Source organism: Paenibacillus pasadenensis, from assembly GCF_002864175.1.
Taxonomy (GTDB): domain Bacteria; phylum Bacillota; class Bacilli; order Paenibacillales; family Paenibacillaceae; genus Paenibacillus_O; species Paenibacillus_O pasadenensis.
In genome coordinates this window covers 3,175,431-3,231,672 of the sequence record NZ_NFEZ01000004.1, presented here as the reverse complement: position 1 = coordinate 3,231,672, position 56,242 = coordinate 3,175,431, and the positions used below count along the sequence as shown (strand labels likewise).

At 64.0% G+C, this 56,242-nt stretch carries 52 protein-coding genes and 1 pseudogene; 40 read left to right on the top strand and 13 right to left on the bottom strand.

Going from position 1 to position 56,242, the window contains the following annotated elements:
• The first annotated feature begins 3 nt into the window (after nt 1–3).
• The 8 genes from B8V81_RS23595 (at nt 4) to B8V81_RS23560 (ending at nt 3,602) form a co-directional block, all read left to right on the top strand.
• Nucleotides 4–459 (top strand): WGxxGxxG family protein, encoded by a 456-nt coding sequence (locus tag B8V81_RS23595; protein WP_101809313.1) that lies wholly within the window; start codon nt 4–6, stop codon nt 457–459.
• Between the two features lie 120 nt (nt 460–579).
• Nucleotides 580–861 (top strand): phage holin family protein, encoded by a 282-nt coding sequence (locus B8V81_RS23590; RefSeq protein ID WP_101809312.1) that lies wholly within the window; start codon nt 580–582, stop codon nt 859–861.
• Between the two features lie 4 nt (nt 862–865).
• Complete coding sequence (locus B8V81_RS23585) at nt 866–1,057, top strand: hypothetical protein (RefSeq protein WP_101809311.1); 192 nt, start codon at nt 866–868, stop codon at nt 1,055–1,057.
• A 63-nt stretch (nt 1,058–1,120) separates the two neighbouring features.
• A complete protein-coding gene (locus B8V81_RS23580) occupies nt 1,121–1,366 on the top strand; it encodes a hypothetical protein (protein WP_127464477.1) in 246 nt (81 codons plus the stop codon).
• A gap of 310 nt (nt 1,367–1,676) precedes the next feature.
• Nucleotides 1,677–1,928, top strand: coding sequence for a DUF3892 domain-containing protein (locus B8V81_RS23575; protein ID WP_028596947.1), 252 nt, complete (start codon nt 1,677–1,679; stop codon nt 1,926–1,928).
• Between the two features lie 159 nt (nt 1,929–2,087).
• The gene (locus B8V81_RS23570) at nt 2,088–2,297 is read left to right on the top strand and encodes a hypothetical protein (protein ID WP_028596946.1); all 210 of its coding nucleotides are present in this window, start codon (nt 2,088–2,090) and stop codon (nt 2,295–2,297) included.
• A gap of 348 nt (nt 2,298–2,645) precedes the next feature.
• Entirely contained in the window at nt 2,646–3,212 is a 567-nt protein-coding gene (locus tag B8V81_RS23565; RefSeq protein WP_028596945.1) for a stalk domain-containing protein, read from the top strand.
• A gap of 78 nt (nt 3,213–3,290) precedes the next feature.
• Complete coding sequence (locus tag B8V81_RS23560; protein WP_028596944.1) at nt 3,291–3,602, top strand: DUF1292 domain-containing protein; 312 nt, start codon at nt 3,291–3,293, stop codon at nt 3,600–3,602.
• A gap of 109 nt (nt 3,603–3,711) precedes the next feature.
• Here the strand turns inward: B8V81_RS23560 and B8V81_RS23555 are convergent, their stop codons facing one another.
• Nucleotides 3,712–5,181, bottom strand: a complete 1,470-nt coding sequence (locus tag B8V81_RS23555) for an aminotransferase class I/II-fold pyridoxal phosphate-dependent enzyme (protein WP_028596943.1) — start codon at nt 5,179–5,181, stop codon at nt 3,712–3,714.
• A 61-nt stretch (nt 5,182–5,242) separates the two neighbouring features.
• On the opposite strand from B8V81_RS23555, the gene B8V81_RS23550 reads away from it, so the two are divergent.
• The gene (locus tag B8V81_RS23550; protein ID WP_084136438.1) at nt 5,243–6,559 is read left to right on the top strand and encodes an MFS transporter; all 1,317 of its coding nucleotides are present in this window, start codon (nt 5,243–5,245) and stop codon (nt 6,557–6,559) included.
• 534 nt (nt 6,560–7,093) lie between these two features.
• On the opposite strand, the gene B8V81_RS23545 is transcribed toward B8V81_RS23550, so the two are convergent.
• Entirely contained in the window at nt 7,094–8,278 is a 1,185-nt protein-coding gene (locus B8V81_RS23545; RefSeq protein ID WP_101807766.1) for an IS256 family transposase, read from the bottom strand.
• A 334-nt stretch (nt 8,279–8,612) separates the two neighbouring features.
• Here B8V81_RS23545 and B8V81_RS26330 point away from each other — a divergent pair.
• A pseudogene (locus B8V81_RS26330) lies at nt 8,613–8,702 on the top strand (transposase); the annotation flags it as partial.
• A 165-nt stretch (nt 8,703–8,867) separates the two neighbouring features.
• On the opposite strand, the gene B8V81_RS23540 reads toward B8V81_RS26330, so the two are convergent.
• Nucleotides 8,868–9,554 carry a YktB family protein gene (locus B8V81_RS23540; protein WP_101809310.1) on the bottom strand — a complete coding sequence of 229 codons (687 nt, stop codon included), beginning with the start codon at nt 9,552–9,554 and terminating at the stop codon, nt 8,868–8,870.
• Nucleotides 9,555–9,887: 333 nt separating this feature from the next.
• Here B8V81_RS23540 and B8V81_RS23535 point away from each other — a divergent pair, with 333 nt between their 5' ends.
• The 3 genes from B8V81_RS23535 (at nt 9,888) to gndA (ending at nt 14,158) form a co-directional block, all read left to right on the top strand.
• A complete protein-coding gene (locus B8V81_RS23535; RefSeq protein WP_028596940.1) occupies nt 9,888–10,484 on the top strand; it encodes a hypothetical protein in 597 nt (198 codons plus the stop codon).
• A gap of 521 nt (nt 10,485–11,005) precedes the next feature.
• Nucleotides 11,006–12,586 carry a gluconokinase gene (locus tag B8V81_RS23530; RefSeq protein WP_101809309.1) on the top strand — a complete coding sequence of 527 codons (1,581 nt, stop codon included), beginning with the start codon at nt 11,006–11,008 and terminating at the stop codon, nt 12,584–12,586.
• A 150-nt stretch (nt 12,587–12,736) separates the two neighbouring features.
• Nucleotides 12,737–14,158 carry an NADP-dependent phosphogluconate dehydrogenase gene (gene gndA / locus B8V81_RS23525; protein WP_028596938.1) on the top strand — a complete coding sequence of 474 codons (1,422 nt, stop codon included), beginning with the start codon at nt 12,737–12,739 and terminating at the stop codon, nt 14,156–14,158.
• Here the strand turns inward: gndA and B8V81_RS23520 are convergent.
• Nucleotides 14,155–14,457 (bottom strand): hypothetical protein, encoded by a 303-nt coding sequence (locus B8V81_RS23520; protein WP_028596937.1) that lies wholly within the window; start codon nt 14,455–14,457, stop codon nt 14,155–14,157. The genes gndA and B8V81_RS23520 overlap by 4 nt on opposite strands.
• 135 nt (nt 14,458–14,592) lie before the next feature.
• On the opposite strand from B8V81_RS23520, the gene B8V81_RS23515 reads away from it, so the two are divergent.
• The 5 genes from B8V81_RS23515 to ptsP all read left to right on the top strand — a co-directional run bounded on the left by B8V81_RS23515 (nt 14,593) and on the right by ptsP (nt 20,779).
• Nucleotides 14,593–15,147, top strand: coding sequence for a shikimate kinase (locus B8V81_RS23515; RefSeq protein WP_028596936.1), 555 nt, complete (start codon nt 14,593–14,595; stop codon nt 15,145–15,147).
• A gap of 49 nt (nt 15,148–15,196) precedes the next feature.
• Nucleotides 15,197–16,489: a 3-phosphoshikimate 1-carboxyvinyltransferase gene (aroA, locus tag B8V81_RS23510; protein WP_101809308.1), complete on the top strand. Its 1,293-nt coding sequence runs from the start codon at nt 15,197–15,199 to the stop codon at nt 16,487–16,489.
• 78 nt (nt 16,490–16,567) lie between these two features.
• Nucleotides 16,568–16,996, top strand: coding sequence for a CoA-binding protein (locus tag B8V81_RS23505; protein ID WP_028596934.1), 429 nt, complete (start codon nt 16,568–16,570; stop codon nt 16,994–16,996).
• Nucleotides 16,997–17,123: 127 nt separating this feature from the next.
• Nucleotides 17,124–19,013: a glucose PTS transporter subunit IIA gene (locus B8V81_RS23500; protein ID WP_028596933.1), complete on the top strand. Its 1,890-nt coding sequence runs from the start codon at nt 17,124–17,126 to the stop codon at nt 19,011–19,013.
• Complete coding sequence (gene ptsP, locus B8V81_RS23495; protein WP_052332842.1) at nt 19,010–20,779, top strand: phosphoenolpyruvate--protein phosphotransferase; 1,770 nt, start codon at nt 19,010–19,012, stop codon at nt 20,777–20,779. The genes B8V81_RS23500 and ptsP overlap by 4 nt, the downstream gene beginning before the upstream one ends.
• 67 nt (nt 20,780–20,846) lie before the next feature.
• On the opposite strand, the gene B8V81_RS23490 is transcribed toward ptsP, so the two are convergent.
• The gene (locus tag B8V81_RS23490; RefSeq protein WP_101809307.1) at nt 20,847–21,371 is read right to left on the bottom strand and encodes a type 1 glutamine amidotransferase domain-containing protein; all 525 of its coding nucleotides are present in this window, start codon (nt 21,369–21,371) and stop codon (nt 20,847–20,849) included.
• Between the two features lie 270 nt (nt 21,372–21,641).
• On the opposite strand from B8V81_RS23490, the gene B8V81_RS23485 reads away from it, so the two are divergent.
• The 4 genes from B8V81_RS23485 to B8V81_RS23470 all read left to right on the top strand — a co-directional run bounded on the left by B8V81_RS23485 (nt 21,642) and on the right by B8V81_RS23470 (nt 24,244).
• Complete coding sequence (locus B8V81_RS23485; RefSeq protein WP_101809306.1) at nt 21,642–22,055, top strand: hypothetical protein; 414 nt, start codon at nt 21,642–21,644, stop codon at nt 22,053–22,055.
• A 42-nt stretch (nt 22,056–22,097) separates the two neighbouring features.
• On the top strand, nt 22,098–22,436 hold the full coding sequence (ytxJ, locus tag B8V81_RS23480) for a bacillithiol system redox-active protein YtxJ (RefSeq protein WP_101809305.1): 339 nt from the start codon (nt 22,098–22,100) through the stop codon (nt 22,434–22,436).
• Nucleotides 22,437–22,529: 93 nt separating this feature from the next.
• Nucleotides 22,530–23,540, top strand: coding sequence for a catabolite control protein A (ccpA, locus tag B8V81_RS23475; protein WP_028596929.1), 1,011 nt, complete (start codon nt 22,530–22,532; stop codon nt 23,538–23,540).
• A complete protein-coding gene (locus B8V81_RS23470) occupies nt 23,537–24,244 on the top strand; it encodes a 5'-methylthioadenosine/adenosylhomocysteine nucleosidase (protein ID WP_101809304.1) in 708 nt (235 codons plus the stop codon). The genes ccpA and B8V81_RS23470 overlap by 4 nt, the downstream gene beginning before the upstream one ends.
• Before the next feature lie 70 nt (nt 24,245–24,314).
• On the opposite strand, the gene B8V81_RS23465 is transcribed toward B8V81_RS23470, so the two are convergent.
• Both B8V81_RS23465 and B8V81_RS23460 read right to left on the bottom strand, forming a co-directional pair.
• Complete coding sequence (locus tag B8V81_RS23465; RefSeq protein ID WP_101809303.1) at nt 24,315–25,496, bottom strand: acetoin utilization protein AcuC; 1,182 nt, start codon at nt 25,494–25,496, stop codon at nt 24,315–24,317.
• 19 nt (nt 25,497–25,515) lie between these two features.
• On the bottom strand, nt 25,516–26,148 hold the full coding sequence (locus B8V81_RS23460; protein ID WP_028596926.1) for a GNAT family N-acetyltransferase: 633 nt from the start codon (nt 26,146–26,148) through the stop codon (nt 25,516–25,518).
• 275 nt (nt 26,149–26,423) lie between these two features.
• Here B8V81_RS23460 and acsA point away from each other — a divergent pair, with 275 nt between their 5' ends.
• Nucleotides 26,424–28,145: an acetate--CoA ligase gene (gene acsA, locus B8V81_RS23455; protein WP_028596925.1), complete on the top strand. Its 1,722-nt coding sequence runs from the start codon at nt 26,424–26,426 to the stop codon at nt 28,143–28,145.
• Nucleotides 28,146–28,273: 128 nt separating this feature from the next.
• Here acsA and B8V81_RS23450 read toward each other — a convergent pair whose 3' ends face one another.
• A complete protein-coding gene (locus tag B8V81_RS23450; RefSeq protein ID WP_101809302.1) occupies nt 28,274–31,387 on the bottom strand; it encodes a transglycosylase domain-containing protein in 3,114 nt (1,037 codons plus the stop codon).
• Nucleotides 31,388–31,895: 508 nt separating this feature from the next.
• Here B8V81_RS23450 and tyrS point away from each other — a divergent pair.
• The 3 genes from tyrS to B8V81_RS23435 all read left to right on the top strand — a co-directional run bounded on the left by tyrS (nt 31,896) and on the right by B8V81_RS23435 (nt 35,361).
• Nucleotides 31,896–33,179: a tyrosine--tRNA ligase gene (gene tyrS / locus B8V81_RS23445; RefSeq protein ID WP_101809301.1), complete on the top strand. Its 1,284-nt coding sequence runs from the start codon at nt 31,896–31,898 to the stop codon at nt 33,177–33,179.
• A 95-nt stretch (nt 33,180–33,274) separates the two neighbouring features.
• A complete protein-coding gene (locus tag B8V81_RS23440) occupies nt 33,275–33,814 on the top strand; it encodes an NfeD family protein (RefSeq protein WP_101809300.1) in 540 nt (179 codons plus the stop codon).
• Nucleotides 33,814–35,361 carry a flotillin lipid rafts scaffold protein FloT gene (locus B8V81_RS23435; protein WP_101809299.1) on the top strand — a complete coding sequence of 516 codons (1,548 nt, stop codon included), beginning with the start codon at nt 33,814–33,816 and terminating at the stop codon, nt 35,359–35,361. The genes B8V81_RS23440 and B8V81_RS23435 overlap by 1 nt, the downstream gene beginning before the upstream one ends.
• A 137-nt stretch (nt 35,362–35,498) precedes the next feature.
• Here the strand turns inward: B8V81_RS23435 and rpsD are convergent, their stop codons facing one another.
• Nucleotides 35,499–36,104, bottom strand: coding sequence for a 30S ribosomal protein S4 (gene rpsD / locus B8V81_RS23430; protein ID WP_028596920.1), 606 nt, complete (start codon nt 36,102–36,104; stop codon nt 35,499–35,501).
• Between the two features lie 280 nt (nt 36,105–36,384).
• Between rpsD and B8V81_RS23425 the strand changes: the two genes are divergently transcribed.
• The 4 genes from B8V81_RS23425 to B8V81_RS23410 all read left to right on the top strand — a co-directional run bounded on the left by B8V81_RS23425 (nt 36,385) and on the right by B8V81_RS23410 (nt 39,040).
• Entirely contained in the window at nt 36,385–37,035 is a 651-nt protein-coding gene (locus tag B8V81_RS23425) for a hypothetical protein (RefSeq protein ID WP_101809298.1), read from the top strand.
• Between the two features lie 84 nt (nt 37,036–37,119).
• The gene (locus B8V81_RS23420; RefSeq protein ID WP_101809297.1) at nt 37,120–38,235 is read left to right on the top strand and encodes an aminopeptidase; all 1,116 of its coding nucleotides are present in this window, start codon (nt 37,120–37,122) and stop codon (nt 38,233–38,235) included.
• 117 nt (nt 38,236–38,352) lie between these two features.
• Complete coding sequence (locus tag B8V81_RS23415; protein ID WP_028596917.1) at nt 38,353–38,595, top strand: HPr family phosphocarrier protein; 243 nt, start codon at nt 38,353–38,355, stop codon at nt 38,593–38,595.
• A 148-nt stretch (nt 38,596–38,743) separates the two neighbouring features.
• The gene (locus B8V81_RS23410) at nt 38,744–39,040 is read left to right on the top strand and encodes an Fpa/YlaN family protein (RefSeq protein WP_028596916.1); all 297 of its coding nucleotides are present in this window, start codon (nt 38,744–38,746) and stop codon (nt 39,038–39,040) included.
• Between the two features lie 72 nt (nt 39,041–39,112).
• On the opposite strand, the gene cax is transcribed toward B8V81_RS23410, so the two are convergent.
• Entirely contained in the window at nt 39,113–40,192 is a 1,080-nt protein-coding gene (gene cax / locus B8V81_RS23405; protein WP_043110728.1) for a calcium/proton exchanger, read from the bottom strand.
• Nucleotides 40,193–40,393: 201 nt separating this feature from the next.
• On the opposite strand from cax, the gene B8V81_RS23400 reads away from it, so the two are divergent.
• Nucleotides 40,394–40,762: an Asp23/Gls24 family envelope stress response protein gene (locus B8V81_RS23400; protein ID WP_043110727.1), complete on the top strand. Its 369-nt coding sequence runs from the start codon at nt 40,394–40,396 to the stop codon at nt 40,760–40,762.
• A gap of 164 nt (nt 40,763–40,926) precedes the next feature.
• On the opposite strand, the gene ftsW is transcribed toward B8V81_RS23400, so the two are convergent.
• The gene (gene ftsW / locus B8V81_RS23395; RefSeq protein ID WP_028596913.1) at nt 40,927–42,135 is read right to left on the bottom strand and encodes a putative lipid II flippase FtsW; all 1,209 of its coding nucleotides are present in this window, start codon (nt 42,133–42,135) and stop codon (nt 40,927–40,929) included.
• A gap of 14 nt (nt 42,136–42,149) precedes the next feature.
• Nucleotides 42,150–42,497 (bottom strand): YugN family protein, encoded by a 348-nt coding sequence (locus tag B8V81_RS23390; protein ID WP_028596912.1) that lies wholly within the window; start codon nt 42,495–42,497, stop codon nt 42,150–42,152.
• A 165-nt stretch (nt 42,498–42,662) separates the two neighbouring features.
• Between B8V81_RS23390 and B8V81_RS23385 the strand changes: the two genes are divergently transcribed.
• The 8 genes from B8V81_RS23385 (at nt 42,663) to B8V81_RS23350 (ending at nt 51,222) form a co-directional block, all read left to right on the top strand.
• Entirely contained in the window at nt 42,663–43,859 is a 1,197-nt protein-coding gene (locus tag B8V81_RS23385) for an amidohydrolase (RefSeq protein WP_101809296.1), read from the top strand.
• Between the two features lie 184 nt (nt 43,860–44,043).
• On the top strand, nt 44,044–45,738 hold the full coding sequence (locus B8V81_RS23380) for a DNA repair helicase XPB (protein WP_028596910.1): 1,695 nt from the start codon (nt 44,044–44,046) through the stop codon (nt 45,736–45,738).
• Nucleotides 45,735–47,630 carry a hypothetical protein gene (locus B8V81_RS23375; RefSeq protein ID WP_028596909.1) on the top strand — a complete coding sequence of 632 codons (1,896 nt, stop codon included), beginning with the start codon at nt 45,735–45,737 and terminating at the stop codon, nt 47,628–47,630. The genes B8V81_RS23380 and B8V81_RS23375 overlap by 4 nt, the downstream gene beginning before the upstream one ends.
• 181 nt (nt 47,631–47,811) lie before the next feature.
• On the top strand, nt 47,812–48,273 hold the full coding sequence (locus B8V81_RS23370) for a YlbF/YmcA family competence regulator (RefSeq protein ID WP_028596908.1): 462 nt from the start codon (nt 47,812–47,814) through the stop codon (nt 48,271–48,273).
• A gap of 91 nt (nt 48,274–48,364) precedes the next feature.
• A complete protein-coding gene (locus B8V81_RS23365; RefSeq protein ID WP_028596907.1) occupies nt 48,365–48,631 on the top strand; it encodes a YlbG family protein in 267 nt (88 codons plus the stop codon).
• 238 nt (nt 48,632–48,869) lie between these two features.
• Entirely contained in the window at nt 48,870–49,307 is a 438-nt protein-coding gene (locus tag B8V81_RS23360; RefSeq protein WP_028596906.1) for a hypothetical protein, read from the top strand.
• A 164-nt stretch (nt 49,308–49,471) separates the two neighbouring features.
• The gene (locus B8V81_RS23355) at nt 49,472–50,383 is read left to right on the top strand and encodes a selenium metabolism-associated LysR family transcriptional regulator (protein WP_028596905.1); all 912 of its coding nucleotides are present in this window, start codon (nt 49,472–49,474) and stop codon (nt 50,381–50,383) included.
• A complete protein-coding gene (locus tag B8V81_RS23350) occupies nt 50,374–51,222 on the top strand; it encodes a PHP domain-containing protein (RefSeq protein ID WP_028596904.1) in 849 nt (282 codons plus the stop codon). The genes B8V81_RS23355 and B8V81_RS23350 overlap by 10 nt, the downstream gene beginning before the upstream one ends.
• Nucleotides 51,223–51,381: 159 nt before the next feature.
• Here the strand turns inward: B8V81_RS23350 and B8V81_RS23345 are convergent, their stop codons facing one another.
• A complete protein-coding gene (locus B8V81_RS23345) occupies nt 51,382–53,157 on the bottom strand; it encodes an Rqc2 family fibronectin-binding protein (RefSeq protein WP_028596903.1) in 1,776 nt (591 codons plus the stop codon).
• Between the two features lie 242 nt (nt 53,158–53,399).
• On the opposite strand from B8V81_RS23345, the gene B8V81_RS23340 reads away from it, so the two are divergent.
• Nucleotides 53,400–56,195: a calcium-translocating P-type ATPase, SERCA-type gene (locus B8V81_RS23340; RefSeq protein ID WP_101809295.1), complete on the top strand. Its 2,796-nt coding sequence runs from the start codon at nt 53,400–53,402 to the stop codon at nt 56,193–56,195.
• The last annotated feature ends 47 nt before the right edge of the window (nt 56,196–56,242 follow it).

Here is a 56,242-nt window from a genome sequence, read left to right as displayed (position 1 = left end):
CCTGTGAAAAAAACGATGACATCTCTTGCTTCCGTAGCGGTGCTGGCTTCGATGCTTAGCCTGCCCGCTCATGCCAACATGAAGGACATGACCCGCAACATCGGCCAGAACCTGAACCCGTCTGCCGTAACGACGGATGTAGAGCGCGGCATGACCGGCCTGGAGCGCGGAGCGAACCGCGGCATGCATCATCTGGAACGCGGCGTGAACCGTCTGGACATGCACCGCGGCCGCATGAACACGAACGGCACGGTGACGAGCCCGACCGGCTATCGCGCCGGAACCTACGACGGCATGGCGGCAGGAACGTATCGCGCGCACAATGTCGGCACGACAGGCCACTATACGGCGGCTGCCTCAACGACCAACACGCGCAGCCATGCCGGCTGGGGCTGGCTTGGCCTGCTCGGCCTGTTCGGTCTGGCCGGCATGCGCTCGCGCAATCCGGAACGCCACTAATCGACGATCGACCGCCGCAGCCTCGCGCTGCGGCTTTTTTGCGTTTTCCCTCGACCGCTCGTCATATTCGTCCATCTTCCTTCATATAGTAGCTTGCCGAAGGAAGAGAGGAGGACGAGGATGACGGTCGAAGCGCTATCCGAGCTGATCGATCCCGAGCTGACCATTGTCGTCGCCGCGTGCTGGGTCATCGGCATGATCTTGAAGGGGACGCCTCAAATTCCGAACTGGACCATCGTCTACATCGTGTCGGGAGCGGCGATCGTGCTTGCGATGGCGCTCCAGGGCTTCACGTTGGAGGTGGCGCTGCAAGGGCTGCTGTGCGGAGCCGTATCCGTTTACGGCCATCAGCTGTTCAAGCAGACGAGGGAAGCGGTTCGCAAAAACGGGGAGGAGAGCTGAAGCGATGGGAAACGCGGCGGCATGGACGGCGGAGCTGGCAATTTGGCTGCTCGGCTTGGCGGCTTTGGTCGGTACGGCGGTCTATCCGCTCAGCCGACTGATCCGATGGGATTCGTACAAATATGACCGGACGTATGTGTGGGTCGGGTACGGGGAGGAGCTGGACCGTTCCGAAAGAAACGGCAAGCCGGAATAAGGAATGGGGCGATAGGGCGATACTGATCGCAAGATCAGCTCGTAGAAAGGAAGCCGAAGCCTCGTGAAAAATAAGTTGGGACAAGCGGCCTTGCTGGCGGCGCTGCTCGGATTGGCCGCCGGCTGCCAAGGAGCTTGGACGCTGCGCGGCGCGGCGGAGCCGACGCAGGGCAGAACGGAATCGGTCCGCTCCGCCCTTTATCCGGAGTCGGTCCGATCGGCCCTCTACGGAGAGCGGCCGTCGTCGGACGGCGGACTCGCTCCGCAGCGGCGCCATGACCGGGACCGGACGTGGAAGCAGGCTTATTGAGACGGAAAAATGGGACGAGGAAATCATTCCTCGTCCCATTTTTTGGAGTAGGCTTTTTTGGTTACGGCCAGCAGCAGCCAGATCATCAGCGCTACCATCAAGCCGGAAAGGAACAGCACGCCTCCCATGCCCATGTCAACGTCACCTCTTCCCGAGTCCGCCCGCCGCTTTGCGGGCGTGCAGTCATGCCTTCATCATACCGCATCTGGGCGGCACGGGCTACTCGCGGATAAAAAAGGGGCGGCGAGGGAAAGCTGAACCTGCAAGCGGATCGTTCCGCTTCCCTACATGAAAAGGAGGGGAATCCCCCATGGAGATCGGAAACGGAGAAGCGCAGAAGCGCGAAAGCATCGTTGCCGTGCAGAAAAACGGCGACGGCGATCTGACCTCGTTCAAAACCGACAGCGGCCGCGTGCTCGCGTACGACCAGGCGATCGCCGAGGCGAACCAGGGCCTGCTCGCCGGCGTGAACGTGTTCAAGGGCAAGGATGGCGGCCACTACCTGCGCGGAGACGCGGACGGAGACCCGACCAACAACCTGGATCAGCTGCCGCTCTTCTGACGAGCCTTCGGACGGCTCGAACCGCGCGTTTTCCGCTGGCTGGCGGAGGCGCGCTTTTTTGCTGTCTCTGCCCGTCCGCGGGCGGGCCATCCGCCGGACCGCTGCATAGGATAGCGGGGAAGCGTCCTGCAGCGGGACGCCCGGAAGGAGAATGGCAGCATGAGCAAAGGCGGCTCCAAGACGAAGACCGCGAAGAAAAAGGCGCCCGCATCCGACCGTCGGCAGGTCCAGATGAAGCTGGTCCTGTCCGACACATGCGCGGTATGCAAGACTCCCTGCTCCCGCGGACAGCAGTATCTGGCCCGGATGCGCCAGCCGGGAGCGCTCGGCAAAGGCGTGCCGTGCGTCCTTACCCGCACCTACGGCTGAGCGCCGGCGGCACGGTATTTCCCGGGCAAGCGCAAAATACCGCATCTTCCGACAAGACGCTCCCCGCGCCGAAGAGGATGCGGAATTCCCGGAGCCGAGCAGATGGTTGCGCCGCCTCCCGCAACTTTGGCTCAAGCCGAGCAAATGGTTGCGCCGCCTCCCGCAACTTTGGATCAAGCCGAGCAAATGGTTGCGCCGCCTCCCGCAACTTTGGCTCAAGCCGAGCAAATGGTTGCGCCGCCTCCCGCAACTTTGGATCAAGCCGAGCAAATGGTTGCGCCGCCTCCCGCAACTTTGGCTCAAGCGATGAGTATAACTGTTCAACTGGTTCCGGAAGAGGGGATATTCATGAAAGGGAAGAAGGTTCTGGTGCTGACGCTGGCCATGGCGCTTTGGGGCGGGACGATGATTTTCGCGAACTCGGCCTCGCAAGCGATCCGGGTGGCGCTCAACGGCAGCGAGCTGTCCGAGGGCGGCATCATGAGCGAAGGCAAGAGCTACCTCCCGCTTAGACAGCTGGCGAGCCAGATGCAGGCGCTCGTCCTTTGGGACGAAAACGGCAAGAAGGCATCGATCATCAAGCCCAACGTACATATGTTTCTGTTCAAGCCGGACAAGTCCACCTTCGGCGGCGTCGAAGTCGGCAAGAAGGTCACGTTCAGCGTTTTCGCGCAGATCGACACGCTGACGACGGACATCCATTCGTTTCGGATCACCATCACCGACCCGTCCGGCAAGGAGTCTTTGATCCAGCAGGATACGATGAAGGCGAGCAAGGACAACTTCTGGTTTCTGACGGATGATTTCAAATACAGCTTCGACAGCGCGGGCAAGTATTCGGTCCGTTTTTCGATCCGGCTGGCGGCCGCAGACGATTGGAGCGTCGTGTCCGAGAAGAATCTGCTTGCCAAGTAATCCCGATTTGACCCGTGAGGCGGCTCATGGTACGATACCAGAGTTAATTCGAGAGCACTGATGAAAGCAGGGATAGATATGAGCGAGCACAAGCATGACGACAACTGCGGCTGCGGCCATGACCATGACCACGAAGAGCCGGTATTCGTCGTTTCCGACGAAGAGGGCGTCGAGCGCGAGATGGTGATGGTGTACCAGTTCGAATCCGACAACCAGGCGTATGCCGTTCTTCTGGACCGCAACAATCCCGAAGAGGACGGGCTGATCCTGCGCGTCGAGGAAGAGGACGACGAAGCTTTCCTCGTCGGCATCGAGGATGATGCCGAGTGGGAGCGCGTCACGGCGATCTACGAGGAATTCGCGCGTCAAGAGAACGAAAAGCAGGGCTGAGCCCAGCTTTCCAAGCCTGTCAAGCCCGGCCGTTGCGGCCGGGCTTTTTGACGTTTCGCCCGGCGTTCGCAAAAAAAGCCGCCCCTTGGCCGGGGCGGCTCGAACAGCTTTAGAAAATGGCGGATTCCTCGACGATGACCTTGACGAACTGAATGCTGCGATCCTCGGGGCCTTTGACCGGCAGGCCGACCTCGACATGATCGACGATGTAGTCGATGTTGGACTGCGAGATGACCTCGCCCGGCAGCAGGATCGGGATGCCCGGAGGGTAGACGTAGATGAATTCCGCGATGATGCGGCCGGCCGATTCCTTGAACGGCAGCACCTCGGTCTCGCCGTAGAAAGCCTCGCGCGGCGTCAGCGACAGCTGCGGGATCTCGGGGATCTTGACGACGAGCTCCTGCACCTCGTCCACCTGCGGATAGCGCTCCACCATCGCGCGCAGCGCGCCGAGCAGCTGGCCGACCGTGTCCTCGGAGTCGCCCGGCGTGATCAGGCAGAGGATGTTGTACATATCCGACAGCTCGACCTCGAGATTGAAGTTGTCGCGCAGCCAGTTCTCCGCCTCGTAGCCGGTGATGCCGAGATGGCGGACATGGATCGTCAGCTTGGTCGGATCGTAGTCGAACGTCGCCTCGCCGCCGAGAATCTCCTTGCCGAAGCAGTACAGACCGGGAATCGCGTTGATCGCCTCGCGGGCAAACTCGGCGAGGCCGATCGCCTTCTCCGCCATCGCCTGGCCGTTCACGGCCAGATTGCGGCGCGACGTATCGAGCGAGGCGAGCAGGATGTACGAGGTCGACGTCGTCGTCAGCATGCTGATGATCGTCTGCACGCGCTGAGGATTGACGCGTCCCGCCCTCAGGTTGAGCACCGAGCTCTGCGTCATCGAGCCGCCGAGCTTGTGCACGCTCGTCGCCGCCATGTCGGCTCCGGCCTGCATGGCGCTCATCGGCAGCCGGTCGCTGAAATGGATCAGCACGCCGTGCGCCTCGTCGACCAGCACCGGGATGTCGTAGCTGTGGACGAGATCGACGATTTCCTTGAGGTCGGCGCAGATGCCGAAGTAGGTCGGGTTGATGACGAGCACGGCCTTGGCGTCGGGATGGCGCTCGAGCGCGCGCCGCACGGAGCGCGTCGTGATGCCGTGGTCGATGCCGAGGTTGCCGTCGCGCGCCGGAGAGATGAAGACGGGACGGGCTCCGGCGAAGATGATCGCCGACATGACGGACTTATGGACGTTGCGCGGCACGATGATCTTGTCTCCCGGCGCGCATACCGAGAGGATCATCGTCATGATGGCGCCGCTTGTGCCTTGGACGGAAAAAAAGGTATAATCGGCTCCGAACGCATCGGCAGCCAATTTCTGGCTTTCCTCGATGACGCCGGTCGGCTGATGCAGGTCGTCCAGCGGAGCTATATTGATCAAATCGATCGACAAGGCGTTGTCGCCGATGAAGGAGCGAAATTCAGAGTCGGTTCCAGCGCCTTTTTTGTGCCCGGGAATATGGAATTGCAGCGGGTTGTTCTCCGCATGGCGGCGGAGCGCGCTGAAGAGAGGGGTGCGGTTATGGTCCACCGTATTCATCCACAGCCTTTCAGATTCGGATTCAAGGATAACAAACAAGGTTGAGTATAGCATGTACGGGGGGGATTGCAAGCCTGCGGATTCCCCCGCCCGAACTGGGAAAGGAGCTTGTCGATCCGTGAAGCTGAGCCTGCCGAAAAACAGCAAGAAGATTATCCGCTCTCCGTTTGTCATCAAGCTATTGATCATCATGTTCGGCGTCGAATTCGTCAAGGGGGCGATGCTCGTCTCCGTGCTGCCCGTCTATATGAGGGACGAGCTCGGCCTGACCGCCTACGCGGTCGGATGGGCGCTGGCGAGCCAGTACATCGGCGACAATTTCTTCCGCAGCCCGCTCGGCTGGATCATCGACCGCATCGGCTACCGCACGGTCATGCTGCTCGGCGTGCTGTTCACGGGACTGTCCGTGCTCGTCATCGCGCTGACCGACCAGACGGGCTGGATCATCGTCGCCTGCGTGCTGCTCGGCATCGGCACCTCGCCGCTCTGGCCGTGCGTCATCACCGGGGCGACGGCGGTCGCCGGCGACGAGGCCGGCGGCAGCATGATGAGCGTCATCTACATGAGCTGGCTCGTCGGCGTCGGCATGGGCCCGATCGTCATCAACTTCTTCATCATCAGCCGCTACGAGCCGGCGTTCTGGCTGATGGGCGCGATCATGGCGGCGATCGTCGCCGTGACGATGACGCTGCCGGGCCGGCGGGCCTCTCGGGAAATCGAAGGCCGCCTGGCGGACGAAGCGCCGAGCAAAAGCTCCGAGCCGCTGCCGGAGCGGATCCGGGCGTACTTCCGCAAGGTCGGACAGTCGCTGCATGCGAGCCGCCTGCTCTATCCCGCGATGTTCATCCAAAACTTCGCGCTCGGGCTGCTGACGCCGGTGCTGACCCAGTACGCGCGGACGGTGCTGCATCTGTCGCCGCAGCAGTACAGCTATTTCCTGCTCGCCGGAGGCGCGATCACCGTGCTCGGCCTCATTCCGATCGGGCGCGGCGTCGACCGCTACGGCACCCGCTGGTTCCTGCACGCGGGCTTCCTGCTTGCCGCGGTGTCGCTGCCGGTGCTCGGCTACATGCGCTACCTGCCGCTCGTGCTCGTTGTCGTCGCCGTCGTCGGGCTCGGCTACGCCTGCATCATCCCGGCGTGGAACGCGCTCATCGCCAAGGCGATTCCGAAGGAGGAGCGCGGCGCCGTCTGGGGCTTCTTCCTGACGATCGAGGGACTCGGCATGGTGTTCGGCTCGATCCTCTCCGGCCGCCTGTGGGACAGCTTCGGTCCGCACGCGCCGTTCCTCATCAGCGGCGCCTCGCTCGTCGTGCTGTTCGTCCTGCATCTGCTCATCATCCGCCGGGGACGCATCTCTCTCGCTTAGAGCGCAGCTGCAGGCCCGTGACGCACCAAAAGAGGGGATTCCGACACCTTGGCTTACTAGGGACAACATCTTCTAAATGGGTTGTACACAAAAAAAATCTTCCTCTGGCAAGATGCAGGCATCACCCAACATGGGCCAGAAAGGAAGATTTTTTTTGGGCATCCAGCAGACCACGGATCCGCTTGCCCTGCCCATGGATTTGTCGAGGACTCCCCGAAATCCGCCTCGTTCGTGTCGTGAATGCGGCGGCGGTGGGCCGCATGAACGACAAGATGTTTGCCGAGACAGCTGCATGAATGGGATGTTCTCGCGAACCGCCTTCGGGAAGCGGGCCAACCAAGGCAGAAATGTGCCTTGGATCCGGCACGCCGGCCGGGAAGCGGGCCAACCAAGGCAGAAATGTGCCTTGGATCCGGCTCGCCGGCCGGGAAGCGGGCCAACCAAGGCAGAAATATGCCTTGGATCCGGCACGCCGGGGTAGCGTCAAGAAGTATGTGTAAGCAGCAAGATATTCCCAGTCAAAATGGGTTGACGTCACTCTTGGTGGTGGGGGTAGCGTTTCTCAAACATCTGCTTCAACCTACGTTTTACCGACGGGTCGCCGAAGCCGCGAATGACTTTCTTGCCATAATACTCGTTGTACTCGCTAGCCGTCAGGTAAAGGATTTTCTCGACCGCCTCCATGTTGGTCAGGCTGTTCATGGGCTTAAGTCGTTTGCGGAATTCCTTGTTCATGCGTTCAATCGGGTTGGACGTGTAGATGGCCAGCTTCATTTCGGCGGGATACGAGTAGAACGTAAGCAGCGTGTCGAGCTGGTTTTCCCAGGACTGAATTTCTTTGGGATAGCGCTTCTGCCATTTGTCCTTAAGCCGGTCAAAAGCAGCCAGAGCCAAGTCCCGGTCTAGGGCGTTGTAGACGGTTTTGAGATCGGCAACGAAGTCCGTCTTGTCCTGCATGCGGATCTTGGGAAAGGTCGAGCGCACTTTGTGGACGACACAGTGCTGGACGTCGGCTTTGGGAAAGGCTTCCCGGAAGGCCGTATCCAGCCCAGGCAGCCCATCGAATACGCCAAGCAAAACTTCCTCCACGCCGCGCTGCTGCAAGTCTTTCAGCACGTCGCGCCATACGTTGGCACTCTCTTTTCCCCCGACGTAGAAGCCGAGGATGGATCGGTACCCGTCTTCGTCGATGCCCATCGCAAAACAAACGACTTCGCCGCTGACCGTGCTGCGCTTGAGCTTGACGTACATGCCGTCGAGGTAAATGACGGAGTAGCGCTTGCCGAGCGGCCTGGTCTGCCAGCGTTCCACGTCTTCCAGAACCGTCGAGGTAATGTTGCTGATCGTGGTCGGCGAGTACGCTTGACCGAACATGCCTTCAATGAACCGAGCGATGTCGCGGGTCGGCATGCCGCCTTTGTACATCTGAATGACGGCCTCCTCCAGCCAGCCGTCGCGCCGCTGATAGGGCTCGAACAGCTGCGTTTGGAAGTCGCCGTTTCGGTCTCGGGGCATCTCCAGATCCTCGATCAGGCCGTAGCGGGTGTGCAGATCCCGGTAGTAGTAGCCGTTTCGGCTGTTGCGGATACCCGCTGCCGCAGCCTCGGCCATGTGGTGCTGAATCTCCGTACGGATGAGAAACTCGATCCGCTCCTTTACGAAGGGGATGACAGAATTTTCAAAGAGATGGTTCAGGTGGTTTTCGGTTATACTAGTCATGAAGTAGGGTCCTTTCTTGGTGGCGTCGTAACCCCGAGAATACCCTACTTTTTTTGTGCCTAGCTAGGCTCCAAATGTTGGTACACAACTTATTGTACGTCACCCACGCCGGCCGGGAAGCGGGCCAATCAAGGCAGAAATGTGCCTTGGATCCGGCACGCCGGCCGGGAAGCGGGCCAACCAAGGCAGAAATGTGCCTTGGATCCGGCACGCCGGCCGGGAAGCGGGCCAACCAAGGCAGAAATGTGCCTTGGATCCGGCACGCCGGAAACCAACCTGCACGAAAGCGGAAGGAAACCGAGAAATCAATGTCAGCCCCGGGGGGTTCCCGAGGTTCCGGTGTTTTCTGCTTCGCGGCTTACCAAAAGCAAGCTTGGAGGTCGGGTGGCCTTCCCTTGCCCACAATCTACTGAAGAGGGCAGCTGTGGATGCACAAAGACCCCGAATGGAAATGGAGCCGAGGCAGCTGGCTTCATGCTTCATTCGAGGTCTTTGTTTCTTTTGGAGATTTTGGAGTGTCTCCATTTGCTTTGGGGACAGCCCCTTTGTCGTTCCGGAGCGCGGGCTTCCGCCCGGCGCGCGTCCGAATTTAGCGAGACGCCAGCAGGTAGAGCGGCATGAGCGTCTGGAACACCGATTCGGCCTTGCGCACGAACGCCTCGCCGTCCTGCAGCAGCGGGTCGCTGCGGTCCAGATGGACGCCGCAGAGCAGCTCGGCGGCTTTGACCGTGCGCAAGCGCTCGAACAACGCCCGCAGCTCGTCCCGGCTCATGCCGTCATGCGGCGCGGCTTCCGGCCGGGTATGGTCGCCGGACCAGACGTAGCCTTGTCCGGCCGGAGGCAGGGCGTAGATCTCGTCCAGCCTCTCGAGGGCGCGTCTCGCGAACTCGGCCTTGCCTTCCGCCTCGTAGATGACGGCGAACTGGATGAAGGCATGGGTGCCCCACAGGCCGATCTGAAAATGGGGATGCGCCTTGTAGCCCCGCTTGTTGGCGGCAAAGGCGACCCAGGTGTCGCTCGGCGGATTGACCGTGCGCCGGGCGTGCTTGGCGACGTGAGGGTGGAACTCCGTGCCGGACAGGACGGACAGCTCGGGGGAGAGGCGGCTGCCGAGCTCCTCCAGCTTGGGGCGGATGCCCGAGATGAGGGCCGACATGCGCGGCTCCAGGCCGTCGATGGCGAAAACGTCGAAATCGGCCGGTCCGAAGCCGGGGAAGTCCTTATGGCGCTCGTCCAGTGCCGAGGCGCTGGATCCGCGGGATGGAGGTTGGATCATAGGCTTGTTGTCCTTTCGTAAATGAAAAGTTCGCGGACGAACCGGCTCCCGGTCATCAGGACGGATCGTCGTCCATATAGTATATCACAGCCTGCATCGAGGCTGGACAAGTCTCCCTTTTAGCGGAAAGACCGCGTGCCGGACAGGCGCGGCGGACGCGAGCGGCGTAAGTCGACATTGGGAGCGCTGTCATTCCGAACAGGCTTGCGCCCTTTTCTTCAAAATTAGTCAATAAACCAAGTTGCCATCACATAAGATGGAGTATAAACTACGGGTAAGATCAAATTGTCTGAACATTTAGTCAAAACAACCTAAAGCAGGGGAGGGATTGCCGTGAATAAAAGCTACGAAGTGGAATATTGCAACTTGGAGCTGAGATTTGACCGCCGGCAAATCCAGAATCTCATCCGCGATTTGATCCATGAAGGCTACTCCCTCTACTGGAGCGAGACCGAGGCCCAATTTTTGATCTCGATCCGCACGGGCCGCAAGCTGGTGAAGCTCAGGTTCCAAAAAATGAAGAACCGGTACAAGATCGTGGGCGACTACATCATCAAGGACGAAAAGCTGTCGGAGCTGATCGAGAAGCTGATCGGCGATACGCGCGGCCATGCGGTCGTAAAACGGATGAAGGACCGTCAGATCGTCATTGAAAATATTATGTTCGGCGAAATCATTCGACTCGTGGAGGTGTCAGGGATGGAGCATCGGATTATTTATCAGAAGAAGCCTGTCGTCACCCTGGAGGAAATTACGAAAGCCTTCCAGTCGACCCGAGCGGAGGAGCGGGCAGCGGTGCTCCGCTACGAGCTGGATTACGAGCTGTGCGTCCTCTACGACGCGCTGCAGGCAGGCGACAGCCAGGCCGCGGAAGACAGCCGCGACCGCCTCGTCCAGATGCGTGGGGAAATGCTTCAGCTAGAGCTGTAACCACGCGAACCGGTCAGGCGAGCGGTTACGCGGGCAGGGAGCTGTAACCTCGCGAACCGGTCAGGTGAGCGGTTACGCGAACAGAGAGCTGTAACCACGCGAACCGGTGAGGCGAGCGGTTACGCGAACAGAGAGCTGCAACCTCGCGAACCGGTGAGGCGAGCGGTTACGCGGGCAGGGAGCTGTAAGTCAATTGACGAGCTTTAACCACGCGAGTCACTAGGCGAGCGGTTAAGCCCATCTTATTCGGCAAGGTGACAAAAGGTGACAAGCGGACCGGAATCGGAGCTTGGCGGCGGCATCGCCGCGAGCTGAAGCCGGCCGGAAGACGGAGACGCGGATCCGCTTGGATCAGCGCTCCGTCTTTTTCCGCTTGAAGGCCGTGCTCGAGGCCCGTCCGCCGCCGGACGGGCTTTTTCGCGTCCGTTCCGGCTTTGCGTTTGACGGCTGCCGGGTCTACTATTAGAGGAAGGCCGCTTGAGCCAAGCGGTTCGGAAGCGACTTCGGGGGGAGAACGAACGATGGATGGTAGGGTTAGCGGTCCCGCGGACCGGCTGGAGCTGGTGGCGGCGATCGATCTCGGGACGACGAGCGCGAAGGCGGTGCTGATGAATGCGTCGGGCGGCCGGCTGTCGGTCGAGGCCGCCGCCGACTGCGGCTATCCGCTGCTTGCCGCCGAGCCCGGCTGGGCGGAGCAGGATCCGGATCAGATCCGCGAGGCGGCGGAGCAGGCGCTGCGGCAAGCGCTGCAGGCGCTGGCAGGCCGCCCGCTGCAGGTGCTGGCGCTATCGTTCAGCAGCGCGATGCACTCGCTCATCGCGCTCGATGGACAAGGCAGGGCGCTTACGCCCTGCATCACCTGGGCCGACCAGCGGGCGGCGGAGCAGGCGCGGCGGCTGCGCGAGGACGAGGCGCTGCAGGGGCTGCGCAGCCGGATCGGCGTGCCCGTCCATGCGATGCTGCCGCTGTGCAAGCTCGTCTGGATGCGCGAGCAGCGGCCGCAGCTGCATCGCGAGGCGGCCTGCTTCGTCGGCATCCGCGAGTATGTGATGCGTGGCTGGACGGGGCGTCCTTGCCGCGTCGATCCGTCGATTGCGGGCGGCACCGGCCTGTATGGCCTGCAGGGACGCCGCTGGGATGCCGAAGCGCTGGAGCTGGCGGGCATCGGAGCCGATCGCCTGCCCGAGCTGGCGCCGGCAGCCTGGATCGATCGGCAAGGCTTGAGCGAAGAAGCGGCGGAGCGCCTCGGCCTGCCTGCGGGCACGCCGCTCGTGCTCGGCGGCGCGGACGGCGTGCTCGCCAATCTCGGCGCGGGAGCGGTGCAGGACGGCATCGCCTCGGTGACCGTCGGCACGAGCGGCGCGGTGCGGGCGGCGGTGAGCCGCCCGGCGGCGGACGCCGAGGGGCGGCTGTTCTGCTACGAGCTCGGCGAAGGGCGGTGGATCGCGGGCGGTCCGGTCAACAGCGGCGGCGTCGTGTTCCGCTGGGTGCGGGACAAGCTGTTTCCCGGCATCGCGGAGGAAGCGGAGCGCAAAGGAATGGATCCATATTCCTACCTGGTCGAGCTGGCGATGCAGACGCCGCCGGGGGCGGACGGCCTGCTCTGCCTGCCGCATCTGGCGGGCGAGCGGGCTCCGCATTGGAACGAGGACGCCCGGGGCGTCTTCGTCGGCTTGTCGCTGGAGCATGACCGCCGCCACCTGATCCGCGCCGCCCTGGAGGGCATTCTGTACGGCCTGCGCTCGGTGCTGGAAGCGCTGCGGGAGACGGCCGGCCCGCTGCGCGAGATCCGCGCCAGCGGCGGCCTGCTCCGCTCCGCGCCGCTGCGCCAGATGCTCGCGGACATGACGGGGCTGCCCGTGCTGCTCATGGACACGGCGGAAGCCTCCTCCGTCGGAGCGGGCCGGATCGCGCTCGAGGCGCTCGGCCGCGGCGGGGAGGCGGCGCCCGAGGTGCCGATCACCGATCGGCGGGAGCCCGATCCGGACGCCGGCTTGACCTACGACCGCCTGTACGGGATCTACCGCCCGGTGTTCGGCCGGCTGGCCGGAACGTTCCGCGAGCTGGCGGACATCCAGCGGGCGGGAGCGGACAGCCGCTGAAGCGTTCCGTCCGCCGTTCATCCAATATTCATGTAGCGGGCGTTCCGCACGGCGAATCGTTCGTGGTACAATCATTTGCATAACCGATCAAAAAGGGTACACTAGGGCAAGATGCATATCGGGACTAACTCAGCAAAGGAATGGTCATTCATGTCGAAACAGCAAATCGGCGTTGTCGGTCTCGCCGTCATGGGCAAGAACCTCGCGCTTAACATCGAGAGCAAAGGCTTCACCGTATCGGTATACAACCGTTCCCGCGAGAAGACGGACGAGCTCCTGGCCGAATCGCCGGGCAAGAACCTCCATCCGGCCTACACGATCGAGGAATTCGTCGCTTCCCTGGAAGTGCCGCGCAAAATCCTCATCATGGTCAAGGCGGGCGGTCCAACGGACGCGGTCATCGACGAGCTCGTGCCGCATCTGGAGCAGGGAGACATCATCATCGACGGCGGCAACGCCTACTTCCCGGATACCGAGCGCCGCAGCAAGGCGCTTGAAGCTCAAGGCTTCCGCTTCGTCGGCACGGGCGTATCGGGCGGCGAGGAAGGCGCGCTCAAAGGGCCTTCGATCATGCCGGGCGGTCCGGAATCGGCCTACAAGCTGGTCGAGCCGATCCTGACGGGCATCTCCGCCAAGGTGAACGGCGACCCTTGCTGCACGTACATCGGGCCTGGCGGCGCCGGCCACTACGTCAAGATGGTGCATAACGGCATCGAATACGGCGACATGCAGCTCATCACCGAGGCGTACCATCTGCTGAGCTCGGTGCTGGGGCTGTCGACCGACGAGCTGCACGAGATCTTCACCGAGTGGAACAAAGGCGAGCTCGACAGCTACCTGATCGAGATCACGGCCGACATCTTCTCCAAGAAGGATCCGGAGACGGGCCTGCCGATGGTCGACGTCATCCTCGACTCCGCCGGCCAGAAGGGCACGGGCAAATGGACGAGCCAAAGCGCCCTCGACCTCGGCGTGCCGCTGTCGATCATCACGCAGTCCGTCTTCTCGCGCTTCCTGTCCGCGATGAAGGAAGAGCGCGTCGCCGCGAGCAAGGTGCTGAGCGGACCGAAGCCGGCTCCGTATGCAGGCGACAAGGCCGCCTTCGTCGAAGCGGTGCGCAAGGCGCTGTTCGCGAGCAAGATCTGCTCCTACGCGCAGGGCTTCGCCCAGATGCGCGCGGCATCCGACGAGTTCGGCTGGAACCTGCGCTACGGCGACATCGCGATGATCTTCCGCGGCGGCTGCATCATCCGCGCCCGCTTCCTGCAGAACATCAAGGACGCCTACGACCGCGATCCGGAGCTCCGGAACCTGCTGCTCGACGAGTACTTCAAGAACATCGTCGAATCGTACCAGGGAGCCTGGCGCGAAGTAATCACGGCGGCCGTGGCGAGCGGCATCCCGGTGCCGGGCTTCTCCAGCGCGCTGGCGTACTTCGACAGCTACCGCACGGAGCGCCTGCCGGCGAACCTGCTGCAGGCGCAGCGCGACTACTTCGGCGCGCATACGTTCCAGCGCACGGACAAGGAAGGCGCCTTCCACTTCGAGTGGATGGACTCCAGCGAAGGCTAAGGCCGATCCGGCTCCAGCGCTTCCAGCGCCTCGCGCAGCTTCCGGCGCAGCCGGTCCGCCTCCAGCGGGCCGCTGCGCGGCGAGCGCAGCAGGCTCATGGAGGCCTCGGCGAAGCCCTCGAAGCAAGTCAACCAACGTGGCTGCGGCAGCCCCTGCAAGGCAGGGGCGCCGTCAGCCACTTTTTTTCGGATATAATCGAGCGCCCAGATGACGTCCTCCCGGGAGAGCGTCTCGCCGGACCCGACGATCCGGCTCATCCGCCGTTCGGCGGCCCCTGGATCCAAGCTGCGGCCGGTCATGGAACCGCCTCCTTATGCCGTTCTCGTTCTCTATTCAATCCTTATGAAAAACAGAGATTTTTATACCCCGTCTCTAGCAATTGATGATATGATATTCGGAAGGAAAACGACCGCAAGGGTGGGAAGACAGACACGATGCGCCAGGCAGAACAGGATAGGGACAAAATCGTCCTCATCGGCTTCATGGGCACGGGCAAATCGACGGTAGCCGCCATGCTGGCCGAGCGGCTCGGCTGGCGATGCGCCGACACCGATGCCGAGGTCGTGCGGGAGCAGGGCAGCTCGATCGCCGAGCTGTTCGCGACGCGTGGAGAAGCCTTCTTCCGCGACGCGGAGACAAGAGCGCTCGAGCGGCTGCTGGCATGCGGAGATCCGCTCGTCATCGCGACCGGCGGCGGAGCGGTGCTGCGCGAGCGCAACCGGCAGCTCATGCTGGGCGGCGCGTTCGTCGCGGCGCTGCAGGCTTCCGAGGCTGTCATCGTGGAGCGGGTGCGGCATGACCAGGGCCGTCCGCTGCTGGCGGGCGATCCGGCCGCCAAAGTCCGCGAGCTGCTGGAGAAGCGCCGGGGGGCGTACGATTTCGCGCCTCTGCAGGTGATGACGGACGGACTTTCCCCGGAGCAAGCGGCGGAGGCGGTAGCCTTGGCGTATCAAGACGCTTCAAGGCTTTACCGCGCTTCCGACCTGTAGCCCTCCGGCAGACAAATTTTCAACCAACAGACAAAGGGGTATGACGAATATGGACGTAGTGGTAACGCCGACACCGGAGCTGAGGGGCAGCATCCAGGCTCTATCCTCCAAAAACTACACGACCCGCTACCTGCTCGTGGCCGCGCTGGCGGAAGGCACGAGCACGATCTATCATCCGGCGCACAGCGAGGACAGCGACGCGATGCGGCGCTGCATCCGCGACCTCGGCGCAGAGCTGGAGGAGGACGGCGAGAAGATCGTCATCAAGGGCTTCGGCAGCAAGCCGCGCGACGTGCGCGAGCTCAACGTCGGCAACGCCGGCGCCGTGCTGCGCTTCCTGATGGCGGTCGCTGCGCTTTGTCCGGACGTGACGTTTGTCAATGCGTACCCGGACTCGCTCGGCAAGCGCCCGCACGACGATCTGATCGTCTCGCTGCGCCAGCTCGGCGTCGAGGTCGACGACCATGAGGGCAAGCTGCCGATCACGATCCGCGGCGGCGCGCCGAAGGGCGGCAACATCACCGTATCGGGCAACGTCAGCTCGCAGTTCCTGAGCGCGCTGCTGTTCCTCGCGCCGCTGCTGGAGGAGGACAGCGAGATCGAGGTGCTGGACGACCTCAAGTCCAAGGTCGTCGTCGGCCAGACGCTGGAGGTGCTGGAGCAGGCGGGCATCGTCATCGAAGCGTCCGAGGACCTGATGCGCTATCGCGTGCCGGGCGGCCAGCGCTACCAGGCCCGCACCTACCGGGTGCAGGGCGATTATCCGGGCTCGGCGGCGGTGCTGGCCGCAGCGGCGGTCACGCGCTCCGAGGTGACGATCCACGGCCTGCCGGAGAAGAGCCGCCAGGGCGAGCGCGCCGTCGTCGACGTGCTGCGCATGATGGAGACGCCGCTCGTGCATGACGGCGACGACATTACCGTGCGCGGCAACGGCAAGCTCAAGGCGGTCGAATTCGACGGAGACGCGGCCACCGACGCGGTGCTGGCGATGGTCGCGGCGGCCGTGTACGCCGAGGGCACGTCCCGCTTTTACAACGTCGAGAACCTGCGCTACAAGGAATGCGACCGCATCACCGACTACCTGGCGGAGCTGCGCAAGGCGGGAGCGGACGTCGAGGAGAAGCGCGACGAGATCATCGTGCACGGCAAGCCGGAAGGTCTGGAGGGCGGCGTCGAGATCAACGCCCACTACGACCACCGCGTCATCATGGCGCTGACGGTCGTCGGCCTGCGCTGCCGCCAGCCGCTGCGCATCCGCGACGCGCATCATGTCGCCAAGTCGTACCCGATCTTCTTCGACCATCTGCAGGCGCTCGGCGCGAACGTGCAGTGGCAGGAGTAGCGTAAGCGCCCGCCGCTCGGGGCAACGTATATCTTGACGCAACCCATCCTTACCCATGCCGAGGAGGAATCGTACGCCATGCCGTTTGCCAATCCCGAACGCGAACAGATCAAGAGCCTGCTCGAGGCGCACACGACCGTCGCGGTCGTCGGCCTCTCCGACAAGCCGGACCGCACGTCCCATGCCGTCTCGCAGGCGATGCAGCAGCGGGGCTACCGCATCATTCCGGTCAATCCGGCGGTGCAAGGCGACATTTTGGGGGAGCGCTGCTACCCCGACCTCGCCTCCGTGCCGGAGCCGATCGGCATCGTCAACGTGTTCCGGCGCAGCGAGTTCACGCCCGACATCGCGCGCGAGGCGGTCGCAGCCGGAGCCAAGGTGCTCTGGCTGCAGCTCGGCGTCTACAGCGAGGAAGCGGCCGAGATCGCCCGCCAGGGCGGGCTCGACGTCGTGATGGACCGCTGCATCAAGGTGGAGGACTCCATCCTCCAGCCCCGAATTCGCTGAGGCGGACGCTGCCGAGCAGCCGTCCGGACAAGCGCGGAGGCAGGCCGAGCCGGCCTGCCTTCTTTCTTTTGACAAGGATAGGGCGCGCGGCGTAATCTAGATCGGTAGCAAGAAAGGAGGAGCAGGCTTGAACTTCATGGGCAACTTGCAGCAGCTCGGCCGGGCCGTCATGCTGCCGATGATCGTGCTGCCTGCCGCGGCGATCTGCATGAGCCTGGCGCAGCTTCCGTGGGATGCGGCGGGCCTGCCGGCGATGGCGGAGTACCTGCAGATCGCCGGCCGCTCGCTGTTCCTCTTCCTGCCCTATCTGTTCGCCGCCGGAGTCGCCTGGGGCACCTCGAGCAACGGGGGAGCGGCGAGCCTGTCCGCGCTGGCCGGCATGTTCATCTACTCGGGCATCGTGCAGTCGAGCAGCTACGACATCGAGCCGACGGTGCTGATCGGCGCGCTGATCGGCATGCTCGCCGGATACAGCTACGAGCGGTTCAAGTCGATCCGGCTGCCCGAGTCGATCCAGTTTTTCGGGGGTCCGCGGTTCGTGCCGCTGTTCGTCAGCTTCGTCTGCATCCTGTTCTCGCTGTTCATGGTCGCGGCGGCTCCTTCGCTGAGCCGCGGCCTGCTCTGGCTCGGCGACGTCGTCGCCTCGGCCGGAGGCTTCGGCGTGTTCCTGTACGGCTTCCTGCACCGCATTCTCGTCGTATTCGGCCTGCATCATCTGCTCAACCATGTGTTCTGGTTCCAGATCGGCGGCTACCGGATGGACGGAGGCGAGATGGTGTACGGCGACCTGCCGCGCTTCTTCGCGGGCGACCCGACTGCGGGGGCGTTCATGGCCGGGCTGTATCCGACGATGATGTTCGCCCTGCCGGCGATCGCGCTGGCGATCATCCAGGAGGCGCGGGAGGATCTCAAGCCGAAGATCAAGCGCACGTTCCTGTCGGCGGCGCTCGCCTCGTTCCTGACCGGCGTCTCGGAGCCGGTGGAGTTCGCCTTCCTGTTCGTCGCGCCCTATCTGTTCGTCATCCATTCCGTGTTGTCCGGCCTCATCATGTGGGCCGCGTACGAGCTCGGCATCCGGCACGGCTTCTCGTTCTCCGGCGGCGCGATCGACTACGTCATCAACATGCATCTGGCGACCAAGGGCTGGCTGCTTCTTCCTCTGGGCATCGTCGTGTTTCTGCTGTATTATGGACTTTTCCGCTGGGCGATCCGCCGCTTCCAGATTCCGACGCCGGGACGCGAGGAAGGCTCGGCGCTCGACGAGTGGGCCGGCGACATCCCGTACCGCGCGCCGCTCATCCTGCAGGCGATCGGCGGCAAGGAGAACGTCGAGACGCTCGAGGCCTGCATCACCCGGCTGCGGATCAAGGTGCGCAACGACAAGCTGCTCGACAACGCGGCGCTGCGCGATCTCGGCGCGGCCGGCGTCATCCGGCTCGGCGGCGGCAACGTGCAGGTCGTCTTCGGCACGTTCTCCGAGCTGATCCGCGAGGAGATGCTCAAGACGATGCAGCGCGACCGCGCGCAGGTGCTGTTCAGCTCGCCGGTCCAGGGCCGGATGATTCCGCTGGACGAGGTGCCCGATCCGATCTTCGCGGGCAAGCTCGTCGGCGACGGGGCGGCGTTCCTGCCGGAGCGCGGAGAGCTCGTCGCCCCGGTCAAGGGCGAGGTCATCCTGCTCTATCCGACGATGCACGCCATCGGCCTGCGTACGCCGGAGGGCTTGGAGGTATTGATGCATATCGGCATCGATACGTCGTCCTTGGACGGCTATTTCCATGCGGCGGTCAAGGAAGGGGATGAGGTCATCCCCGGCCAGCTGCTCATCTCGTTCGACATCCAGCGGCTGCGCAAGGCGGGCAAGTCGCTGGCGACGCCGATGCTCATCACGAATCCGCAGCTCGTCCGTTCGTGGGGCTTCGGACCATTCAAGACGGTGAAGCGGGGCCAGACGGCCGTCATGTCCGTCATGCTTCGCGAATCCAAGGACAGTCAGGCTGGAGGGAAACGCTCATGACACAGGGAATTGGAGCTTCGGCGGGAATCGCGATCGGCAAGTGCTTCGTGCTCCCGAACTGGGAATGGGACCTGCCGGAGCAGAAGATCGACGTCGCCGACCTGGCGCGGGAGTTCGAGCGCCTTTACGAGGGCATCCGCACCTCCAAGGTCGAGATTGAGCAGATGAAAGACGAGCTCAGCGAGGTTGTCGGTCCCGACGAGAGGAGCATTTTCGACGCCCATCTGGCGATTCTGGACGATCCGGTCTTCATGAACGAGATCCAGGGCATGATCGAGCGGCAGTACAAGGCGGCGGAGGTGGCGGTCAAGGAAGCGATCGACCACTTCGTGACGATGTTCGACCTGCTGGACGACGAGTACATGAAGGAGCGGGCGCTCGACATCCGCGATGTCGGCAACCGGCTGCTCAAGCATCTGCTCGGCGCGCCCGAGATCACCCTTCCTTCCGATACGCAGCCTTACGTCCTCGTGGCCAAGGAGCTGTCTCCTTCGCAGCTCGCCCATCTCAATCCGCGCAACGTGCTCGGCATCGTCACCTTCGGCGGCAGCACGACGTCGCATTCGGCGATCATGGCCCGGGCGCTCGGCATCCCGCTCGTCGTCGCGGTCGACGACGACCTGGAGGAGCGCGTGCAGACCGGCGACGTCCTGCTGCTGGACGGCGGGAGCGGCTTCGTGGAGCTGAGTCCTTCGGCGGAGCTCGTCGCCGCCTATGCCCGGCTCAAGCAGGAGCAGGAGGAGGAGAAGGCCCGGCTGCGCGGCCTGGCCCATGTCGATCCGTCGACGCCGGACGGCAAGCGGCTGCGGCTGTCGGCCAACATCAGCTCCCTCAAGGAGCTGGAGATCGCCTTGTCGAGCGGAGCGCACGGCGTCGGGCTGTTCCGCACGGAGTTCCTCTACATGGACCGGACCCGCTTTCCCAAGGAAGAGGAGCAGTTCGAGGTGTACCGCAGCGTCGCCGAAAAGCTGGACGGCGGTCCGCTCGTCATCCGCACGCTCGACATCGGCGGCGACAAGCATCTCGACTACTTCGAGCTGCCGGAGGAGGAGAATCCTTTTCTCGGCTATCGCGCGATCCGCATCAGCCTCGACCGCAAGGACCTGTTCCGCACGCAGCTGCGCGCCATCCTCCGCGCCTCTCACTATGGAGACGTCAAGGTGATGTACCCGCTCATCTCCTCGGTCGAGGAGGTGCGGGAGGCGAACCGGCTGCTGCGCGAGGCGATGGCGGAGCTCGAGGCGGAAGGCAAGCCGTTCAACCGGGCGATGGAGACCGGCGTCATGATCGAGCTGCCGGCCGCCGTCATGATCGCGGAGCTGCTGGCCAGAGAGGTCGACTTTTTCAGCATCGGCACGAACGACCTCGTTCAGTTCACGCTCGCCGTCGACCGGATGAACGACAAGATCTCGCATCTCTACGAGCCTTACCATCCGGCGGTGCTGCGCATGCTGCGCACGACGGTGGAGGCCGGGCGGAGGCAGGGCATCACGGTCGGCGTATGCGGCGAGATGGCCGGCGATCCGGCGGCGCTGCCGATCTGGCTCGGGCTCAACGTCGACGGGCTGAGCATGTCGTCGCATTCGATCCTGCAGGTCAAGGAGCGCCTGCTGCGCACGAGCCAGGAAGAGAGCCGCGCCGCGCTGGAGCATGTGATGGCGAGCAGCACGGCGGCCGAGGCGAAGCTGCAGCTGCAGCGCTTCAAGCGCGAGGTCGACGAGCGCGAGACGCCGGAGCTGGCCGACGGCCGGCGCTGCAACGGATAGGCGGACGACCAAAAAAGCCTTGCCGGAACGTTTCCGGCAAGGCTTTTGCTTGGGGCGGCACTTGTCTTCAGCGGCTTTTCAGCGCATCGACGAACGCTTTGGCATAGGGCGGCAGATCCGGCGGACGGCGCGCCGAGATCAGGTTGCCGTCCACGACGACGGCCTCGTCATGCCAGACCGCTCCGGCATTCTCCATGTCGTCACGGATGCCGGGCGTGGAGGTCACTTGGCGGCCCTGCAGGATCTTGGCGGAAATGAGCACCCAGCCGGCATGGCAGATCTGGCCGATCGGCTTGCCGTCGCGGTCCATCTCCTGCACGAGGCGCAGCACCTCGGGATAGCGGCGGATCTTGTCCGGCGCCCAGCCGCCGGGCACGAGCAGCCCGTCCACCTGCGAGGCGTCGATCTCCTCGTAGGCGAGATCGGCGGTCGCGGGCACGCCGTACTTGCCGATATGGGTCTTGCCTTTCGACGGACCGGCGAATTCCACGAGGGCTCCCTCCTCCCGGACGCGATAGACGGGATACCACAGCTCGAGATCCTCGAATTCGTCATCCAGGAGGCAGATGACTCGTTTTCCTTGCAGCGTCATGTTCGATCACTCTCCTCTAGCAGCCATTGTAAGGCAGGGAGACAGGACAAATCAAACGGACGGGCGCGGCAAAACCGCTGACAGAAAATGCTTGCCGCGCGTCAGCAGGAATTTTCGCGAAAAAGGTCGAAGTAAGCAAAAGCGAGCACGGACGGGAACGTCGTGCCTCCCAGCGCCGCCGGGCAGAGCGGAGCCCGGGCGCCGAGCAAGCGGATTCGCCGCTGCCGGGCCGGGCGGCCATGCTGCCGATGACGAAGGAGTGGACCAATCATGCACAAAACCTGTACTTGCGGACAGACGATGACGATGAAGCTGCGCACCGTCATTTACTCCGGCAAGGTCGAAATCGACAATGTTCCGATCTATTCCTGCCCTTCCTGCAGCCGCAGCGAGGTGCTGCCGGAAGTGAAGCCCGACCTGACGGGCCTGATCGGCCAGCTCGGCGAAGAGCCGGCCAAGCAGACGCTTTTGTTTAACGAGCTGAACGAGTGGGCAGATTTACTGCTAGAGGCTTCCGCCACCCGCAAGACGCCGAACGGCGCCGCCGTCCAGCAGATCGTAGACGAGCGCATCGACAGCCTGCTGGAGCTGCTGCTGCTTGCCGGATCGGTCGGAGACGAGACGTGGAGGCAGGATATCGAGAAAAGGCTCGCCCAGCTGAGCCGCTGCACCTTGCATACATAAGAACAAAAGCCGACTATCGAACGAATAGGAGAGTGGGAACCGATGAGCTTCATTTCCCTTCAGACGCTAGAGGATTGGAACCGCGTGCTCGAAAAGTCGCATGAGAAGCCGGTGCTGGTGTTCAAGCACAGCACGCGCTGCTCGGTCAGCGCCGAGGCTCATGAAGCGTGGGAGAGCTGGACGCGTGCGGCCAAGGACGAGGGCGTGGAAACGGCGCTCGTGCGCGTCGTCGAGGAGCGTCCGGTATCGAACGCCATCGAGGAAAGCCTCGGCGTCAAGCACGCTTCGCCGCAGGCGATTCTGGTGAAGGACGGCAAGGCCGAGTGGAACGCCTCGCACTGGAACATTACGGAGTCCTCGCTGGCCGAGAACGCCCGCTGACATTGCAACCGCCCCTGCGTTTGTCGTATGATAGCCGTAACGTAGAGGGGTATCATGCTGCCAAATAATTCATCATATTGGAGAGAAGGAACCGTGACTGTAACCATTTACGATGTTGCAAGAGAAGCGGGAGTGTCCATGGCTACGGTCTCCCGCGTCGTCAACAACAATCCCAACGTCAAGCCGCAAACGCGCAAGAAGGTGTACGAGGCGATCGAAAGGCTCGGCTACCGCCCGAACGCGGTAGCGCGCGGACTCGCCAGCAAGAAGACGACGACCGTCGGCGTCGTCATCCCCGACATCTCCAACTCGAACTTCGCCGAGGTCGCGCGGGGCATCGAGGATATCGCCAACATGTACCACTACAATATCATCCTGTGCAGCGCCGACAAGCGCAAGGAAAAGGAGATCCGCGTCATCAACACGCTGCTGGAGAAGCAGGTCGACGGCCTTCTCTTCATGGGCGGCGCGGTGACGGAGGAGCATAAGCAGGCGTTCAAGACGGCCAACGTGCCGGTCGTGCTGTGCGCGACGACAGACGAGCAGAACGAGATTCCGTCCGTCGACATCGATCATGAGGCGGCCGCCTACGACGCCGTCAAGACGCTGATCGGCCAAGGCCATCGCGACATCGCGATGATCAGCGGCACGCTGCAGGATCCGTCGAACGGCTACGCCCGCTACCAAGGCTACAAGCGCGCCTTGCAGGAAGCCGGCATCGCGGAGCGCGAAGACTTCGTGCGCATCGGCAATTACCGGTACGAGTCCGGCGTCGAGGCGATGGGTCATTTCCTCGAGCTGGACAAGCTGCCGACCGCCGTCTTCGCGGCGACGGACGAAATGGCGATCGGCGCCATCCATGCGATCCAGGACAAGGGCCTCGCCGTGCCCGGCGACATCTCGGTCATCAGCGTCGACAACAGCCGCATGGCGGAGATGGTCCGTCCGACGCTGTCTGCCGTCGCCCAGCCGATGTACGACATCGGCGCCGTATCGATGCGCCTGCTCACCAAGCTGATGAAAAAGGAGCCGGTCGAGCAGGCGAAGGTCGTCCTGCCTCATGACATCGTCAAGCGGAACTCGGCCGGAGCGGCAAAAGCATGACGTACGGAACGATCGGAATCATCGGCGCGATGGCGGAGGAGCTCGAGCTGCTCTTCCGCAGCGCCGAAATGGGCGAGGAGACGCGCAAGGCGGGCATGACGTTTCGTCGCGGCACGCTGCACGGACAGCCGATCCTCGCCGTCAAGTCGGGCGTCGGCAAGGTGAACGCCGCCGTCTGCACGCAGGCTCTCGTCGATCTCGGCGCGGACTGCGTCCTGTTCACCGGCGTGGCCGGCGCGATCGATCCCGAGCTGCGCATCGGCGACATCGTCGTGTCGACGGCCTGCATCCAGCACGATATGGACGTGACCGCCCTCGGCTTCGGACCGGGCGTCATCCCGTATCAGGAAGTATCGGTCTTCCCCGCCGACGCGGAGCTGGTCGAGCTGGCGGCGGAAGCCGGCCAGTCGGCCGCCAAGGGCAAGGCGATCCGCGGCATCGTGCTGTCGGGCGACCAGTTCATCGCCAGCCGGGACAAGGTGCAGCAGCTGCGCGACAGCTTCGGCGGAGCCTGCGCCGAGATGGAGGGCGCGGCGGTCGCTCAAGTCTGCCATCTCAACGAGGTGCCGTATGTCGTCATCCGGTCGATGTCCGATCAGGCGGACGGCAGCGCGCATATGAATTTCGAGGAATTCACGATGCTGGCCGCGAACCAGTCGTTCCAAGTCATCGACGCGATGATCCGCCGCCTCAGCCGAGGCTGAGCGCGATTTCTAGACCAGCAGCCGCCGGTCTCCGAGAGGAGGCCGGCGGCTGCTTTTTGGCATGTCGACATCAATAGTCCTGGGCCGAAAGCTCCCATGTCCGCCGGTTTTGGAGCGTGATCTCGGCGCGACGCGGCATCGGGCTCCAGGCCGACGTATCGTCGAGCCAGTGGAGGGGCAGCGCGACCGGAGCCTGAGGCTGCCAGAGCTCAAGCCAGGCTTGGGGCAGAAGGGAGAGGCCGCCTTGCGGCTCCTGCAGCCGGGAAGCGAGCGGGTGGCCGGACATGACGAGCCAGACGAGCGACCATGCGCGCGGGACGACGCGCCACGGGTCGTAGCCGCCGCCGCCGAGCGCCACCCACCGTCCGTCGCACAGCTCATGGGCAAGCTGGCGGATCAGCCGAGGCATCTCCAGATAGATCCGCATGCTGCAATGCACATGCGACAGCGGATCGAACGCATGCGCGTCGCAACCGTGCTGGCTGACGATAAGGTCAGGCTTGAAGGCGCGGGCGATGCGCGTGACGGTCTCCGTGAAGCACTCCAGCCACGACTCGTCCTCGGTATACGGCTGCACGGGCACGTTGCAGCAGGCGCCGAAGCCTTTGTCGATGCCTTTTTCATGGGTGAAGCCGGTGCCGGGGAACAAATACTTGCCGGTCTCGTGGATCGAGTAGGTGAACACGTCCGGATCCTCGTAAAACGCGTACTGCACGCCGTCGCCATGATGGACGTCCGTGTCGATGTAGAGCACGCGCGCGCCGTGCTTGCGCCGCATCGCGGCGATGGCGATCGCGGCGTCGTTGTAGACGCAGAAGCCGGAGCCATGGCCGGGAAAGGCGTGATGCAGCCCGCCGCCCATATGATAGGCGTGAAGGGCGCGTCCGGACAGAACCGCGTCCGCCGCCGCGATCGAGCCGCCGACGATGGCGGACGCCGCCTCATGCATGCCGGTGAAATAGGGCGTATCCTCGGAATCGAGGCCGAAGCGGCGGGCGAGTCCCGCGGCGCTGGCCGGCGGAACCGGCTGGCTGAGGCCGCGCACCGCCTCGATGTAGTCGGGGCGGTGGATGAGCGCGAGCTGCTCATCCAGGGCCGTATCCGCTTTCAAGACGGATTCGGAAGGCAGAGCCCCGCTCGCTTCGAGCAGCGTCTCGGCGAGCTCCACGCGCAGCGGGCTGAACGGATGCTCATCGTTGAACCTATACGGGCTTGCGCCGGTCGAGCGGACATAGACGGCTTTATCCTTCATGTTCTTCCTCCTGAATCGATCAGTACATGAATCGCTGCCGGAACCGGACGCGGTCGAACTGCTCGACCGACGACAGCGGGACCTGCTTGCCGATGCGCACCATGAGGCAGTTGGCCGGATGGGAGCAGATCTCCGGGTCGTCGGTGGCGAACCAGACCATGCCGACCGATTTCATCAGCTTCTCCATCATGCGGCGGTAGTCCCAGATGCCGAGGCCGGTGCCCTCCAGATCCCAGTGCCAATAGTACTCGGTCGTGTAGACGATGAAGTTCTCCAGCTGCCCGTCCTCGAATGCGAGCGCGATCATTTTTTTGCCGAGTCCGACGGAGCGGTAGTCCTTTGCCACTTCGACGGCGCCGAGCTCGATCAGATCGTCCATGCCGCCTTCGGACCAGCGCTCCAGCTCGTCCGGATAATGGAAGGTGACGTAGCCGACGATCATGTCTCCGTCGCGGGTTATGATGATGCGGCCTTCCTCGAGGCCGGCGATCTCGATCAACGCTTCCAGCTGATCCTTCGGCCGGCGGAAGGCATCCAGGCCGGGATGCATCGTACAGTCGGCGAGCCGGGACGGATCGACCGGCCCTTCGAGCACGAGCTCCCGATTGCCGAAAGGAACGACAAGGGAATGGTGGCGCTTGATAGGCTCCAACGTGATCGCACCTCCAAAGCGAAATGGCGGCAGACCAAAAATAGGCGGTCCGCGCCTCTTATCACTTATAGCAGAAAAAAAGCGGGATGGAAAGGACAAGCGTCACGCCCGGAGGGCGACTTTTTAGTCGAACAGGGGTAAAAATAGGCGAAAAGTAGGCGCATACATTTCCATATGCTATACTGGAGGAACATGAATTCCGATTCATCCTTGGCTTGTAAGCGCATCCGATCCGTTGCAGTACACTACGATGATGACGATGGAAGGTGATTAGCATGTCGATTGACCACAAGGAAAAGATCGCGGTTTCCGCTGCTTCTCCGAATATGGGCAGCTATGAGGAAGAGCATGCTTCGTTTGACTGGAGCGAGGTAGAGAAGCATTTCACCTGGCATGAGACGGGCAAGGTCAATATGGCGCACGAGGCGATCGACCGCCATCTGGCCGAGGGCCGGGGGCAGAAGACCGCTCTGCTCTACAGCGATCCGAAGCGGGATGAATCCTATACGTTCGAGCAGCTGAGCCGCCTGTCGAACCGCTTCTCCAACGTCCTCCGCAAGCTGGGCCTCAGCAAGGGCGAGCGGCTGTTCATTTTCATGCCCCGCTCTCCGGAGCTCTACGTGGCGCTGCTCGGCTCGCTCAAGGTCGGCGTCGTCGTCGGCCCTCTGTTCGAGGCGTTCATGGAGACGGCGGTCAAGGACCGGCTGCTCGACAGCACGGCGACGGCGATCGTGACGACGCCGGCGCTGCTGCCCCGGATCAAGCGCGACGAGCTGCCGGACCTGAAGCATGTCATCGTCGTATCCGATGAAGACGTGCCGGAGGGCACGGTCTCCTACAAGGACGAGATGGCCGCCGCTTCCGAAGAGGCGCAGATCGAATGGCTGGACCGCGAGGACGGGCTGCTCATCCACTACACGTCCGGCTCCACCGGCAAGCCCAAGGGCGTCTTCCACGTGCAGAACGCGATGCTGCAGCATTACCATACGGGACGGGTCGTCCTTGACCTGAAGGAAGACGACGTCTACTGGTGCACCGCCGACCCGGGCTGGGTGACGGGCACGTCGTACGGCATTTTCGCGCCTTGGCTGAACGGCGCCACGAACGTCATCCGCGGCGGCCGCTTCAGTCCGCAGGACTGGTACACGACGCTCCAGCGCTACGGCGTGACCGTCTGGTACAGCGCGCCGACGGCGTTCCGCATGCTGATGGGCGCAGGCGACGACAGCGTCGCTCAATACGATCTTTCCAGCCTGCGCCATGTGCTGAGCGTGGGCGAGCCGCTCAATCCCGAGGTCGTCCGCTGGGGACTCAAAGTGTACGGCCAGCGCATCCACGATACGTGGTGGATGACGGAGACGGGCGGACAGCTCATCTGCAATTACCCGTCGATGGAGATCAAGCCGGGCTCGATGGGAAGGCCGATCCCCGGCGTCGAGGCCGCCATCATCGACGATGCAGGCAACGAGCTGCCGCCGTACCGCATGGGCAATCTGGCGGTACGCACGCCTTGGCCGTCAATGATGCGCAAGATCTGGAACAATCCGGCCAAGTACGAGGAGTACTTCCGCATTCCGGGCTGGTACATCTCCGGCGACTCCGCCTACCGCGACGAGGACGGCTACTTCTGGTTCCAAGGCCGCATCGACGACGTCATCAACACGGCGGGCGAGCGGGTCGGACCGTTCGAGGTCGAGAGCAAGCTGGTGGAGCATCCCGCCGTCGCCGAGGCCGGCGTCATCGGCAAGCCCGATCCGATGCGCGGCGAGATCATCAAGGCGTTCATCTCCCTGCGCGAAGGCTTCGAGCCTTCCGACGAGCTCAAGGCGGACATCGCCCGCTTCGTCAAGGAAGGGCTGTCCGCGCACGCGTCGCCGCGCGAGATCGAGTTCAAAGACAAGCTGCCGAAAACGCGCAGCGGCAAGATCATGCGCCGCGTCCTCAAGGCTTGGGAGCTGAACCTGCCGACGGGCGACCTGTCGACGATCGAGGACTGATCCCCGTTATCCTTCATGCCGCACAAGAAGAAGCCCTGCTCCGATCGGAGCAGGGCTTCTTCTTGTTTTTATGTCTAGAAAAAAAGCTTGCGGACCGAGGAAGCTGTCCGCAAGCCAGGCAAGAAGGATCAGCGGGCCGACCAGGTGACCGCTTGGGAAAAGTCCGACTCTCCGGCCGCATTGACGGCCGTGATCCGGAACGTGCCGGTGCTGATCGGAGCGACGTATTCGAAGCTCGTGCCGCCGGTCGAGCCGATGTTCTGGAAGCTGCCGTCGTTGCCGGCGCTGAAGTACACCTGATACGAGGTGACTCCTTCCGCGGCGCTGTTGGCGCTCCATTCGAGCTTGACGCCGGTGCCGGTGCCGGAAGCCTTGAGCCCGCTTGGACCGGACGGCTTCATCGCTGCAGGCTGCTGCTCGTTGCCGGGCTGCTCCTTAGCTGGAGGAGCTCCGCCGTCTCCGGAGCCGTTGCCCGTGTCCGGGAAGCCCGGAAGGCCCGGAAGGCCCGGCAGCGAGCCGCCAGGGCTGACCGTCTGGCTGCGCTCGGACTCATGCCCCGCGACGTCGACCGCGGTGACGTAGTACGTGCTGCCGAAGCCGCCGGAGCGGTCGACGAATGCCGTGGCGTCGCCGGCCAGGATGGAATCGCCGACCTTGGCGAAGTCGCCGCCCGACGAGCGGTAGAGGCGGTAGCCGACGACGTCGTTTTGCGGGCTCGCCGAGAAGGTGATGCGGTAGGCGCCGCTCAGCGACTCCAGCGCGACATTGGAAGGCGCGGACGGCGCCGCTCCGTCATCCTGCCGCGGATCGAGCCTCGACGGAGCCTCGCTCTCGGCGTCTTTGGGGATGAACGCGGAGATCGGCTTGCGGTATTCGGCCGGCATGACGGCCTGCGCCTTGTTGATCTCCTCGATCAGATCGCCGAGCGGCTTCTCGCGCCGGATCGTCGTCTTCGTGAACACGAAGTCGGCAGGCGTGCCGTCCTGGGCGATGTAGTTGACGCCGTTGTAGCGGATGAAGCTCATCGCGCCGAGCACGTCGTCGACTTTGACCGGAAGGTATTTTTTGTTGAACCAGTCGGTCGTGAGCAGGCCGCTCGAGCGGATCAGCGGACTCGGCAGCAGGCCGCTGACGCTCGATACGGTCGCCTTGACGAGCCCGCCCGGCTGCGGGAACGCGTCGGTCTTGAAGATGTCCGGACGGTCCTTGACCGTTTCGTTCATGATTTTGGACCAGAGCGTGCGCGCCCTGGACTGGGAGGCTTTGACGAGCGTATTTTTCTGCTCCTTATAGCCGACCCAGACGCCAAGCGTGATGTCGGGGCTGAAGCCCATGAACCAAACGTCGCCGTAGCTTTGCGTCGAGCCGGTCTTGCCGGCGATCGGAATCTTGCCGTACGCGTCGAAGCTGCTCGCTACGCTGTGGCCCGTGCCGCTCCGGTCGGCGATGACGGTGCGCAGCATGTCCGTCATGAGGAACGCCGTCTGCTCCGAGTACACCTGCTTCGGCGCCAGCTTGTGCTCATAGACGATATGGCCGGAGGCGTCGACAATCTTGCTGATGAGATACGGCTCGTTGTACTTGCCGCCGTTCGGAATCGTCGCGTACGCGTTTGTCAGCTCTTTGACGGAAACGCCTTTGCTCAGTCCGCCGATGACGCCGGTCTGGGCGTTGTCGTCCTCCGGCTGCAGCGTCGTGATGCCGAGCGAGCGGGAAAATTCCCACGCCTTCTCGATCGTCACCTTGTCGAGGAACAGCTTGAGCGCCGGGATGTTCAGCGAACGGTTGAGCGCATCCCTCGCCGTGACGAGGCCGTTGAACTTCTTGTTGGCGTTCATCGGGATATGGTAGCCCTTCTGGCCGTCCTTGAGGATGATCGGCGAATCGTCCAGCACGCTTGCCGGCTGTACGAGCCCGGCTTCGAGCGCCGGCAGGTAGGCCGAGATAGGCTTCATTGTCGAGCCGGGCTGGCGGGTCATCTGGGTCGCGTAGTTCATCTGCTCGATGTTGAAGTCGCGCCCTTCCAGCATGCCGAGGATCGCTCCCGTATGATGGTCGATCATGATCGCGGCCGCCTGCTCCGGTCCTTTGGACTTGCTCGTCGGGCCGAAGTTGTCGGGATCGTTGCCGATCTCGCGCATGTTGTTGTAGATGACCTTGTCGATCGTCGTGTAGATGCGGTAGCCCGAGCGGAGCAGCTGCTCGCGCGCCGCCTGCACGATTTCGGCGTTCTCGCTTTTGGCGAGATCCGCTTTTTGGAGATTCGGGTTCTGCTTGAGGGCGATGAGCTCGGCCGCCTCCCGCTCCGTCTCGAGCATCAGGTACGGGAACGTGTTGTACGCCTTCTCGCGATGCGGCGCGAGCGAGCCCTTGATGTCGAAGGCGAGCGCCTCGTCGTACTCGGCCTGCGTGATGCGGCCGGTCTCCAGCATGCGGGAGAGGACGAACTTCTGGCGGGAGATCGCCCGGTTGAAGCCGGACTCGTTGAACTGGCCCTTGCCGTTGAACGCCGAGTAGGCGGACGGCAGCTGCGGCAGGCCGGCAAGATAGGCCGACTGCGCCAGATTGAGCTTGTTCAGGTCGGCGATGTTGAAGATGCCGATCGAGGCCGACTTGATGCCGTACAGGTTGTAGCCGGACGAGCCGTTGCCGAACGGCATCTTGTTGAGGTACGCGGCCAGGATCTGCTCCTTGGTCAGGTAGCGCTCCATCCGGATGGACAGCAGGATCTCCTTGAACTTGCGGCTGTCCGTGCGGTCGAGGCTGAGGAAGACGCGGCGGGCGACCTGCTGGGTCAGCGTGCTGCCCCCGGTCTGCCGGTCCTCGTTCAGCAGCTTTTCCTTGACCGCTCTGCCGAGGCCTTTGTAGTCGACTCCGATATGATTATAAAAATTGCTGTCTTCGGTCGAGAGCAGGGCGTCGATGACGGACTGCGGGATGTTCGACAGGTCGACGAGCCGGCGATCCTCGTCGGTCCTCAGCTGACCGACCGGCGTCGTGCCGTCGTTGAAGTAGACGAAGCCGGTCAAGGCGTTTTCGTTGACCTTGGCTTCGAGCTCGCTGCCCGGCCGCACCGGATCGTCCTTGACGAGCGCGGCGACATAGCCGGTGGCGATGCCTCCCGCGAACAAGGCGCCCGTGATGCCGAATATAACGAGCCATTTGACCGTTATCCAGACGACAAGGCCGAAGGTCCTCCAGCCGCTGCGCGGCTTGCGGAGCTGTTCCTGGTCTTGAGCCATATGTACGTATCCTCCTCCAAATGAACAGAGCTATTATATCACATGCTTCCTGAATCGGCACGGGCGGACAGCGTTCGCTGCGATTCGCCGCCTGCCGTCTGCTATCGGAAAATGCTGCGGGTTGACAGCCGCGCCAGGGGCATGATATAACTTGCAGCAACAAACCGCATCCCGGCCCGGTCCGCGGATGCGCATAGCGTGAACGGCATGGATGGGCCTCCAGTAGCCGGACGTCGAAGCGGATCAGAGAGCCGGTGGGTGGTGTGAACCGGTGCGCAGCGTCTTGGCGAATTACCGCCCGGAGCCGGCTGGACGAGGCTGAGCGATCGGCATGTAGTCCGGTCCCGGAAGCAGTCTTCCGTTATCTTCAACGAAGTGGGGGCAGTTTTGGCTTTTCCGAATGGAGAAGCCGCCGCTCCAACAAGGGTGGTACCGCGAGCTGATCCTTCTCGTCCCTTCGGACAAGAAGGATCTTTTTGCATTTCATTTAAGAAAGGGGACCCCCATCATGAGCGTTGAGGAGCAGAAGGAGCAGGAGAAGAAGCGCTTGTCGGAGGCGCAGCAGGAGGAGGTCGGGCGCCAGCTGGACATTCTCGCCCGCGGAGCGGCGGAGATCGTCCCGGCGGACGGGCTGCGGGAGAAGCTGGAGCAGTCGGTGCTCGAGGGCAGGCCGCTCAACGTGAAGCTCGGCCTCGACCCGTCGGCGCCGGACATCCATATCGGCCATACGGTCGTGCTGCAGAAGCTGCGCCAGTTCCAGAGCCTGGGCCATCAGGTCCAGCTCATCATCGGCGACTTCACCGGCCGCATCGGCGATCCGACGGGCAAGTCGGAGACGCGCAAGCCGCTGTCGGAGGCGGACGTGCGTCGCAACGCGCAGACGTACCAGGATCAGATGTTCCAGGTTCTCGATCCTGAGCGGACCAAGCTGTACTACAATTCCGAATGGCTGTCTCCGCTCCAGTTCGGCGACATTCTGGGGCTGGCGGCCAAGTCGACGGTCGCGCGCATGCTGGAGCGGGACGACTTCACCAAGCGGCATCGGGCGGGCCAGCCGATCGGCATCCATGAGTTCTTCTACCCGCTGATGCAGGGCTACGATTCCGTCGCGCTCGATACGGACGTCGAGCTTGGCGGCACCGACCAGACGTTCAACCTGCTCATGGGACGCCAGCTGCAAAAAGAGTACGGCAAGCGCCGCCAGATCGCGATCACGATGCCGATCCTCGAAGGCCTCGACGGCGTGCAGAAGATGAGCAAGAGCCTCGGCAACTACATCGGCATCTCCGACGAGCCTTCCGACATGTTCGGCAAGGCGATGAGCATCCCCGACGAGCTGATGGCGAAATACTTCCTGCTGGCGACCGATCTGGACGAAGCCGAGCAGGCCGGAATCCGCGACGGATTGGAGAGCGGAGCTCTCCATCCGATGGAAGCGAAGCAGCGCCTCGCCTGGACGCTCGTCCGCCAGTACCACGGCGCCGCAGCGGCCGACGCAGCGGCCGAGCGGTTCCGCGAGGTATTCCAGCAGCGGGAGCTCCCGGAGGAGATCGAGGAAGCGTTTCTGCCCGCAGCGGAGCTGGAGGACGGAGCGATCCGGCTGTCCCGGCTGCTGACCGTCCTCGGACTGTCCGAATCCGGCAGCGAGGCGCGCCGGAGCGTGCAGCAAGGCGCTGTCCGGATCAACGGAGAGCGGCTGGACGATGCGTCCGCGGAGCTGCGTCCCCGGGATGGGGATGTCGTTCAGGTCGGACGCCGGAGGATGGCGCGGATCCGCTTCGATAAAAGTTGACCGGTCATTTGTCAAAGTAGTGAAACATTTCCTTGAATCGGGCGTATAGAAGACCAGGCGGTTACAATCGCTTCCAATAATGGGGGGTGAGTGAAATGGAGACGCTATATTTATCCTGCTTGGCTTTCGGCGTGCTGTTCGCGCTCGTCAGCGTCGTGCTTGGCGATCTGCTCGGCTCGGCGCTTGACGGAGCGCTGGATTTCCTCTCGGCGGATGCCGGCGGCATTTTCCAGCCGGCGGCGCTGGCGGGCGGGATCACCGCGTTCGGCGGGGCCGGCCTCATGCTGGAGAAGTACACCGAGCTTGGCGCGGGAGCGACGGCGAGCCTGTCGGTTCTGCTCGCGATCGCCGGCTCCGCGGCGATGTTCTTCCTTTATGTGAAGCCGATGAGGAACAGCGAGACGTCGTCGGGCTACTCGGTCCGGGAGCTGGGCGGGATGATCGGCGAGGTCATCACTCCGATCCCCGCCCATGGATGCGGCGAGGTGCTGATCCGGATCGGCGCAGGCGTTACGAACCATACGGCGGAGAGCTTTGAGAGCCGGGACATTCCGTCCGGCAGCCGTGTCGTCGTCGTCGAGGTGAAGCCGGACGCGCTTTCGGTCGCCATGATGAATGAGAGAGGAGACCTGTAATGCCAGAATTTCTCGTAATTCCTTCGATTGTCGTCGGCGTCATCGTCTTGCTGGGCCTCGCTTTCTGGGCTCGCTACAAGACGGCGAGCCCGGACGAGGCGATGGTCGTCACCGGTTCTTTCCTCGGCGCGAGCAATGTCGCGTCGGATGATTCCGGCCGGAGCATCAAGATCGTCCGCGGCGGGGGCGCGTTCATCCTGCCGGTGTTCCAGCGGGTGGAGTTCCTGTCGCTGCTGTCGATGAAGCTCGACGTCTCCACGCCGGAGGTGTACACGGAGCAGGGCGTGCCGGTCATGGCCGACGGCGTCGCCATCATCAAGATCGGCGGCTCGATCGAGGATGTCGCGACGGCGGCCGAGCAGTTCATGGGCAAGCCGGTCGAGGCGCTCAAGAGCGAGGCTCAGGAAGTGCTGGAGGGCCATCTGCGGGCGATCCTCGGCTCGATGACGGTCGAAGAAGTGTACCGCAACCGCGACAAGTTCGCGCAGGAGGTGCAGTCGGTCGCGGCGAAGGATTTGAAAAAGATGGGGCTGCAGATCGTCTCGTTCACGATCAAGGATCTGCGCGACAAGCACGGCTATCTGGACGCTCTCGGCAAGCCGCGCATCGCCGCCGTCAAGCGGGATGCGGAAATCGCCGAGGCTCAGGCGCTCCGTGACTCGCGGATTCAGAAGGCGGCGGCGGAGGAAGAAGGCCAGAAGGCCGAGCTGCTGCGCGACACGAACATCGCCGAGGCGTCCAAGCAGAACCAGCTGAAGGTGGCCGAGTTCAAGAAGGAGCAGGATACGGCCAAGGCAGAGGCGGATCAGGCGTATACGATCCAGGAAGCCCGCATCAAGCAGCAGGTCGTCGAGGAGCAGATGAAGGTCGAGCTGGTCCGCAAGGAGCGCGAGATCGATCTGGAGACGAAGGAGATCCTGCGCCGCGAGAAGCAGTACGACTCCGAGGTCAAGAAAAAGGCCGACGCCGACCGGTATGCCGTCGTGCAGGCCGCCGAGGCGGAGAAGGAGCGGCAGTACCGCGCTGCCGATGCGCTCAAATATCGCATCGAGGCGGAAGCTCACGCGATGGCCGAGCAGAAGCGGCTCGAGGGCCAGGCGCAAGCCGACGCCGAGCGCGCCAAAGGTACGGCGGAAGCCGAAGTCATCCGGCTGCGCGGTCTCGCCGAAGCCGAGGCGAAGGAAAAGCTCGCCCAGGCGTTCGAGAAGTTCGGCGAGGCAGCCGTCCTCGACATCATCGTCAAGATGCTGCCGGAGCTGGCTGCGAACGTCGCGGAGCCGATCAAGTCGATCGACAAGCTGACGGTCGTCGATACCGGCAACGGCGCCGGAGCGGCGCGCCTCTCCAACTACGTGACCGACCTGATGGCGACCGCTCCCGAGATGCTCAAGAGCGTCGCCGGCATCGACGTCAACGAGCTGATGCGCAGCCTGACGTCCCGATCGGCGTCGCCGGCAGCTGCGGCGTCGCTTCCGAAGGCCGAGCCGGCGCTGCCCGCCGCGGCTGCGCTGAGCGCGGCCGCAGCCGAGGCGCCGAGCAAGTCCTGATCCTCCGCATTCATGCTGGAATGCGAGCCGTTTCCGCCCTAGCGGCGGGAACGGCTTTTTTCGTCTAGCAAGGAGCGCGCAAAAAAGCCTCGCGGCATAGGCCGCGAGGCTTTTGAGGCTGCTGATCCGAAGTCGGATTAACGGCTGTAGAACTCGACGATTTGCTTTTCGTCGATGTCGGAGCTCAGCTCGCCGCGCTCTGGCAGGCGGATGTACTTGCCTTCGAGAGCTTGCTCGTTGAATTCCAGGTACGCCGGCAGGTGATGGCGGCCTTCCATAGCTTCTTTGACCAGCTTGAGGGAGCGGCTGCGCTCACGCAGGCCGATCACATCGCCAGGCTGGACTTGGTAGGAAGCGATGTCGACCTTCTTGCCGTTCACCGTCACGTGGCCATGCGCTACGAGCTGGCGAGCGCCTGCACGGGAGTTGGCGAAAGCAAGACGGTACACGAGGTTGTCCAGGCGGCTCTCAAGCAGGAACATGAAGTTCTCGCCGGAGATACCTTTGATTTTCGAAGCTTTGTCGAACAGGTTGCGGAATTGCTTTTCGTTCACGCCGTACATGTGGCGCAGCTTTTGCTTTTCCGCGAGCTGGAGGCCGTAGCCGCTCACTTTTTTGCGCTGGCTCGCTTGGCCGTGCTGACCCGGAGGGAAAGCGCGCTTCGCGAGTTCTTTGCCGGTGCCGCTCAGGGAGATGCCGAGGCGGCGGCTGAGTTTAAACTTGGGACCTGTATAACGTGACATATTGGGTGTAGCTCCTTCTTCAAATGGAATGTTTGAAAAGGGTCCAACGTTTCGCCGAATGCTGCATGAACATGGACGAGCCATGACCTGAAGGGGAAGTTCAGCCGCTGCCCCCGCAGCTGCAGCACCCATGAGGGTGTCACAAAACCTTTGGCCTATATTCAACAACTAATTTTAAAGGATTCATGCTCGACATGTCAAGGGAATCGCCGCTTCTGCATAAGGGAACGGCAAGCGAGGGAAAATCCTACGGAACGCAGGAATGAGAGGAGTGCTTTTGATGACCTTCCGCATCCCCATAAAGCGAATTCATACGCTGCTGGCGCTGCTCGCCGCGGCGTCGCTGCTCGCCGGCTGCGCGGCAACGTCCGCGGAGCGCTCGCCGCGGGAGCTGCTGCGCCTCGCCGTATCGGGGCTGTCCGTCCCGGAAAGCTATCGCTTCGCGTTGATCGAGACCGATCCGTCCGGTGCCGGGGCGGCGCGGCAGGAGGAGTGGAAGGGCGAAGTGCGCCGGCATGACGGACTTCGCCTGTTGACCAGCGGAGCGGGAGCGGCGGTCCGGATCGACGGGAGCGACCGGTACGGCGAGGACAGCTACAACCCTTCGGCGCTGCTGGAGGGGCTGCTGGATGGAGCGGCGAGCGTCCGGCTGGACGAGGCCCGCTCGGACGGAGGAGAGGCGGTGCTGCTCATCAAGCCTAGTGCGAGCTTCGCGTCGGGCCTCTGGAGCAAGCGGCTGCGCGCGCAGGCCGAGCCAAGCTCCGCGGCCCGTCCGCTGCAGGCGGCCGACATGCGCTGCGAGCTTGTCGTGGATCGGCATCGGCTCGTGCCGGTGGAGCTGACGGAGCGGTCCAGGCTGGTTTTTGCCGACGGCGGAAAGCGGGTCGAGGAGGAGCGGTCGCTGCGGTTCCGCTTCGAGACGGAACCGTGATGCGATGACGCGGAGCCGTGCAGAAGCAGGAACGCTCGTGATAGGATGGGAACGGAATTCATCTATTCGAGGAGGTATGCAGCCATGCGCGATCCGCGCCTGCAAACATTAGCCGCCAATCTGGTCCGCCACTCCGTGCGCGTCCAGCCTGGCGAGAACATCCTGATCGACATGATCGGCCCGGAGCGGGAACTGGCCAAATGCCTCGTGGAAGAAGTGGCCCGCGCCGGCGGCCGTCCGTTCGTCGAGACGAGCGACCGTTCCGTGCTGCGCTCGATGCTGCTGCACGCGACGCCGGAGCAGATCGGGCTGTGGTCGAAGCTCGACCAGGAGCGCATGAAGCAGATGCAAGGGTACATAGGGATCCGATCGGGTGAAAACGTCAACGAGCTGTCGGACGTGCCGGAGGACAAGATGAAGCTGTACCAGCAGCTCTACTCCCATCCGGTGCACTCCGAGATCCGCGTCAAGAAGACGAAGTGGGTCGTGCTGCGCTATCCGAACGCCTCGATGTCCCAGCTCGCCAAAATGAGCACCGAGGCGTTCGAGGACTTCTACTTCGACGTGTGCAATCTCGACTACAGCCGCATGGAGGATGCGATGACGCCGCTCCAGCAGCTGATGGACCGCACGGACAAGGTCCGCATCGTCGGACCGGGCACGGACCTGAGCTTCTCGATCAAGGGCATCGGCTCCGTCAAATGCGCCGGCGAGCGCAATATTCCGGACGGAGAGCTGTACACGGCGCCGATCCGCGACTCCGTGCAGGGCACGATCACGTACAACACGTCGAGCGTCAACTCGGGCGTGACGTTCGACAACATCTCCTTCACGTTCGAGAACGGCCGCATCGTCAAGGCGACGAGCAGCGATACGGACCGGATCAACGAGATTCTCGACACGGACGAAGGAGCCCGCTACATCGGCGAGTTCAGCCTCGGCTTCAACCCGTACATCCTGCACCCGATGAACGATACGCTGTTCGACGAGAAGATCGCCGGCTCGCTGCACTTCACCCCGGGACAGGCTTACGAGGAAGCGGACAACGGCAACCGGTCCGCGGTCCACTGGGATCTCGTCCTGATCCAGCGTCCCGAGTACGGCGGCGGCGAGATCTATTTCGACGACGTGCTGATCCGCAAGGACGGGCTGTTCGTGCTGCCGGAGCTGGAAGGGCTCAATCCCGAGCGATTGAAATAAGCGGATTCCGCAGATGGGCTTCCGGGTAAAAATATCCTGTTCATCTTGAACGGGGGAGCGTTTCGGAGTATGATGGAGGAAACGTTTTCTTAAGTTTTTTAACAGGGAGGAATACCCATGTCCAACAATGCGGCTATCGTAGAAATTTCCCAAGTTGCCAGCCGGTTCCGCTCGTCGATCGTGCTTCAAGCCGAAAACAAGTACATCGACGTGAAGAGCATCCTCGGCCTGTTCACGACGTTGGTGGGTACGCATTCCTACGAGCTTCACGTCCACGGGCCTGACGCCGACGAGGCGAAAAAGGCGCTTGCCGAAGTATTCGCCAAGCACAATCTCAACATTACGATCATCGGCGAATAGATGCCGGCGAAGGGCGACTCTACCCGTCATGCGGGCGGAGTCGCCTTCTTTGTTTGTCCTTGTGTATTCCCCCCGAATCGTCTACTATTAGAGATATTAGGCAAACCAATGACAACAACGGCGAGACATCCGCACAGGGGGGGAAACTATGTCTTCACCGGAAGTTCTGGTCCATCTGCATCAGAAGGCGGTTCTACTGCTGCAGGATGACGCAAACAAGATCGAGAAGCTCATCGAAGTGCAGATGGAAAATCTTGCGACCCGCAAATGTCCTCTGTACGAAGAGGTTCTGGATACCCAGATGTACGGTTTTTCCCGGGAAGTAGACTTTGCGGTGCGGGCTGGCCTGATCGAGGAATCGGCAGGGAAGGCCATCATCAGCAAGCTGGAGCGCAACTTGGCTCAATTGTACGAAGCGCTGGACCAAAAATCCCAGCTTCTATAGGATGGACCGAAGGCAAATGAAAAAGCGGCGCCGCGTCGACAGACAGCGGTGCCGCTTTTTTGCTTAGATGCGCTACACGAGGTAGAACGCGAAGCCGAGAATGATGTACACCATGACGAGCAGGAAGCCCTCGTACCAGTTCGTGCGTCCGTCGCTCGAAACCGCCTTGGCGATGAACACCGAGACGGCAATGGCGGCAAGCTCGATCGGCGTGAAGACGATGTCCATCGTCGGGCCGAAAAAGCCGCTGATGAGGACGAGCACCGGCGCCACGAACAGCGCGATCTGCAGGCTCGAGCCGACGGCGATCTCGACGGCGGCGCCCATCTTGTTTTTCATCGCGAGCATGATGGCCGCGCTGTGCTCGGCCGCGTTGCCGACGATCGCGACGACGAAGGCGCCGATGAACAGCTCGGACAGGCCGAAGCGCTCCGATACGCCGTGCAGCGTGCCGACGAGCCATTCGCTGACGAATGCGACCATGACGGTCGCGACGACGAGGTAGAGCACCGAGCGCTTGAGGGACCAGAGCGGCTTTTCCTCATGCGCGTCCGCTCCGGCCTCGGCCTTGTCCTCCATCTCGGACAGCATGTCCTTGTGGGTGACCATCGAGAACACGAGCCAGAGCAGGTAGCTGACGATCAGGATGATCGCGACCGTGATGCTCAGGATCTGGTCCTGGCGGAAGCTGAAATGCTCGGACGTGACGAACGTCGCCGGAATGAACAGGGCGACGACGGCCAGGATCATCAGCGTGGAGTTGTGGGTGGCGAGCTGCACGTTGTAGCGCTGCTCCTTGAACTTGAGGCCGCCCAGCAGGATGCTGAGGCCGAGCACGAGCAGCAGGTTGCCGATGATCGAGCCGGTCAGGCTGGCCTTGACCGTCTCGAACGAGCCGGCTTTCACGAGGAAGATGGCGATGATCAGCTCCGCCGCGTTGCCGAACGTGGCGTTGAGGAAGCCTCCGAGCCGCTGGCCGGCGTAATGGGCGACCGATTCCGTCGCCTGGCCGAGAAAGCCGGCGACGAAGATGACCGAGATCGCCGATACGGCGAACTGGAGCATCTCGTTCCAGTGGAGATAATGGGCGAGTCCGCTCACGACGAACGTGAGGATGAGCCCGGCGAAGAACAGCTGGCGACGCTTGGCCATAATGCACCTCTTTGGCAAGGATGAGCCGGGTCGGGACCCGGCAAAATATGTATCTTACTATACCCAATTCAAGGACTAAAGTAAACGGAGGCGAGCGGCTTCCGGACTGTCTTGCATTTCCGAGAGCGCATCCTTTACAATGGATGAAAGTGGAGTCAAACGAAGGGGTGGAGCGTCGTGGCGGAAGATCTTGAAACAGGAATGATTCGGATTTCAGATGACGTAGTCGCAACGATCGCAGGACTCGCCGCGCTCGAGACGCCGGGGATCGCCGCCATGTCGGGCGGCATCTCCGAAGGGCTGGCCAAGCGGCTGAGCGGAAAGAACGCCCAGAAGGGCGTGACGGTCGAGGTCGGACAGCTGGAGGCTGCGATCGACCTGCGCGTCATCGTGCAGTATGGGATTCCGATCCAGGAAGTATGCCGGCAGCTGCAGCTCGGCGTACGGGAGGCGGTCGAGAACATGACCGGCCTTCATGTCGTCGAGGTGAACGTCAAGGTCGACGGCGTCATGTTCAAGGAAGAGACGGCGGAGGAGCCGGCTTCCGGCGCCAGCCGTGCGATCAAATAGCTTCGCCTTTGCTTGTCCCGCTCGAGCGGGACAGGCTTTTTTTTGATCCGACGGCGTGGCCGCTCGCAGGCGAGGAGCGGAAGGCGGAGGGGAGACAGCGAAAAGAGCAGGCAAAAGCGCCTCTGCCGGTGATTCGGGCAGAGGCGCCGAGAAGGACGAAAGCGTTAGTTTTCGGACAGCATCGGCTGCTTCGCAGATCGAGGCCGCGCGTTCGGCGACGTCTGGATCGCCGGATCCCGATTGGCCTCGCGGGAGATGCTCAGCATGACGCCCATCGCGATGAGCGAGGCGAGCAGCGACGATCCGCCGTAGCTGATGAACGGCAGCGTGACGCCGGTCAGCGGGATCGCGCCGGTGACGCCGCCGATGTTGACGAACGCCTGGATGGCGAACAGCGAGACGATGCCGGCTCCGACGACGGTGCCGTAGATGTCCGGGCAGCGGAGCGCCACGATGATGCCGCGCCACAGGAACATCAGGAAGACGAGCAGGAACAGGCTGCTGCCCAGGAAGCCCAGCTCCTCGCCGATGATCGCGAAGATGAAGTCGTTGTAGGCGAAGGGCAGATACTGGACCTTTTGCACGCTATGGCCGAGGCCGGCTCCGGTGAAGCCGCCATGTCCGAGCGCCATCAGCGAGCGGCTCACCTGCATGCCGGATTCGAGCGCGTGGGCGAGCGGATCGCGGTAGCTGGTGAACCGCTCCAGCCGATATGCCCAGCCGTCGCTGTCGACGAGGAAGCTGATCGCGATGACGATCGCGATGGCGATGGCGCCGAAAAACCCCGAGGCGACGAGCTGGCGCAGGTTGGCGCCTCCGGCGAAAATCATCATCATCGCGCAGGCGCAGATGACGAGGCAGGAGCCCATGTCGGGCTGCAGCATGATCATGCCGCAGACGACGGCGACGATGACGATGACCGGCACGAGGCCGCGCTTGAAGCTGCGGAACCGCTCGCCCTTTTTGGCGATGAGCGAGCCGAGATAAAGGATGAGGGCGATCTTGGCGAACTCGGTCGGCTGGATGGTGAAGCCGAACAGGTTGATCCAGCTTCTCGCCCCGTTGATCTCATCCGCCACGAAGGGCACGAGGAGCAGCATGAGCATGGCCGGAATGAAAAAAAGGATGAAGCCCTTCTTGAAGAACTGATAGCGGAAGTTCATCAAAAGGAGCATCAATCCCGTGCCGAGACCGGCGAATAGAAGCTGTTTCTTGAAAAAGTGCAGCGGATCGTATCCGTACCGCCTGTCCACCTCTGCGATGCTGGCGCTGGCGCTGAAAACCATGACGAGGCCGAAGCCGACCAGCGCCAGCGTCAGGATGAGAAGCAGGAAGTCCGGTCGGCCGCGGCGGCTTTCCGGGTTTGCTTTCATTTCATACCATCACCTTATTCGGCCAGCTTTTGCTTCAGCTCGGCCAGCTTTTGCTTGGCGGCGCTCAGGATCGGCTGCGGTACGGCAGATTCATATTCCATTCCGTGGGGGAAGGTGGCGCGGCCGATGTAGACATGCTCGATCGCAAGCACGGCGGCCGGGTTTTCCAGCTTGCCTTCGACGGCGCGGGTATTCAAGCGCAGGAAGTACTCGAAGTCCGTGCTGCGGTCGACGAACTTAAGGTCGTATGTAGCCCGGTAATATTCCCACTGCCAGCGGACGAATCCGAGACTTTCCGCGCTCTCGTCCAGGTGAGCCAGATCGCTCTTCATTCCGTCAAGGCCGGTGTTTTCAATAATCATGAATATCCTCCTCAGCAGCTTGGCAAAGACTGTATGCACGTTCATCATTCATATTAGTATGTTTCAAAGTCGAGCGCAAGGGCGCGGCTTTTTTTGAAACGGCGCTCTATCTCCCCCGGCCGGCCTTCTGGTACACTAGTCCGTGAGAGCAAGGAGGAGATGGGAATGGACAACCAAAGACGTCTGGAGGCGGAGCGGACGCTGGAGCGGCTCATGCCGCGGATGGTGGAGCATCGGCGCCATCTTCACCGCCATCCGGAGCTGAGCTTCCAGGAGGCGCGGACATCGTCCTGGATCGCGGAGCGGCTGGCCGACATCGGCTGCGGCAGCGTGCGGACCGCCGTCGGCGGCTTCGGCATCGTCGCGGAGTGGACGGGTCTCGAGCCAGGTCCTACGGTCGCGCTGCGGGCCGACATGGACGCGCTGCCGATCGAGGAGGAGACGGGAGCGGACTACGCCTCGACCGTGCCGGGCGTCATGCACGCTTGCGGCCATGACGCGCACACGGCCGGCCTGCTCGGCGTCGCGGCCTACTACGAGTCGCTGCAGGGCGCCTTCAAGGGGACGCGGCGCCTGCTGTTCCAGCCGGCGGAGGAGCTGACGCCGGGCGGAGCGAAGCCGATGATCGAGGACGGCGCGCTGAGCGGAGTCGACGCCATCTACGGCGTGCATCTGTGGAGCCCGCTGCCGGCGGGCCGGGTCGAGACGAGAGCCGGCGCGTTCATGGCCGGAGTGGACGAGTTCACGATCGACATCGTCGGTCGCGGCGGCCACGGCGGCATGCCGCAGCATACGGCGGACGCGATCGTCGCCGGCGCGGCGCTCGTGACGGCGCTGCAGACGATCGTCAGCCGCAACGTCAGTCCGCTCGAGACGGCGGTCGTGACGATCGGCTCGTTCCAGGCCGGAGAAGCGAGCAACATCATCGCCGGCCACTGCCGGCTCAAAGGGACGGTGCGTACGTTCGACCTCGGCGTGCGCGATCAGATCCGCGCCCGCATCCGGGAGCTGACGCGCAGCGTCTGCGCCGGCTACGGCACCGAGGGGCGGCTCGACTACCGCGAAGGCTATCCGCCGGTCATCAACGACGAGGCGGAAGCCGCGCGCTGCCTGCGGACGGCGGCGATGCTGTTCGGCGAGGACGCCGCGGGCCTGTCGGAGCTCATTACGGCGGGCGAGGATTTCGCCTACTATCTCGAGCGGATTCCCGGCTGCTTCGTCTTCGTCGGAGCCGGCAATCCGGAGCTTGGCGCCGTCTACCCGCATCATCATCCGCGCTTCGACATCGACGAGAGCTCGATGAAGCAGGCCGCCTTGCTGCTCATCGGCTGCGCGGAGTCGTTCGCAGACGCGAACGGCTGACTTTTTCGCGGCGCCTGGCGCCGCAGCGCCGTACGGCGGCCCTCGGCCCTTTTTTCTGCCTGCACAGGCGGGGAGAAGGGCTTTTTGGCGCGCCGCGGCGGAGGGAGGGGCGCACAGAGGGCATAAAATCAGGCTTCGCTGCCCCATACTGTCAAAAACAGGATTGGGGAAAGGAGCCCTGGCGATGCTGAAACGAAGCAGCGGCCCATTGGTCGTGCAGGCGGACGGCACGGTGCTGCTGGACGAGTCGCATCCGGCAGCGGAGGAGGCGAGGGAAGCGCTCGGACGGTTCGCCGAGCTCGTCAAACGGCCGGGCACGCTTCATCACTATCGAATCGGGCCGCTTCCGGTCTGGAATGCGGCTTCGCAAGGAATGACGGCGGAGCAGATGCTGGAGCCGCTGCGGCGTCATGCCCGCTACCCGGTGCCGGCCGCTTTGGCGGAGCAGATCCGGCAGTGGGTCGGGCGCTGCGGCGGACTCGAGCTGCGGAGCGGCCGGGAGGGAGCTCTGCTGCTCGTCGGGGAGCAGGCGCTCCTGGAGGAGCTGCCGGAGCCGTTTTTTCAATCGCATGCGGCCCGGCGGACGGAGCAGGGATGGGAGCTGCCCGCCGACCGGCGCGGAGAGCTGAAGCGCGAGCTGCTGCGGCTCGGCTTGCCGGTGAAGGATCGGGCGGGCTACCGGGCAGGCGAGTCGCTTGACATCCGCCTGCGCGGCGAGCTGGCGGGCGGGCGGTCGTTCGAGCTGCGGGACTATCAGGCGGAGGCGGTGGACCGCTTTTGCCGCGAGGACGGAGCCGGCGGCAGCGGCGTCGTCGTGCTGCCGTGCGGAGCGGGCAAGACGGTCGTCGGCGCGGCGGCGCTCGCCCGGCTCGGCCAGGCGACGCTCGTGCTGACGTCGGGCTCGACCTCGGTTCGGCAGTGGAAAAGAGAGCTGCTGGAAAAAACGACGCTGCGGGAGAGCGACATCGGGGAATACACGGGCGATCTCAAGCAGATCCGCCCGGTCACCGTCGCCTCGTACCAGATCGTCGCCCATGGCAAGGGCGCGTCGGGAGCCCGGGCGGACGGAGGCCACTTCGACCTGTTCGGCAGCCGCGACTGGGGCCTGATCATCTATGATGAAGTCCATCTGCTGCCGGCGCCCGTCTTTCGTCTCACGGCGGAGCTGCAGGCGACGCGCCGGCTCGGCCTGACGGCGACGCTCGTGCGCGAGGACGGCCGGGCGGAGGACGTGTTCTCGCTCATCGGTCCGAAGCTGTACGAGCTGCCGTGGCGGACGCTGGAGCGCCAGGGCTGGATCGCGGGCGTGCGCTGCCGCGAGCTGCGCGTGCCGCTGTGCGACTCGATCGCCGAGCGATACGAGCGCGCGGACCGCAAGACGAAGCTGCGCCTGGCGAGCTCGAATCCGGCGAAGCTGGAGGCGGTGAACCGGGTGCTCGGCGCTCATCCGGACCGTCCCGCGCTCATCATCGGCCAGTATCTGGACCAGCTGCATGCCCTCGGCCAGGCGCTCGAGGCGCCGGTGCTGTGCGGCAGCACGCCGGCGCCGGAGCGCGAGGAGCTGTTCCGCCGCTTCAATGCCGGCGAGCTGCGGCGGCTCGTCGTCTCCCGCGTCGCGAACTTCGCGGTCGATCTGCCGGACGCCTCGCTCGCGGTGCAGGTGTCGGGGACGTTCGGCTCGCGCCAGGAGGAGGCGCAGCGCATCGGGCGCCTGCTCCGTCCGAAGGCGGACGGCATGCCGTCGCTGTTTTATACGGTTGTCAGCGCGGGCACCAAGGAGACGGAGTTCGCGCTCAAGCGGCAGCTGTTCATGGTGGAGCAGGGCTATGCGTACGAGACGATTGGACCGGAAACGGCGGAAAGGGGATGGAGCGGATGAGCGGCAGCAAGCCGTGGGAACGAAGCCGACCGGCCGTTCGTGCGGGCGGCGCGCCCGTCGAGAAGTCTGGCGGGGCGCTTCACGGCGCCGGAGCGGCGGCGGAAGCGCAGCCGTCTCCGTCCGCTGACGATGCGGGATGGAGCGCGCTTGCCGGCCTGACGGGCGCTCCTGCGGAGGGGGCGACCGGGCGCTCCGGCAGCGCCGCCGAGGAGCGCAGCCGGCCGGCTGCGCGGCTGCTGCGGCTGCTGCTTCGCCGCTACGGGCTTGCCGGAGCGGAGGAGGGGCGGCTGCTGGAGGCCGCTTGCGCCGAGCATGCATGGTCCAGCCTCGAAGCGGAGGCGGCGCTGGAGGCGCTTGCGCGATCCGGCGACGCCCAGGTGCGCGCCCGATTCTGGGGCGAGCGGATCGTGCATGTGCCCGAGGCGGACGCGCTCGCCCTGCTGCAGCGGGAGTTTCCCGCGCAGGCGGAGCCGCTGCCGCTGCAGCAAGGCGTGCGGGAGCTGCCGGGCGGCGCCAGCACGCGGCTGCTGTCGCGGGTGCTGCTCGGAGCGGCGGCGCAGCTGGCGCGCGACGGCTTCGCCGTCACCGCCAAGGGACGGCTGCACCGCAAGCTGTGCCGGAGCCTGGAGGAAGAGCTGCGGCTGCCGGAGGAAGGGCTGAGCCTGCTGCGGCTGCCGCCTGCCTGGACGCTGGAGTATGAGCCGCCGCTCGCGCTTGCGCTCGATCTGATGGCGGAGCATGGCTGGCTCTCCGCGAGCGGCGAAGGCTGGCTGCTGGACGGCGAGCGCCTGCGCGGCTGGCTCGAGCGGCCGATGCTGCAGCGCGAAAGCTCGCTGCTGCGCGCGCTGACCCGCCGGGCGCTGCGAAAGGGGCCGAGCGAGGCTGCCGCCGCTTCCGCCACGGCGGGGCTGGAGCCGGACCGCTGGTACCGGATCCGGGAGCTGGAACAGGCCGCGAGCGTCCGCGGCGAGCCGGAGGCGGCGCAGCGCTGCTTGCGCGCCTGGCTCGAGCTGCTGCGCTCTTGCGGCTGGGCGGAGCTCGCCGAGACGCATGATGGCGAGCCGGTCCTGCGGATGCAGCTTGCTTTTGACGGACAGGACGGGGAAACGGCGGATTGCGAGCCGCTGCTGGCGCAGCCGGGAGGCGAGCTGTGGGCGGCGAGCTGGTCGGACTACCGCGCAATCTGGCTGCTGGAGCTGGTCGCCGAGCGGGGGGAGCTGCGCGAGCTGACCTCTTACCGGCTGACGCCGCGCTCGCTGGCGAGGCTCGGCCAAGGCGGGGACGGAAGCGGGCTGGCGAGCCTGCTGGAGCAGGCCTGCGGCTGCCCGCTGCCGGCCGCAACGCTCGGCGCGATCCGGGAATGGACGGCGAGTAGCGAAGCGGTCGCTGCGGGCGGTGCGGAGCGCGTCCGCGCATTTGCCGCCGAGTCCGGCGAGGACAAGTTTTGGGCGGGCTGCATGGGCCTGCTGCCGCAGCCGGCCGCCACGCCCGCCGGGGCGGCCGCCGCGCGCGGCCAGCTGCGCCAGGCCTGCGCCCAGGCGGAGGATCCGTTCGGTCTCCAGCAGCTGCCGGCAGCCGAGCCTACGCGGCAAGGGCGGACCGAGCTGGAGCGGTCGCGCCCGGGACTGCCGGCCGCCTGGTGCGAGAAGCCGCGCCGCTATCACGCCTCGACCGCGCTGCAGCTGCTCGAGAGCGCGCTGCGGATCGGACTGCCGGTCGAGCTGTCGACCGCCGAAGGCCGGCACATTTTCGTGCCGGAGCGGGTCGAGCGCGAGCCGGGCGGCGGCTGGACGGCCGGCGGCAGATTCCGCGACAGCGGCGGTTGTCCCGCCGGGGCGGGCAAGCTGGATTCCGCGGACAAGGCGGCGCTGCGCCTGCTTCTCCCGCGCTGAGTCCCGTCCGCATCCTTTCGCCGGGATCAAGCTCCTGCGCAGCGGCCTGGCTGCGGGACAGGCCCGCCCTCGGCAGCCGGACGGCCGGGAAAGTCCGCCGGCGGCAGTATCCGATTCGCTCGCGGTTGTGCTATGATAAGCGATAAGCGGCTGCAGCTGCGGAAAGGAGTGATCGCGGATGATGCAGGATCTTTCCCTCGCGGAGCCTGCCCCGCTGGACATGGCGCCGCTCGTGCTGCGCGCCTACGAGCTCGGCGATTCGATCAATCAGTCGGCGCTTGTCGCCGAATATCTATATTGGAAGGACCGCGTGGAACAGGACCCGGAGGCGCTTCGGCTGAAGCGGGAATTCGCCAAGGCCAAGGAGCTGTTCGCCGAATGCGAGCGCTTCGGACGCTTCCACCCCGATTACCATGCGGCCAAGGACGCCGTCAAAAAAGTCGAGGCCGAGATGGCCGAGGTGGAGAGCATCCGCCGCTACAAGGAGACGGAGGCGGAGGTGGACGCGCTGCTCTACGACGTGTCGCTGCTCATCGCCGAATCGGTGTCGAGCGCGATCAAGGTGCCGAGCAACAACCCGCTGCCGACGGGCGGCTGCGGAAGCGGCGGCTCCTGCAGCTGCGGAAGCGGCGGCTGCGGCTAGGGCGTGTCTGCATGCCCCGAAGGAAGCAGATGTGACCGAATTTTTAAGGCCGGACCGACATTTACACAGGATCAGGACGGTGAATCCTAGCATGCTTTCGGAACAGAGAAAGGGACATATCGTCTGGGTGAGCGACGTCAAGGCCGCCCGCAGTTTGGAGAAATACGGCAACGTCCACTTCATTTCCCGCCGCCTCCACTATGCGGTCGTCTACGTGGACGCGGACCGCGAGGAAGAGACGCTTCGCAACCTGCAGCGGCTTCCTTACGTGAAGAAGATCGAGCGCTCGCTGCGCAGCGAGCTCAAGACGGAGTACACCAAGGAATCCGAGGACAAGACGCGCTTCTACAGCATGTAGCCTCCCGTTTGGCGCGGACGATCGGATGCGCGCCTTCAAGCCTTCGCTCCCGATTCGGGAGCGAAGGCTTTTTTGCTTGCCGAATCGTCTAGAGGAGGAGAGGCCTCGCTTGATAATCCAAAATGTGCCAATAATGGGGAGGACTTATTTTATATTTGAAAAAGGAAATAGTCATGGTAGAATAAGCCTAAACTATATATAGATATAAAGGCCTGCTTCCTCAGAAGGAGTGGACAAGGTGAAGGATCGAGTAACGGAGAGATGGAGCACCTACGAGACGTTCCACGTGCAGCTCGGCGACAAGCGCGTGGCGGACATCATCATTACGAACCATGCCCGCGACCGTTGGACGGATCGGGTGGAGAGCCAGAAGACCGGCTACGAGGATATCGCAGACTTCATCTGGCAGTGCCTCAAGCAGGGAAGGGTCGAGCCCTACTACCGCAAGGAAGAGGACGTGTATCTGATCGACGACGATCTCGTGTTCGTCGCGGAATTCACCGATTCCGAAAAGGATTTCGACCTCGCGGGCACGCCTCTGCACAAGATGATTGTCGTCACGTTCCTGGGCCGGATGTCGGAAACGATCGAATTGAGGGACTTGAAGTCCTATTATTCCTGGCTCAGGCATTCCAGGCGGATGACGCTGATAAAAAGCAGCCGGAAACGCAGATAAAAAGAATAATTTGACTAACCTCAGTCAAATATGGATTTCTTTGGATTAAAACAAGCCTTTCAGCCCCCGATGAAAAGGCTTGTTTTTGTTGGTTTAATCTTTTTCCTATGAAAATGCCCAAAGGCACGGTTTGCGGTATAATGTCGCTTAAGGAGGCGAAACCGGTGGCTCTCAATTTTCATCAGCTGCATATCTTCCATACCGTTGCCGAAAAAGGAAGCTTCTCGGCGGCGGCGCAGGCGCTGCACATGACGCAGCCTGCCGTGACGATGCAGGTGCAGTCGCTCGAGGAGCTGCTCGGGACGAAGCTGCTGCTGCGGAGCACGAAGCGCATCGAGCTGACCGACGCCGGCAGCGTGCTCATGCCGTACGCCCGGCGGAGCATGGACCTCATCCGCGAGGCCGAAGGCGCGATGGCCCGTTACGCCAGCGGCCTCAAGGGCCGGCTGCAGCTCGGCGCGAGCCTGACGATCGGCGACTACATCCTGCCGCGGCTGCTCGGTCCTTTCAATCGGGAGCATCCCGACATCTCGATCCGGATGAAGGTGATGAACACGACGCAGATCATGGACCACATCCAGAACCATCAGCTCGACTTCGGCTTGATCGAAGCGCCGATCACCCATCCCGACCTGCAGACGGAGCCGGTGCTGAGCGACGAGCTGCAGCTCATCGTCGGCCGCCGCCATCCGCTCGCGGGACGAGGCGAGGTGACGCTGGCGGAGGCGATCGGGTACCCGCTCGTGCTGCGCGAGGAGGGCTCCGGCACCCGTCAGGTGATGGAGGATCAGATGACGCTGCAGGCGATCCATCCGCAGGATCTGCAGATCGTCATGGAGCTCGGCAGCACGGGGGCGGTCAAGTCGGCGGTCGAGGCGGGCATCGGCATGTCGTTCGTATCGGCCTCGTCGATCAAGCATGAGCTGTCGCTCGGCCTGCTGGAGACGGTCCGGATCGTCGACGCCGACTTCAGCCGCAAGTTCTATTCCATCTATCTCAAGTCGGCGGTGCTGCCGCTGCCGGCCGTCTCGCTGCTGAATTTCCTGCGGGGGAGGGACCTGAGCCAGTGGCTGTGATTCGAGCGGATCTGCATGCGCATACGAACGCCTCCGACGGCGTCGACTCGCCGGCGTCCGTCGCGCGGATGGCGGCCGAGGCCGGACTCGATGCGCTGGCGATCACCGATCACGATACGATGGCCGGCGTCGAGGAGGCGGTCCGCGAAGGGAAGCGGCTCGGCCTGCTGGTGCTGCCCGGCATCGAGCTGAGCGCTTCCGAGGACGGCATCGACATTCATGTGCTCGGCTACGGCATGGACGCCGACGATCCGCTCTGGCGCGAGCGGCTGCTGCTCCAGGGCAGCGCGCGCACGCGGCGCAACGAGCGGATGGTCGAGCGGCTGCAGGCGCTCGGCATCGAGCTTACGCTCGAGGAGGCGATGGAGGCCGCTCGGGCGGCCGGCGCGGAGCCGGCCAGCCTCGGCCGCCCGCATCTGGCGTCGGTGCTCGTCGCCAAAGGAGCGGCGGCGAGCATCCGCGATGCGTTCGACCGATATCTCGGCGAAGGCGCTCCGGGATATGCGGCGCTGCCGCGCATCGCGCCGGAGGAGGCGGTCGAATGGATTATCGAGGCGGGCGGCGTCCCCGTGCTCGCCCATCCGGGCCTGTACGGCCGCGACGACATCGTGAAGCGGCTGGCGTCCGGCGGCCGCCTCGCCGGCATCGAGACGAGCCATCCGAGCCATGACGAACGGCAGGAGCAGCGCTACGCGGCGATCGCGGATCGGTTCGGCCTGTTCGCGACGGGCGGCTCCGACTATCACGGGAATCGCGGAGGAGAGCAGCGCCACAGCGCGGTCGGGGCCAAGACCGCCGATGCCGCTCCGCTCCTGGAGCGGCTCGCGGCGCGGCTGTAGGCTAGGCCCCGCTGGACGCCGTCTGCTTGACGGGCGGAAGCCGTCGATGCCGCCGTCGATGCCGCCGTCGATGCCGCCATCCGCGGCGACAGCAGGAACAAAAAAGCATCCCCCGGGTCCATTCACGGACCTGGGGGATGCTTTTTTGTTTTTCGCGTATCAGCTTTTGATCGTCGACGGCAGCGCCTTGATGCGCTCCTCGTCGGGGGTGATGAACAGCGTTTTCTGCCGGTCGTAGATGACGAATCCGGGCTTGGCGCCGCTCGGCTTGTGCACGTGGCGGATCAGCGTGTAGTCGACCGGGATCATGCTCGAGCCTTGGGCCTGGCTGTAGTGGGCCGCCAGCATCGCGGCTTCCTCCAGCGTCGGATCGCCGAACTCGGCCGCGCGGATGACGACGTGGGAGCCGGGGATGTCCTTCGTATGCAGCCAGGTGTCGCCGGAGGCGGCCAGCTTGTTGGTCAGATGCTCGTTCTGCGTATTGTTCTTGCCCACATAAATCGGCAGCCCCTCGGAGGAGGTGTAGCAGAGCAGCGACGGACGGGCCGGCTTCTTGCGCTTGGCGCCGCGCTTCTCTCGCGCGCGCAGGTAGCCTCCGGCGACGAGCTCGTCGCGGATCTCCTCGACATCCTGCAGGGAGGCGGAGCCGAGCTGCTGCAGCAGCGAGTCGAGGTAGCGGATCTCCTCGCGCGCCAGCTCCATCTGCTCCAGCACCGCGCCGGTGCTGTTGCGGGCTTTGGCGTAGCGGCGGAAGTACCGCTGGGCGTTGTCCGACGGGCTCAGCTGCGGATCGAGCTCGATGTCGATCTCGGCGCCGTTCTCGTCATAGTAGTCGACGACGGTGACCGAGCGGTCGCCTTTTTGGAACGAATGCATGTACGTCGTGAGCAGCTCGCCGAGCTTGCGGTGCTTGTCCGCGTCCTTGGCTTCTTCAAGCGTCGCGGCTTGCTTCTCGAGCTTCTTGACGTTTTTGGCGCGTTCGTTGTGCAGGAACTGCAGCATGTCGGAGACGCGCTGCTTGACGGCGTCGCGGCCGGCCTTGTCGCCGTAGTACGCCTCCAGGCACTCGCTGATGGTGGCGAACGCTCGGCGCTCGCCGGCGGCATGAGTGAGCGGAGTGATCGAAAAGAGCGCCTTGCCGTCCGGCTGCTCGACGATGCCCGGCTCGTCGTCATGATCGCGCGCGGCGTTCAGGAACCGGTCGAACTCCGTCCACAGCGCCTCGGCCGGGTCCGTGCCCGCCGCCTTGGAGGCGCGGTAGGCGAGCTCGCGGCCGAGCAGCGGGCTGAAGCCGCTGAAGGCGGCGACGAGCCGCTTCTCCGGCGCGGGCGCGGGACGCGGCGCCTCGGCATCCGCGTCGGCGCGGGCCTCGACCGCTTCCAACGCGGCTTCGAACTGCTCCCGGGTGACGATGCCGAGCGGGTCCTGCTTGCCTTGCTCCGGCGGAGCCGTGTAGCGGGAGCCGGGCATGACGATGCGGTAGGCGCTGATCGCCGGCGTGACATGGTGGATGCCGTCGTGGATCGTACCGCTGGCGGAGTCGGTCAGGATGATGTTGCTGTGGCGGCCCATCAGCTCGACGATGATCGTCTTGAGCGACAGGTCGCCGAGCTCGTCGCGCTGGCGGATCTCGATGTGCAGGACGCGCTCCATGCCGATCTGGCGGATCGACTCGATCTGGCCGCCTTCGCAGTATTTGCGGAGCAGCATGCAGAACATCGGCGGCTCCATCGGGTTCTGATAAGTCCGCTCGGTCAGATGGACGCGCGGGTAGGTCGGGTTGGCGGACAGCAGCAGCCGCTTGCCGCCGCCGGCGCCGCGGGTCTGCAGCACGAGATCGTGGGCAGAGGGCTGGTGGATCTTATGGATGCGGCTGCCGACGAGCTGCTGCAGCTCATGCGCGGCGGCGCGCAGGACGAATCCGTCTAGGGCCATGTCGGGTCGTTCTCCTTTTTGCGAATGGGCGCGGCGTGCGGAAGAGAAGAAGCGCCGGGCGCGCGCGGATGGATGGATCGATGCGTCCTCAAGTGTACCACACCCTGCGGCGCATGGCATCCGGCAGCCTGGCCGGCTCGCCGGACAAGGGATAATTCGGAGATTGTCCTCATATAGTGTCCTAGAGCCTTGCGGATGCTGGCGGCAGCATGAGTGCGGGCAGCGGGAGGGAGAAGAGTCGAATGGAAAATACGAATTGGCATCGGCTGTCGGAAGAAGAGCTGCTGGCCCGGCTCGGCTGCTCGCCGGAAAGCGGGCTGGCTCCGGACGAGGCGGCGAGGCGGCTCGCGGAGCATGGCCGCAACGAGCTGTCGGAGGGCGAGAAGCTGTCGCCGGCCAAGCTGTTCCTGAATCAGTTCAAGGACTTCATGGTGCTCGTGCTGATCGGCGCGACGCTGATTTCCGGCCTGCTCGGCGAATACCTCGACGCGATCACCATTTTGGCGATCATCGTCATCAACGCCGTGCTCGGCTTCATCCAGGAGTTCCGCGCCGAGCGCTCGCTGCGGGCGCTCAAGGAGCTGTCGGCGCCGACGGCGCATGCGCTGAGGGGAGGGAGCATCGTCTCCGTGGCGGCGAGCGAGCTCGTGCCGGGAGATATCGTGCTGCTGCAGAGCGGAGATCGCGTGCCGGCCGACCTGCGGCTGCTGAGCGCGAACGGCTGCCAGGCCGAGGAATCCGCCCTGACCGGCGAGTCCGTGCCGGTATCGAAGCATGCCGATCCGATCGACGAGGACGATCTGCCGCTCGGCGACCGGCGCAACATGGCCTTCCTCGGCACGCTGCTGACCGGCGGCACCGCGCGCGGCGTCGTCGTGCGCACGGGGATGGGCACGGAGATGGGCAAGATCGCCGACCTCATCCAGCAGACGGAGGAAATGGAGACGCCGCTGCAGCGCCGGCTCGAGCAGCTCGGCAAGATTCTGATCGTCGTCGCGCTCGGTCTGACCGTCATGGTCGTCGTCGCCGGCATCCTGCACGGCCAGCCGGCCTACGGCATGTTCCTGGCGGGCGTCAGCCTCGCGGTGGCGGCCATCCCGGAAGGGCTGCCCGCGATCGTCACCGTCGCGCTCGCGCTCGGCGTGCAGCGGATGATCCGGCGCAAGGCGATCGTGCGCAAGCTGCCTTCGGTCGAGACGCTCGGCTGCGCGTCGGTCATCTGCTCCGACAAGACCGGCACGCTGACGCAGAACAAGATGACGGTGACCCGGGTATGGACCGGCAGCCGCGAGCTGGAGGTGACCGGCGAGGGCTATGTGCCTCAGGGAGGCTGCTTCGACGGCGGCAAGCCGGTCGAGGCCAAGGACGACGCGTCGCTGCGCCGCATGCTGCAAATAGCGGCGCTGTGCAACAACGCCGTGCTGCAGCGGGCGGCCGAGCCGGCCGCTGCGGTCCGCTCGAGCGCGCCGGAGCCGGAGGAGGCGTGGGAGCTGAAGGGAGATCCGACGGAGGGCGCGCTCGTCGTGCTGGCGGCGAAGATGGGCCTTTCCGCCTCCTCCTTGGAAGGGCTGTACAAGCGGGAGCAGGAGTTCCCGTTCGACTCGGAGCGCAAGCGCATGTCGGTCGTCGTCAGCCATCAGGGCGGCCGCCTCGCTTGCGTCAAGGGCGCGCCCGATCTGCTGCTGGAGCGCTGCGCGTACATCCTCTGGGACGGCAAGGTCGTGCCGTTCACCGGCACGCTCCGCACGAAGGTGCAGCAGGCGCAGGAAGCGATGGCGCAGTCGGCGCTGCGCGTGCTCGGCCTCGCCTATCGCGAGCTCAAGCCGCACGAGAGCTGCGAGACGGCGGAGGAGGCGGAATGCCAGCTCGTCTTCGCCGGCCTCGCCGGCATGATCGACCCGCCGCGCCGCGAGGTGCAGGCCGCGATCGCGACCTGCCGCCGCGCCGGCATCAAGACGGTGATGATCACCGGAGACCATCAGCTGACGGCCGAGGCGATCGCCGCGCAGCTCGGCATCATGCCGCGAGGCGGGCTGTCGGTCAGCGGGCGCGAGCTCGCCGCGATGTCGGACGAGGAGCTCGACAAGGTCGTCGACAACATCTACGTCTACGCCCGCGTCTCGCCGGAGCACAAGCTGCGCATCGTCAAGTCGCTGCAGCGCAAGGGCCATGTCGTGGCGATGACCGGCGACGGCGTGAACGACGCGCCGGCGATCAAGGCGGCCGACATCGGCATCGCGATGGGCATCTCGGGCACCGACGTGTCCAAGGAGGCGTCCTCGCTCGTGCTCGGCGACGACAATTTCGCCAGCATCGTGTCGGCGATCGAGGAAGGGCGCAGCATCTACGAGAACATCCGCAAGTTCATCCGCTACCTGCTCGCCTCCAACGTCGGCGAGATCCTGACGATGTTCCTCGCGATGATGGCGGGCCTGCCGCTGCCGCTGCTGCCGATCCAGATCCTGTGGGTGAATCTCGTCACCGACGGACTGCCGGCGATGGCGCTCGGCGTCGACCAGGCGGAGAACGACCTGATGACGCAGAAGCCGCGTTCGGCGCGCGAGAGCATCTTCGCGCGGCGGCTCGGCTGGAAGATCGTCAGCCGCGGCATCCTGATCGGAGTCTGCACGCTCGGCGCGTTCTGGATCACGCTGAGGAGCGCTCCGGAGGGAGCGGCCGGCCTTGCCCTGGCGCAGACCGTCGCGTTCGTCACGCTCGTCATGGCGCAGCTGATCCATGTGTTCGACTGCCGCAGCTCGCGCTCGATCTTCCATCGCAACATCCTGCAGAACAAGTACCTCGTGCTCGCCGTGCTCTCGTCGCTCGGCCTCATGCTGGCCGTCCTGTACGTGCCTGCCTTGCAGCCGATCTTCAAGACGGTGCCGATCGGACTGCGCGAATGGTGCCTCTCGCTCGTCGCCGCCGGCATCCCGACGTTCGTCATGGGCATCGGCAGCGTGCTCGGCTCGTCCAAGAAGCGCAAGCCGAAGTCGCGCATCAGCTACACGAGCGGCGGCAGCCAGCCTTCGCTCCGCTGACCATCGGCCGCTCCTCTGGGCTCCGCTCCGCGCGGACGCTCGGGGGG

Bases quoted from the DNA above. Each gene is read 5' to 3' on its own strand.
- B8V81_RS23415 (WP_028596917.1), top strand. From the start codon at position 38,353: ATGTCCAACAATGCGGCTATCGTAGAAATTTCCCAAGTTGCCAGCCGG.
- gndA (WP_028596938.1), top strand. From the start codon at position 12,737: ATGTCGAAACAGCAAATCGGCGTTGTCGGTCTCGCCGTCATGGGCAAG.
- B8V81_RS23545 (WP_101807766.1), bottom strand. From the start codon at position 8,278: ATGACTAGTATAACCGAAAACCACCTGAACCATCTCTTTGAAAATTCT.
- B8V81_RS23575 (WP_028596947.1), top strand. From the start codon at position 1,677: ATGGAGATCGGAAACGGAGAAGCGCAGAAGCGCGAAAGCATCGTTGCC.
- rpsD (WP_028596920.1), bottom strand. From the start codon at position 36,104: ATGTCACGTTATACAGGTCCCAAGTTTAAACTCAGCCGCCGCCTCGGC.
- B8V81_RS23520 (WP_028596937.1), bottom strand. From the start codon at position 14,457: ATGACCGGCCGCAGCTTGGATCCAGGGGCCGCCGAACGGCGGATGAGC.
- cax (WP_043110728.1), bottom strand. From the start codon at position 40,192: ATGGCCAAGCGTCGCCAGCTGTTCTTCGCCGGGCTCATCCTCACGTTC.
- B8V81_RS23560 (WP_028596944.1), top strand. From the start codon at position 3,291: ATGAGCGAGCACAAGCATGACGACAACTGCGGCTGCGGCCATGACCAT.
- B8V81_RS23470 (WP_101809304.1), top strand. From the start codon at position 23,537: ATGACGTACGGAACGATCGGAATCATCGGCGCGATGGCGGAGGAGCTC.
- ytxJ (WP_101809305.1), top strand. From the start codon at position 22,098: ATGAGCTTCATTTCCCTTCAGACGCTAGAGGATTGGAACCGCGTGCTC.
- tyrS (WP_101809301.1), top strand. From the start codon at position 31,896: ATGAGCGTTGAGGAGCAGAAGGAGCAGGAGAAGAAGCGCTTGTCGGAG.
- B8V81_RS23450 (WP_101809302.1), bottom strand. From the start codon at position 31,387: ATGGCTCAAGACCAGGAACAGCTCCGCAAGCCGCGCAGCGGCTGGAGG.
- B8V81_RS23420 (WP_101809297.1), top strand. From the start codon at position 37,120: ATGCGCGATCCGCGCCTGCAAACATTAGCCGCCAATCTGGTCCGCCAC.
- B8V81_RS23585 (WP_101809311.1), top strand. From the start codon at position 866: ATGGGAAACGCGGCGGCATGGACGGCGGAGCTGGCAATTTGGCTGCTC.
- B8V81_RS23375 (WP_028596909.1), top strand. From the start codon at position 45,735: ATGAGCGGCAGCAAGCCGTGGGAACGAAGCCGACCGGCCGTTCGTGCG.
- B8V81_RS23570 (WP_028596946.1), top strand. From the start codon at position 2,088: ATGAGCAAAGGCGGCTCCAAGACGAAGACCGCGAAGAAAAAGGCGCCC.
- B8V81_RS23550 (WP_084136438.1), top strand. From the start codon at position 5,243: ATGTACGGGGGGGATTGCAAGCCTGCGGATTCCCCCGCCCGAACTGGG.
- B8V81_RS23540 (WP_101809310.1), bottom strand. From the start codon at position 9,554: ATGATCCAACCTCCATCCCGCGGATCCAGCGCCTCGGCACTGGACGAG.
- B8V81_RS23380 (WP_028596910.1), top strand. From the start codon at position 44,044: ATGCTGAAACGAAGCAGCGGCCCATTGGTCGTGCAGGCGGACGGCACG.
- B8V81_RS23385 (WP_101809296.1), top strand. From the start codon at position 42,663: ATGGACAACCAAAGACGTCTGGAGGCGGAGCGGACGCTGGAGCGGCTC.
- B8V81_RS23530 (WP_101809309.1), top strand. From the start codon at position 11,006: ATGGATGGTAGGGTTAGCGGTCCCGCGGACCGGCTGGAGCTGGTGGCG.
- ftsW (WP_028596913.1), bottom strand. From the start codon at position 42,135: ATGAAAGCAAACCCGGAAAGCCGCCGCGGCCGACCGGACTTCCTGCTT.
- B8V81_RS23390 (WP_028596912.1), bottom strand. From the start codon at position 42,497: ATGATTATTGAAAACACCGGCCTTGACGGAATGAAGAGCGATCTGGCT.
- B8V81_RS23505 (WP_028596934.1), top strand. From the start codon at position 16,568: ATGCCGTTTGCCAATCCCGAACGCGAACAGATCAAGAGCCTGCTCGAG.
- B8V81_RS23485 (WP_101809306.1), top strand. From the start codon at position 21,642: ATGCACAAAACCTGTACTTGCGGACAGACGATGACGATGAAGCTGCGC.
- B8V81_RS23345 (WP_028596903.1), bottom strand. From the start codon at position 53,157: ATGGCCCTAGACGGATTCGTCCTGCGCGCCGCCGCGCATGAGCTGCAG.
- B8V81_RS23440 (WP_101809300.1), top strand. From the start codon at position 33,275: ATGGAGACGCTATATTTATCCTGCTTGGCTTTCGGCGTGCTGTTCGCG.
- ptsP (WP_052332842.1), top strand. From the start codon at position 19,010: ATGACACAGGGAATTGGAGCTTCGGCGGGAATCGCGATCGGCAAGTGC.
- B8V81_RS23340 (WP_101809295.1), top strand. From the start codon at position 53,400: ATGGAAAATACGAATTGGCATCGGCTGTCGGAAGAAGAGCTGCTGGCC.
- B8V81_RS23565 (WP_028596945.1), top strand. From the start codon at position 2,646: ATGAAAGGGAAGAAGGTTCTGGTGCTGACGCTGGCCATGGCGCTTTGG.
- B8V81_RS23465 (WP_101809303.1), bottom strand. From the start codon at position 25,496: ATGAAGGATAAAGCCGTCTATGTCCGCTCGACCGGCGCAAGCCCGTAT.
- B8V81_RS23515 (WP_028596936.1), top strand. From the start codon at position 14,593: ATGCGCCAGGCAGAACAGGATAGGGACAAAATCGTCCTCATCGGCTTC.
- B8V81_RS23590 (WP_101809312.1), top strand. From the start codon at position 580: ATGACGGTCGAAGCGCTATCCGAGCTGATCGATCCCGAGCTGACCATT.
- B8V81_RS23425 (WP_101809298.1), top strand. From the start codon at position 36,385: ATGACCTTCCGCATCCCCATAAAGCGAATTCATACGCTGCTGGCGCTG.
- aroA (WP_101809308.1), top strand. From the start codon at position 15,197: ATGGACGTAGTGGTAACGCCGACACCGGAGCTGAGGGGCAGCATCCAG.
- acsA (WP_028596925.1), top strand. From the start codon at position 26,424: ATGTCGATTGACCACAAGGAAAAGATCGCGGTTTCCGCTGCTTCTCCG.
- B8V81_RS23410 (WP_028596916.1), top strand. From the start codon at position 38,744: ATGTCTTCACCGGAAGTTCTGGTCCATCTGCATCAGAAGGCGGTTCTA.
- B8V81_RS23400 (WP_043110727.1), top strand. From the start codon at position 40,394: ATGATTCGGATTTCAGATGACGTAGTCGCAACGATCGCAGGACTCGCC.
- B8V81_RS23370 (WP_028596908.1), top strand. From the start codon at position 47,812: ATGCAGGATCTTTCCCTCGCGGAGCCTGCCCCGCTGGACATGGCGCCG.
- B8V81_RS23435 (WP_101809299.1), top strand. From the start codon at position 33,814: ATGCCAGAATTTCTCGTAATTCCTTCGATTGTCGTCGGCGTCATCGTC.
- B8V81_RS23365 (WP_028596907.1), top strand. From the start codon at position 48,365: ATGCTTTCGGAACAGAGAAAGGGACATATCGTCTGGGTGAGCGACGTC.
- B8V81_RS23490 (WP_101809307.1), bottom strand. From the start codon at position 21,371: ATGACGCTGCAAGGAAAACGAGTCATCTGCCTCCTGGATGACGAATTC.